Origin of the sequence: Nitrospira tepida (genome assembly GCF_947241125.1) — a bacterium.
GTDB lineage: Bacteria > Nitrospirota > Nitrospiria > Nitrospirales > Nitrospiraceae > Nitrospira_G > Nitrospira_G tepida.
Genome location: NZ_OX365700.1, coordinates 4,455,607 through 4,513,277, shown reverse-complemented (window position 1 = coordinate 4,513,277; position 57,671 = coordinate 4,455,607). Strand labels below are relative to the sequence as shown.

Genomic DNA, 57,671 nt, shown 5'->3' with positions numbered 1-57,671 from the left:
GCGTCCTGACGAGTTTCCATGACCGCGTCCCGGCATGGCGAAGGGCCCGCGCGACGGGCGGAGGGGCGCTGCTGGAGATGGCCGTCCATCACTTCGACCTCTGGCGCTATCTGGCACAGGCGGAAGTGGAGGAAGTCAGCGCCTATGTACGGTCAGGGCAGTGGGAGGATGAATCGGCCACGGTGATCGCCCGGATGAGCAACGGCGTGCTGGCGACCGCCGCCTGCGCCGAGCGCACGAGCCAGAACAACGGTCTGGAGATCTTCGGGCGAGCGGGTTCCCTGGCGCTGTCGTTCTACCGATTTGACGGCCTGGAATACGCCTCTACGACGAGTATCCCCGGGGATGTCCGGAGCCGGGTGGACGCGACGACACGTCTCGTCCGGGAACTGCCGCAGGCGATCTCGGGCCTACGCCATGGGGGAGAATGGGCCCTGTCCTATCGGGAGGAGTGGCGGCATTTCCTGGCCTGTCTCCAAAACGGCCGCCCGCCCGGCTGTACCCTGGAGGATGGCCGGCGCGCATTGGCGGTGGCGCTGGCGGCCATGGAGTCGGCCTCGACGGGCAGAAGCGTGACGGTCGATCGGGCATGAGGGGCGCGTGAACGACGATCCTGTCCCGTCTTCGAGGGCTCCGCGCGCAACCCCGCCCGCGCCGTCCTTTTCGATCATCGTTCCCACGTGGAATCGGCCGCGACAGCTTCGAGCCTGTCTCGAAGCGTTGGCCGGGCTGGAGTACCCTGCGGCGCGCTTCGAGGTGATCATGGTCGACGACGGAAGCGAACCGCCGCTTGACGCGGCGGATTTCGATCGGCTCGATGGTCGCGTGACGTGGCTGCGCCAACCCAATGCGGGGCCGGCGGCCGCCCGGAACGCGGGAGCCGCCAAGGCCCAAGGCGAATACCTGGCCTTCACCGACGACGACTGCACCCCGGATCCGGGCTGGCTCCAGGGATTCGCCCGTGCGTTCGAGCGCGCGCCGCGGGCGCTGGTGGGGGGCTGCACCGCCAACGCGCTGCCCGACAATATCTATGCGACCGCGAGCCAAGTGATTGTGGAAGCGGCGAGGGCCTATTTTCTCGCGATGCACAGCGAGTTCCAGTTCTTCGCGTCCAACAACCTGGCTCTGCCCGCCGATCTGTTCCGGACTATCGGAGGGTTCGATCCGTCCTTTCGAACGTCGGAAGATCGGGATCTCTGCGATCGGTGGGTGCGCGAAGGGCGCCGGCTGGTCTATGCTCCTGATGCGGTGATCCATCACCGTCACGAGCTGACCTTGGCCGGATTCTGGCGTCAGCATTTCGGCTACGGGCGAGGCGCGTGTCGCTTTCATCGGGCGCGCGCCCGCCGCGGGGCCGGCCCCTTTCGTCCCGAGTTCTCTTTCTATCGCAACGTGTTCGGGCACCTCTTCGTGCGCGCCCGCGACAGGCGGACGGTCTCCCTTACCGCGTTGTTCCTGCTCTGGCAGGTGGCGAATGCCGCCGGGTTTCTCTGGCAAGGCTGCCGGCGTGAGACGGCCAAGGTGAAGGCGATGCCGCCGCGATGACGACCGCTCGGTTCCTTGCTCACCCGGGGCGCCATTTGCTTGACGGCACCCTCCGGGTCCTCCTGGCGGAGGCCCTCTTCCCCGTGACCGGGCTGGTGACCGCCGCCTTTCTTACCCGGAACCTCGGGGCGGACGGATATGGGTTGCTGACGCTCGCAGTCACGCTGGTTGGGTTGGCGGAGTGGAGCATCAATTCGTTGTTTTCCAGGGCGACGATCAAGCACGTCGGAGAAAGCCCGGATTGGCGGCCGCTGGGCACGGTCGCCGTCCAGCTTCAGTTCCGCATGGGAATCTGGGTCATGGTGGCGATGTGGATGCTGGCGCTGCCCTTCGCTCGGCTGCTCAATGAGCCCACGTTGGCGGCCTGCCTCGCGCTCATGGCGGTGGATATTCCGTTGTTCGCGCTTGCGCAGGCCCATCGCCACATTCTCGCAGGGACGGGCGCCTATCAGGCCTGCGCCTCGGCAAGCGCCGGGCGCTGGCTCGCGCGGCTGCTGTTCGTGATCATCCTGGTTTCCGGCGGCCTGTCCGTGTTCGGCGTCATCCTGGCCATCATCGGCTCCACGCTGCTCGAATTGCGCCTGTATCGACGGACCCTGCGTCCGGCGCTGTTCTCGAAGACCGGTTCGAAGTCCTGGGCGCTGTGGCATTACTCCTGGCCCCTGTTTCTCTCCGCCGTCGGCCTGGCGGCGCTCGGACGGATGGATCTGTTCGCCCTCAAGGTCCTGGGCGCCACGGTCGAAGAGGCGGGTCTCTATGGCGCGGCGCAAAATCTGGCGCTGCTTCCGACGTTGTTAGGGATGTCGGCGGCGCCGCTGCTGCTGTCGAGCGTGAGCCGGGCGCTGGCTCGCGGCGACGCGGGTCTCGCGCGGATGATGACGGAGCAGGCCTTGCGAGGAGCCTTGACGATGTTTCCCTTCGCGGCGGTGATCGCGGGGTCGGCCGGCGAGATTTCCGCCTGCCTGTTCGGGGCCTCATTCCAGGAGACCGGGCGGTTTCTCCCGGCGCTCATTTTCGGGGCCGCCGCGACCTTGCCGCTGACGGTGGCGCTTACCGTCGTGATCGCCGACGGAAAGCCGCGCATGACGGTCGCGCTGACGGGGCCCCTCGTTCCGCTCGCGCTGCTGGGACACATGCTGATCATTCCACGATATGGTCCGCTCGGCGCCTCGGCGGTCACCGCCTTGGCGGGGTTCATGGGGATGCTCATGGGATTGGTCACCCTCGGCCGCCTGTGGGGGGTCGTGCCGCCGCTTGGCCTGGTCGTCCGCACCCTCATCGTGAGTCTGTTCGCCTTCGCCGCAGCGGCGATGTGGCCGACTCCCGGGCCGTTGGTCTTCGTCAAGCTGTTCGTCCTGACCGGCTTGATCGTCGCCTGCTATTGGGCGCTCCGGGAATTCACGCAGGACGAAATAACTCTCGTCCGCTCGCTGCTCATGGGCAGAGGGCACGCGGTGCCCTCGGTCAACGACGCGGGGGGAACCTCTGGGACGGCCCCGATCGTGGAGGAGCCCGTGGGATCGGGGAGAACCGCGCGGGGGGAGACGGTCTTCCCATGAGCGTCGAATCGACCGAAGGGAGCCGGGAGCGTCAGACTTCGATGGAACAGGCCGCCTCACGATCGGGGGAGGACCGCCGGTACGATCTGCTCGCCTTGGCGGCTTGTCTCTGTATCGGAACCTTAGCGCTCGGGCTGGGCGCCTCTCGGGAGGTTGGAAATTGGGGGGTGGAGACCGATTTTTTCGGACGGGATGTCGTGCAGGCCGGCCTGGTCCTTGCCGGAGAGCCCTATACCAACCAACATTATCCGCCGGGCTATGCGTATCTGCTCGCGTTGCTGTCCCGCTTCACATCCGACATGTTTGCCGCAGGGAAGATCCTCTCCGGCCTGTCGGCCGGATTGATCGGATTCGTGAGCTATCGACTGCTGTCGGTGTTGTGGGGCAGGCGCCAGGCGCTGGCCGCCACAATCCTGACGCTGCTGGCCCTGTTGCCCCATGCCTTCGTCGCGTCCGCCGACATGGTCGCCAACCTGGCTCTGGTGGTCCCGATGTGGCTGCTGTTGCGCCGCGAAGCCACGGTGGCGGTCTGCGCGCAGGCCGGTGTCGCAGCGGGGGCCGCCTACCTTCTTCGGTACAATGCGCTCTTCGTGCTCGCGGGGATCCCCGTGGCGCTGCTGTTCCTCGGCGAGGCTGGCGACTCCTGGAGAACGAGACTGGTCAAGATGGCGGTGTTCTTGGGAGCGGCCCTGCTCGTTATGGCGCCGTGGCTGTTGGTGAATTGGCATCGGAACGGAAGCCCGTTCGCGAGTGATCTCCATCAGCAGGTCGCGGCGCACTTTTATCATCCGCAAGGCGACGCATTCGTCTGGGCGGTTGCCGACATGGGCCAGCGGTTCGCCTCTCCCTGGGAGGTCCTGCTCCACGACCCGTGGCAGATCGCGAAGACCTTTCTGAAGGACGTGCTCTATGGGAAGGCCTATCGCCTGTCGTGGTACGTCCTTGGGTTCCCCGCCGCGCTCTTCGCCGGAGCCGGGCTGTTGTTGTATCTGCAACAGATGACCGCCAAGCGGGCCGCCTTTCTGATCCTGTGCGCGGCCGGATACCTGCTGCACGGGTTGGCCGGATTCGCTGTCCGGTTCTATTTCTTTCTCTTCCCCCTGCTGTTCGTGCTGGTCGTGCTGCCGCTGTTTCATTTCGAGCGGATGCCGATCCCGGGACAGGTTGTTCGGAGGGAATGGGCCATAGGGTGGTGGGTGTTCAGTCTCGTGGCGCTGGCCGTCGCCTATAGTTCCTACGTCAGCGCGAGATGGTTCTTGGAGGCGGAGCCGACGCATCTGCTGGACGCGGCGGCGGCGATCAAATCCCGTGCGGCGGCCGGCGATCGGATCATGGCCGTCGAACCGCACCTGGCGCATTTGACCGGATTGAACGTGACGTCCGGAGCGGTCGCTGATTCGCTGGACCAATATCTCGCAACCGTAGCGGTCGAGGGCATCCGGTTCCTCGTCTACAGCAAGCATGAAGAGGACTACTGGCCGGGGATGCGCGTCTTGAGCGAGCCGGATCGGTTGCCGCAGGCCTACCGGGTGATCTATGAGCATGGGCCCTCTCGTACGATCGTCTATGAGATTGAGGGGGCTGGCCCCCGTCATTAAAATGCAGGTCGGCGGAGGGACGGAACCGGCTGCGGTCCTCCGACTTGACCCGCAACGAAGCAAAGGACTAGGCTGGGCGCGGTTCTGGGACGGTAGTCGATTTAAACGGGACGAATATGGTGACCGCGGATACGAAAGGATCGGTCCTTGTCGTCGATGACGACCCGGACATGGGGTCGCTGGTGGAGGACATCATGTCGGAGCGGGGTCATGCCGTCACGGTGGTGACCAACGGACAGGATGCGCTCAAGCACCTGGGACAGGCCGACTACGAGGTCGTGCTGACCGATCTTCGGATGAAGGGGATGCAGGGGTTGGAACTCCTCTCGGAAGTGAAGCGGTCCTATCCCCATACCAACGTGATTTTGATGACCGCCTTCGGCTCGGTCGAGACCGCCGTGGACGCGATGAAGCACGGGGCCTACGACTACCTGACCAAACCGGTGAAATCCAACGAATTGGTGCCGACATTGGAACGGGCGATACGGGAAGCGCACCTTCGCCGCGAGGTGGCGCATCTCCGCCGCGCGGTCGGCAAGGAATACAGCTTCCACCAGATCCTGGGGAAGAGCAAGGCAATGCGCGAGCTCTTCGACCTCATCCAACGGGTCTCGGACAGCCCGACCAACATTCTGATCTCGGGCGAGAGCGGGACCGGCAAGGAACTGGTCGCCAAGGCCATTCACTTCAACAGCAACCGGAAGCACGCGCCGTTCATTCCGGTCAATTGCGCGGCGATCCCGGAAACGCTGCTCGAAAGCGAGCTGTTCGGGCACGTCCGCGGCGCCTTCACGGACGCCAAAACCGACAAGCGCGGGCTGTTCGAAGAGGCCAACCAGGGCACGCTGTTCCTGGATGAGATCAGCGAGATCCCGACGCTGTTGCAGGCCAAGCTGCTGCGGGCCATCCAAGAAAAGGAAGTGCGCCGCGTAGGCTCCGCCCGCTCGCTGTCGGTGGATGTCCGCATTATTGCGGCGACCAACGTCACCCTGGCCGAGGAGGTCAAGGCGAAGCGATTCCGGGAAGATCTCTTTTACCGGTTGAACGTGATCGAGATCCGCCTGCCGCCGCTGCGCGAGCGCCGGGAGGATATCCCGCTGCTGGTGGAGGCGTTTCTGCAGAAATGCGCGCAGTCCTCTCATCGGCCCGTGCGGGGCGTCACGGAATCCGCGCTGGCGCTCCTCATCGATTACGCCTGGCCCGGCAACGTCCGCGAGCTCGAAAACGTGATCGAGCGGGCGGTGACGCTCTCCCGGGCGGACAAGATCGGCGCGGAGGATCTCCCGCCGATGGTCCAGGGGGCGCGCGGCGATCGCCGGGTGATCGACGAAGCGGCGGAACGCACGCTGCCGCTCCATGAGGTCGAGAAGGAATATATTCTGCGCATTCTGGAAAAGACCGGCGGCAACAAGTATCAAGCCGCCAACATTCTCGGGATCGACCGCAAGACGCTCTACCGCAAGCTCGGCGAAATCGAAGAGAGCAAGTCGCAGCGATAGCCCGTCCCTGCACTTCTGTGCCCCCGCCTGTCCGAGGAGACTGTCCAACATTGCCGTTCGTGACGAGGCGAAGGAGGTGCTGGCAGATGCAAGGCCGCAGGCCTCGAAAAACCGGAGGCGTATTCGCTGGATTACGTTGAGGATTTTTCGAGGCCGAGAACAAAGCAGGTGCCGGTACGTCGTTCGCCGCAGTAGAAAGGTCAATGTCGGACAGTCTCCGAAATAGGAAGACCTAGAACATGAAGCCCAGACTGGCGCTTCAAACCGGCGCGGTCATCGTCCTGACCGGGACGGTGTTCGCCTTGGACCTCATCACGCCGCAGGCTTGGGCGGTGCCCATCCTCTACCTGCTGCCGCTGTTTCTGAGCTACGACCTGCCCCGTTCCCGCCTCCTGTTCGAACTCTGCCTCCTCACGACCCTGCTCTCGGCAGCCGGCTATGTCCTGTCTCCGCCGGCGCTTGATCCACGGGCGGCGCAATTCAACCGCATCATGGCGATCTCGGTCTTATGGGGGGCGACGATCGTCATGCAGAGCCGGAGGCGCGCCGTCGCGTTGGCGACGGCCGAAACGGAACGGCGCAAGCGCGAGACGGAGCGGGCAGCCGAGCAGTTTCGCTTGTTGGTGGAATCGGCGCCGAGCGGCCTGTTGCTGGTGGATCAGAGCGGGCGCATCACCCTGGTCAATCAGGTGGTCGAGCGGCTGTTCGGCTACGAGCGGGCCGAGCTGATCGGGCAACCGGTGGAGGTGCTGGTCCCCGAGCCGGTTCGGTCGGAGCATGTGGTCGAGCGCGAGCAGTTCATGCGGGACCCCAGCGCCCGCCGGATGGGGGAGGGACGGGACCTGCATGGCCGCCGAAAGGACGGGTCGGTGTTCCCGGTTGAAATCGGATTGAATCCCATCCAAATGTCCGAAGGCCTGCGGGTGCTGGCCTTCGTGGTGGATATCACGGAGCGCAAGCAGGCCGAACTCTTGCTCCGTCAGCGGGAGGAGCAATACCGGCGTCTGGTCGAGGTGTCGCCGGTGGCGATCCTGATCAACCGAGGCGATCGGGTCGTGTTCATCAACGATCAGGGGGTGAAACTGTTCGGCGCCCACCGGCCCGATCAGATCATCGGGAAATCGCCGCTCGATCTGTTCCATCCGGACGACCATGCCTCGATTCGAGAACGGATCCACCGGTTGGTCGAGGGGCTGCGGACGATCCCGTTGGTCGAGGAACGGATCATCCGGCTGGACGGCTCGATCGCGGATGTCGAGGTGACCGCGGCGCGATTCGTGGACCACGAGGGCATGGCGATCCAGGTGGTGCTGCGCGACATCACGGACCGCAAGCGCGCCGAGGAGGCGCTGCGCGCGAGCGAAGAGCGGTTCAAGGCCTTCATGGACCATAGCCCCGCCATGGCCTATATGAAGGATGAGCAGGGCCGCTATGTCTACATGAACGAGCCGCTTGAACGGTTGCTATGCAACCAGACCGGCCGGGAGTCCGTGGACTGGGAAGGAAAGACCGACGAGGCCTTCTGGCCGGCAGAGACCGCGCGGCAGTTCCGGGCGAACGATTGGGAGGTGCTGTCGGCGAACAAGCCCATGACGAGGATGGAGCAGACGACCGATTCCCGAGGGGCCACGCAACATTGGCTCTCCTTCAAATTCCCGCTGGTGGACCCGCAGGGGACCAGGTTTCTGGCCGGCGTGTCCGTGAACGTGACCGAGGAGAAGCGGCTGGAGGCGCAATTGCGAAGAACGGAACGGGTCGCGGAACTGGGCACGCTGGCTTCCGGGATGGCCCATGAAATCGGCACCCCCATGAACGTGATACTCGGCCGGGCCGAGTATCTGCTGCAGAAAACCTCGGACGAATCCATGAAGAAGGGGTTGAGCACGATCATCACGCAGGTCGAACGGATCACGAGGGTGATGAACCAGTTGCTCGCGTTTGCCCGCCGCAAACCGCGGGAGCACTGTCCGGTCGATCTGAAGGTGCTGATCGAGGACGGGCTGGAGATGTTTCACGAGCGCTTGAGCCGCCACCACATCGCGGTCGAGCGGGCGGTGGAGGAGGCTCTGCCGACCATCGTCGCCGATCGCGACCAGTTGATGCAGGTGATGATCAACTTGATCGTCAACAGCCTGCACGCGATGGATCAGGGAGGCACGCTGCGGCTCGTCGCGGCCCGGACGGGTGACCGGGTGCTCCTGGAGATTGCCGACACGGGGCAGGGCATGCCCCCCGACGTGCTGGCCAAGGCGTTCGATCCGTTCTTTACGACCAAGGAATTCGGGAAGGGCACAGGTCTCGGGTTGACCGTCGTCAAGGGGATCGTCGAAGAACATGGCGGGACGATCTCCGTGGACAGCCGTGTCGGCGAGGGCACGACCGTTTCCATCCTTCTGCCTCTCGATCCGGATCGGAAGCCGGGTTAAGACCCGGCAGCTCGACCGGCCTCCTCATTTCCCAGAGCGTCCTGGCGCAATCTGCGACAGGCGCCTCTGGGGCATTGTCGCGCTTTTCATCAGTCCAGCCGATCCCTCGGCGCCTCCGATTCGTGCAAGCCAAAGAAAACAGACCACAATTTTTTGGGATCGCGGAGCGTTGATTTGGGTCGTCTGCGGCGGCACTGGCACCTTCCTTGCGAGACTGTTCCTTCCAGGGTCACGATGATCCAACATCCTTCGGAATGTATGAAAACCCATGCCGACAGAGACAAGGAGAGAAAGGAGGGCCTGTTGCTGATCGTCGAAGACGACAGGGAGATGCGCAGCCTGCTCTGTGACGGGCTGTGGGACCTCGGCTTGTCGATCCGCGAAGCGGCGGACGGCGACGAAGCGCTGCGGGCCGTGCTGGATTCCTGTCCCGACTTGATCATCACCGATCTACGGATGCCCGCGGGAGGGCTCGACTACGTGGCGCGGCTGCGCACGTTTGCGCCGCAGGCGCCCATCATTCTGATGACCTCGTTCGGGGACGCCCAAACCAAAGCCGATGCCCTTGCGTTGGGCATTACCGCCTACTTCGACAAGCCGCTTCGAATCAGCGATCTTCGGGCCAAGGTGCAGGAGATTCTGGGCCCGTCCTCGGTCCCCCTTTAGTGATACGTGGGATCGCGGCCCGGACTCTGATAGGCCCGATTCAGCGATTCATTTGGCAGTCATCGGTGTTTTATAATGGGGGCGCCATGGCCGGAAGCTCCCCTGAGATGTCCGATTCGTCCATCGACCCCGTCCTTGCCGCACGAGTCGAAGCGATCCGTGCGTTGGCCGACCATCAAAGCGAACGGGTGATGGTCATCGGGCCGGACCTGACGGTGATTTACGCCAACCGTGCAGCCTGGCCGGCTGGAGAATCGGCGGTCACCCCTTCAAAACCGGCCAAATGTTATGAAGCCATGCTCCATCGGCAGGATCCCTGCGGCGCCTGTCCGGCGACCGAAGTGTTCGCGTCGGGCGAAGTCAAATCCGTAGCCTGCTCAACCGGAGGAGCGGGCCATGCTTGCGGGATGTCGCAGGCCTATCCGCTGAAAGCCAGCGACGGCCGGACCGATTCGGTCCTGGTTCTCTTTCGCGACCCGCGGGACCCGGATGCCGACGCTCCGGCTGTCCAGGATGGGCCATGGCCTGTCTCGGACGAGCCGCCGGGGGCTGGGCTCGGCGAGCTGGTGGGCCGCGGGCCCGCCATGCGGAAGCTGTTCGATACGATTACGTTGGTGGCGAACAGCCAGGCGACCGTGTTGCTTCAAGGAGAGAGCGGAACCGGGAAGGAACTGGTCGCCCGGACCATTCACCGCCTCAGCCCCCGCCGGGAGAAACCGCTGGTGGTGGTGGAATGCAGCTCCCTGCCCGAGACCCTGCTCGAAAGCGAGCTGTTCGGCCACGTCAAGGGCGCCTTCACCGGAGCGGTGACGACCAGGCGCGGCCTGTTCGAAGAGGCCGACGGCGGCACGATTTTCCTCGACGAGATCGCCGATACCGCGCTGACCTTTCAAGCCAAGCTGCTGCGCGTGCTGCAGGAAGGAGAGATCAAGCCGGTCGGGAGCAGCCGGTCGGTGAAGGTGGACGTGCGGGTCGTCTCCGCCACCAATAAGAACCTGTTTGATCTCGTGAAGGCCAAGCAGTTCCGGGAGGACCTCTACTACCGGTTGGCTGTGCTGCCGATCTTCATGCCGCCGCTTCGCCACCGGGCCGAAGATATCCCGCTGCTGATCGATCGATTTGTGGCCCAGGCGAGCCGGCGGCATAATCGCCCCTGCAAGCCGGTGACGCAGGAGGCGGCGGAGGCGCTCGCGGCCCATGACTGGCCGGGCAACGTGCGCGAGCTGCTGAATCTCGTCGAGCGGGTCGTCGTCACGGCCAAGGGAGACCGGTTGACCCTGGAAGACTTCTTCGGCCCGGCGGCGGCGTCGCCGGACTCGCAAGACCTGCGGACGCTCGTGCGGGACGTCGCCGCCCAAGCGGAGCGGACCAAGATCGTGGAAGCGCTGGCGCAGGCCGCGGGCAATCGCGTCAAGGCGGCGAAGCTGCTCAAAATCAGCCGGGCGAGCCTCTACAACAAACTCCGCGCCTACGGTTTGGCCGACGCCTAGACCATTCAATCTCCCTGCACGGACACGAATTCCCGGAACTGCCGGTTCTGCAGAATGCCTCCGCCTGGATGGAACAGCACGACATGGCCCTGGGCATCCAGCAGCACGTAGGTCGGGGTCGCGTTGATCTTGAACGATTGCGCCACCCATCGGTCTTCATCATAGGCGGTCGGGAAGACGAAGGTGTCAGGCCGCGCCTTCACGAATTGCTCGACGTTCGTTCTCGTGTCCGCGAACCCGATAGCCAGGATGTGGAGCGACGCCGGCTTCTCCCGTTGGGCAAACTCCCCGATGAGCGGCAAGTCCCGCTGGCAGACCCGGCACCAGGGCGTCCAGAAGACCAGCAAGACCGGCCGGCCCTTCAGCGACTCGTTGCTGTAGGCCTCGCCGGTGAAGGTGACCAGTTCGAACGACGGCGCCGGCGCGTTCAATGTCGCGGCGTTCGATTCCGTCACGACGAAAAGCGCGATGAGGCACGCGACGAGGCTCAGACTGACCCAACGCATGCAAAGCTCCTCCTCACGGCTTGATGTAGAGATAGCCCTCTCTTTGGAGGTCCGCGATCCGCTTGACCGCGACCGGGTGCAAGGTGGCGACGAAGCCCTTCGCCAGGTTCTCGATCGTCTTGCCGAACATCTTCATCGACACCTGGCACATCTCCGCCTTGGCGCCCTTCTCGATGATCTGCTCGAACCGTTTCGTCATCTCCGCGTCCATCTTGTCCTTCTCGAACAGCTCCAGCGCCGGACCGTGCACGACCAACTCGACATCGATCTTGTCCGGACCGCCTTCCGCGTCGATATGTTTGTTGATGAGCGCCAGCGCATACTTGGCCACCTCGGGGTCCTTGCCGTCCACATGATAGAGCACCTTGACCTTTTCCGTTGGCGCGTCTGCCGCCAGGGCCTGGTTGTGGCCAAAGGACAACAAAGCCGCGAGGGCTATTGCCGAGCCCGCGACATACGCCTGGTTCCATCTCGATATCGTCGCCATGATGCTCTCCTCTCTGTGAAGGGTGATGATCCCTACCTGCTCCGGCTCATGCGCACATTGTAATCGCCCGCGGCTGAAAGAAGCAGAGGAGAATCCCGTCAAGAGCGAACAATCCTTCCCCTAGCCGATAGGGGAGAACATCCCTAGCCCTCGAAAGGGTCAGGTCTTGCGATCACGCAGGACGTCCGTTACACTGCCGCGTCTATGGCACGGCCGTTGCGGATTGAATACGCCGGGGCAGTCTATCATGTCACGAGTCGCGGGAACGCGCGGCAGGATGTGGTGGCGGACGACCGGGATCGGGCCACCTTCCTCGCGCTGCTCGCTCACGTGGTCGATCGCTTTGCGTGGCGCTGCCATGCCTATTGCCTGATGGACAATCACTATCATCTCCTCATCGAAACACCGCAGCCTAACCTCTCACGGGGGATGCGCCAACTGAATGGGCGCTATACCCAGACCTATAACCGGCGACATCATCGCGTGGGGCATCTGTTCCAAGGGCGCTTCACCGCGATTCTCGTGGAGAAAGACGCGCATCTCCTCGAACTCTGTCGCTATGTGGTCCTCAATCCCGTGCGAGCGAACCTAGTCCCCCATCCCCGGCTATGGCCGTGGAGTAGTTATCGCGCCACAGTGGGCGAGACACACGCTCCCCCCTGGCTGACGACAGACTGGATTTTGGGTCAGTTTGGTCAACGAGTCGGGCCGGCACAAGAGAAGTATCGCGCCTTTGTCGCCGAAGGGCGGGGCGGCCCCAGGCCGTGGGAGCAGTTGAGGGGCCAGATCTATCTGGGCTCGGACGAGTTCATTGCCACCCATCAACCGAATCGGCCCATCCGCGAGATCCCGCGCCGGCAGACCCACGCCCAGCGGCCCTCCTTACAGGCGTTATTTCAGCGACGAGGCGGGGTGGCGCGGCAGATCGCTGTGGCCTATCGGTGCTATGGCTATCGGCTAACGGAGATCGCGGACCATTTGGGTGTACACTACGCGACGGTGAGTCGCCGGCTCAAGCAAACTGAGAAGGAGGGTGTATGATTGCAAGACCTGACCCGTTTAAGGTGACCGAGAAGGAGGGTGTATGATTGCAAGACCTGACCCTTTTAAGATGATGCCAACAAAGCTGGCGGGCTTTTTCGACACCCTTCATTGCGGAAACCGTTTGGTGTAATAGACGGCTGCCTGGGCGCGGCGGGTCACCTGGAGCTTCTGGAAGATATTGCTCAGGTAGTTGCCCACGGTTTTGTCGCTGAGCGCGAGCGCGCTCGCGATCTCCTTGTTGGTCTTCCCCTCTGCGACCAGCGCCAGGACCTTCTGTTCCTGAGGCGAGAGCGCCTGCTGTTTCTCCTCTCCGGCCGCCGCGGCTGTGAGGCTGGAGAGCGTTTTGACCCGCGCCAAGACCCGTTGCGTCACGGCGCCGTCAAGGATAGATTGGCCGCCGGCGACCTTTCTCAGCGCCCGGACCAGGTCGTCGCCGCTCACGTCCTTCAGAAAGAACCCATCGGCTCCCGCGAGAATCGTCGCCAGCACGGCCTCGTCATCGGCATAGGAAGTGAGAAACAACACTCTGGCCGAAGGCTGCGCCGCGCGGATGGATCGGCAAGCCTCCACGCCGCTTCCGTCCGGCAGCTTGACGTCCATCAAGACGACATCCGGTCTCAAACGGCCGGCTTCGGCGATCGCGGCGGATTGGGTGCCGGCCTCGCCGACGACCTGGAAGCCGCCGGCCTCCTCGAACAATGTCTTGAGGCCGAGCCGGACCACTTCGTGGTCGTCCACCAACAGCAAGCGAATCGGCTGCTCGTCAGGAAGAGGCATGCGTCCGCTCCATAGGAAGGATCGGGATCGTGCAGACGACGGTTGTGCCATGACCATGCCCGGATCGCACGTCGAGACGTCCGCCGAATCTCTTTGCTCGGGCCTGCATGTTCTTGAGTCCGTGCCCCTGCTGTGGAGAACGCGAAACCTCGAACCCGACGCCATTGTCCTCCACCACAAGCCGCAGGCCCTCTTCCGACAAGCCGAATGACAGGGTTCCCGCGCTGGCGCCTGAATGGCGGAGACTATTGCTCATGGCCTCCCGCGCAATGGAAACCAGGTGCGTGGCCTGATCCCCGGTGACCAGCTCTGAAGCTTCGGAATCGAACTGAAGAGTGTACCTGAGCCTGCCGGAACCATTCATGCCGTTAACCAGGGACGTCAAGGCCGCTTCGAGCCCCTGCCCGTTCGAGATCGGCGGCTCCAGTCCTCCCAGATAGCCGCGCAGATCGCGGATGACCAGCTTGAGATCGGCGATGGAGGCGCCCAACTGCGTCATCGACTCCTCCGGTTCGGTCGTGACGAGTCGCTGGCAACGTTCGAGGTTGAGACCGATCGCGAAGACGGACTGAATCACCCCGTCATGGAGGTCTTCCGCCATCCGCTCCCGCTCGTCAATCGCCCGCCGAAGTTGCTGCTCGCTTCGGCGCAATGTCTGTTCGGCGCGCGTGGCTTGGTTCAAGGCAGAAGTCAGCTCATCCACCATGCGGAGGTAGCCCCGGCTCAGATAGATCAGCAGCAACGAGCAGGCGATGAGGCCCAATCCATGCCAAAACCACCAACTGGCTCCCCAGGGAACCGAATAGAGGAACACGACCTCCGCCAGGCCGAACAGCAGCGGGAGAAACGTGAAAAGCAGGTCTTCGGCTTGGACGTTTCGTCGGTAATCCGGGAACAAACGGACGGCCCCGGCGAAAAAGAACAGTGAGGCCAGGCTTTGCGAAACCAGGGCTGCCGCCGTCCATTGTCCGTTCCGCATCATCTCTGGGAGTTGCTCAGGAAAGAGGAGTCCCCAGGCTCCGAGCGCGAACGCCCCCGCTGGGATCATCCAGAGCCATCGGGCGGTTTGGGACGGACGGTCCGGTTCATCCCCCAACCAGGTCAGCACGAATCCGATGCTGCCGGTCAGGCTCGCGACGTTGCGGAGAAAGACGAAGGCATGGCCCGGCTCTGCCATGGCGTGGAAGATCTGTAACAGGCCCATCCCCAGCAACCCGACCGCCACGGTACGCCACTTCTGGGCCGGAGAGGTATTCCGCCTGTGAAGTAGCACAATGGCCGTGGCGATGGCAGCCAGGCCACCCAGCGCCTCCACTGTGGAATGGACCGGTTCCTGATGCCACCGCCAGTCCGGCCATTGCACCTGTAATGACAGACCTGTCAGGAGTGCGCCGGCGCTGCCGCCGACGAGCAAGAGCAGGAGCTTGGAAGAATCGGCACGCATGGGTCTGCCCCGCCTGGCAGGACCGACCTTCAATCTCAAATGAGGCGCGCTCAAAGAAATGAGCCTCCCCGCCGCCCATCGTACCATGACCGGATCTGCCCCTTCCCGCCTCACTTGCGGTCTTCATCTGTCCAAGGAAATAGACAGTCTAACTACTTGAAATGTGGTTGAGCGGCTTCGGCTCCTCGCCGGACTGTCTAACCGTCTGGAAATTTTGCCGCTCGGACTCAGCCCGGAATCGCGCGAAGCAAACAGACCTAACTCTTTGTCTCGCCAGAGAAAAGCTGCAGGTCGGCCGATCCGGCTCCGAGATCGGCACGACGATTGCGCTGTGGTGAGCCGCCGGTGGAGGCGTGGGTGATTAGGACCGGCCTCCGAATAACCCAGCCCATCATGTGATGGGGCCCTCCACCGGCATTAACCCGTGATCTCGTGAAGCGGGCGGCGTCAAAGGGAGGCGGAAGTGACCTGAAGCGAGTCACGGATAGCAGCGGAGGCAGGGCGGAGATACAGGGAGAGAAGGGTTGCGATCCACATTCGTATAACCGACCGCGACGGAGCGGTCTTTTCACCACAAGGAGGCCGTCGTATGACGAGCTTGTTATCTCAAAATAACCGAAGGCGCCGCCGAGGGACCTTGTTGCCCCTCCAAGCGGCGTTGCTGGCTGGGAGCCTGGCCGCAGGCCCGGGACTCTTTGCAGCCGGCGAGGGGGACCTGTCCCACAGTGGCCATGCCACTCCGGTGGCGATGCCTGGATGGACCCAGGCCTTGAAAGGCCAGACCGTGGTCGAGGACGCCATTGAAGGGCGGGCCGGCCGTTCGGAAAAGGTCGAGCTTCAGCACCACCGGTTGATGCGGAAGCTTGAGGAGCAGGCGCAGAAGGATGCCCAAGCTCAAACCACATCCGGCGTGTTTAACGGCATGTCGATGATGCACCAGTACATGGGCCAGGACGGCTCGAGCTTCCTGCTTATGTCGGACCCGGCAAAAGGCGAGCCCGTCTCCTTGTCCGGCGGCAAATGCCCGGCCGGAACACCGGTCAAGCAGTATGACGTCTCGATGATCAACGTCGAGATCACGTTGAACCGGTGGTTGGATTTCTATCCCGGCTACATGTACGTGTTGACGGAAAACATCGACAAAGTCCGGGGGGAGGAAGCGAAGAACAAGGCGGCGCGGGAAAAGGAGTTTGATCCGGGCGCCGTCAGCACCGGATTGCAGGGTGACATCATTCAGCCGCTGGTGCTCCGGGCCAACCAGGGCGATTGCGTGAAGCTCACGCTGCGCAACCAGATGGAAGGCGAGGACGGGAGCCTGTTCATCCAGGCTTCCAGCATGATCGTGAGCGCCACCGGCAAGCCGGCCACGACGACGAACCCCGAGTCGATTGTGGAACCCGGCAAGTCGCAGGAGTTCGAGTGGTACATCCATCCGCAGATGCAGGAGGGTGTGCGGCAGTTCCATTCCTTCAGCCATGACCGCGAGTTGACGGTGTTGGGCCTGTTCGGGGCCTTCATCGTCGAGCCGAAGGGATCGAAGTATCTCGATCCGCTCGGGACGGGGCCGGCGCCGGAAACCAAGAGCGGCTGGCAGGTCATGATCGACAACGGCTCGGGTCCGGATTTCCGCGAGCACGTGATCTTCTATCACGAGATCGGCGATGAGGCGTTCCGCCCGCTCAATAAGAAGGGCGACTTCCTGCCCCAGCGCGATCCCTTGACGGACGCCTACCGTCCTGGCGGCCGCGCGCTCAACTACCGCAGCGAGCCGTTCGGCATCGACCAGATGCACCTGCAGCACGAGTATTTCGGGTTCGAGGACGAGTCGCTGGCCTACAGCGCCTATACCTTCGGCGATGTGCCGACGACGATCCCGCGCGGATATCTCGGCGACCCGACCAAATGGCGGATCGTGCACGGTGGGTCGGAAGTGTTCCACTCCCACCATCCCCACAGCGGGTCCATCCGTTGGATCCGCAGCCCGCGCGCGGAACCGCAGGACTTCTGGGCGGCAGGAGCGGACGGGCCGATCAAGTATCCGGTCGTTCGCACCAAGTCCGATCGCGTGGACGTGGAAGTCATCGGACCGTCGGAGGCGCTCGATCTTGAGGCCGAAGGCGGCGCGGGTCAGTCTCAGCATTTGGCGGGTGAGTTCCTGTTCCACTGTCACGTGGCGCATCACTATGTCGCGGGCATGTGGGGCTATGGTCGCGTGTACAACACCCTTCAGGTCGGCGCGGGCCACACGGACACGATGCCGGACCTCCGGGAGTTGCCGGACCGTCAGGGCCGAATCAAGATGGGCGTGAGCTCCGACAAATTGATCGGCACCACCGTCGATTGGTTCGGCAAGAAGTTCCACATCGTGGACAAGAAGCAGAAGAGCAACTGGAAAGCCGACCCGGTCGTCGTGAACATCAAGGATTGGGTCGAGATGTTCGTGCCGGCGCAGGGCAAACCGGGCCATACGGACGACGAGAAGGGCCAGATCATGGCCTATGACGCGACGGTCTGGGACTGGGCTTGGAAGGGCGATGTGGCCTATGGCGAGCGGGAGAGCACGGCCAAGCATCCGAAGTATCCCGCCGCGGCCAAGTGGGATGACAGCACCAGACCGGTGATTCTGTTTGATCCGACCACCGGCAAGATGGCCTGGCCGCTGTTCAAGCCGCACTTCGGCAAACGGGTGCCGTTCTCGGCCAACCATAGCGGCGCGCCCTGGCTGGAGCCGATCCACCAGGACGAAAACGGAGAGCGCACCAGCGAACCGGCGAAGCCGGGCGAGAACGGCCGGTGGAGCTTGTGTCCGGACAATGCCAACACGAAGTTCTACAACATCAAATTCATCAGGCTGCCCATCACCTTGGCCAAGAAGCAGGGCAAAGAGCCCGCCATTGTGGACAAGGACGGCCTGATTTATGTCTTGGCCGAAGAGGAGAGGCTGGTTCGGGCCAATGACGACCTCAAGTATCCGCTCGTGATCCGCGCCAACGTCTATGACTGCGTGGATTCCATCCTGACGAGCGAGTGGGACGACGACGAATTCACCAACTTCCAAGCGTCGAAGATCAACATCCATCCCCACTTCTTCCAGTTCGACACGGGGAACTCGGATGGCGTGATCTCCGGGTTCGAGTATGAAATGTCGGTCCGGCCGTACACCATGCATGAGAAGAAGAACAAGCATGGATTGCCGGTGCCGATGAACTCCAAGCTGGTGGAAGGAGTGAAAGCCGGCGCCAAGTCCATCAAGATCAAGATGGCAACCGGCGCCACGAAGTACCATGTGAACACGGAATTGCTCGTGGGCGCGGACTGTGTGGAGCCGAGCAAGGACGCCACGACGTCACTCAATCGCGACAAGAGCTGCCAGGAAGTCGCCCGGATCAAGGAGATCAAGGGCGATGAGATTACATTCGTGAAGCCGTTGAAGCATAACCATCCGGTCGGGGACATCGTGACCCCGGAGTTCGTCCGCTATCGCTGGTGGGTGGACACCGATCTGGGGACCGTGTTCTGGCACGACCATGCGTTCGGCGCGACGACCTGGCCGCACGGCGGGTTCGGCGTGACGATCGTGGAACCCTATGGGTCGACCTATCATGATCCGAAGAACGGCAAGGTGGTCTGGAGCGGTCCGATCGCGGATATTCACAGCAGCGAGCCGATCGGCTATGGAGTCAACGGCAGCTTCCGCGAGCTGATGGTATCCATCCACGACACGGTGCCGCATACCGTGAACGTGATCCAGGCCGGGAATCCTCCTGGACAACCGGTCGAAGTGGCGCTGGAGGCCGGGAAGACCGTGTCCTTCCAGATGCCGGAAAAGATCCTGAACGCACCGAATCAGTTCATCAACGGCGGGACGCACACGACAGGAAGCGGGCTCAACTTCAGAGCCGAACCTTTCGCGCAACGTCTCGCGAACAATCCCGACACGTCCAAGCTGTTCAGCAGCGCGATCCACGGCGATCCGGATACGCCGCTCCTGCGCGCGTATGTGGGCGACACCGTGGTGTTCCGCCTGCTGCACCAGTTGATGAACGAATCGCACGTGTGGACGATCGCGGGCCATACGTTCCTGACGGAACGGTACGCCGGGGACGCCAACCGGAAGAACTCGATCCATGTCGGGATCGCCGAGCGGTATGACCTGGTGACCAAGGCCGGCGGATTCCAAGGCATGCCGGGCGACTACATCCACTTCAACGGCCGAAGCTCGCACTTCGCCGAAGGTGGATGGGGTATCGTGCGCGTGCTGGGGAAGCACGCGGAGGACCTGATGCATCTGCCGACCGGGACGAAGCCGGTGGAAATCCCGGCCGTGCCGTCATCGGTGTGCCCGGCCGGCGCGCCGGTGAAGAACTTCAACGTGGTGGCGATGGATCGCCCGTTGAAGCTCCATCCGAAGGCGCCGGAGGCGATCGAGGTGGACTTCGAGCGCAAGATCGAAATGACGGTGCCGGAAGGCAAGATCTATGCGCTGGAAGAGGAAGCCACCAAAGTGGCCGGGGACGTGATGCCGCATCCGCTCACGCTCCGGGTGAACCTCGGTGACTGCATCAAGGTGAACCTGAAAAATAAGATGAAGGCGAGCCGGGCGTCCTTCTTCGCGCCGGGCCTGGCCTTCGATCCGAAAGACAGCCTCGGGCTGAACGTCGGAAACAACCCCGGCGATCAGACGATCGCTCCGGGCGAAAGCCGCACCTACACCTACTATGCGCATCCGAACAACAAGGAGACGACATCGTTGGTGTGGGACGGCGGCAACATCGTCGTGAATCCGCGCAACGGATTGTACGGGGCGGTCGTTGTCGGGCCCCGTGGATCGCAGTACCGCGATCCCGTCACCGGCGCCGATCTCTCGCAGAAGAACGCCTGGCGCGCGGACGTGATCGTCGATACCAGCCTGCCGGAGAACGTGGGCAAGCGGAACTACCGGGATGTGGCCCTCTTCTTCCAGGACGAGGACAATATCATCGGGACCGCGTTCATGCCCTATGTGCAGAACGTGGCGGGGTTGACGGCGGTCAACTACCGAGCGGAACCGTACAAGTTCCGTGAAGAGCAGGGGTGCAGCCTCGGGAAGATCTTCCAGCCTTGCACGGTGGACAAGCCCGAGGATCCGATCACCCCGCTCATCGAGGCGCACGCGGGCGATCCGGTTCGGATCCATGTGATCGGCGCCAACAGCGAACAGAACGGCATGTTCTCGGTGGAGGGCCATGAGTGGCCGATCGAGCCCTACATGCCGGGCGCTGACCAGATCAGCGTGGTGGAGTATGCCGGGTCGGAGACCTTGGATGTCTTCCTCCGTGGCGGTGCGGGTGGACCGTACCGGCAAGTGGGCGACTTCCTCTGGTCCAATCAGCGGCTGCCCTACACGCAGTCCGGACAGTGGGGTTATCTGCGCGTGTTGCCGGTCGGTGATCAGCGGATCCAACCGCTGGGCGCGCCGGCTGTCGGCATCAAGAGCGCAGAAGGGCAGCCGGAGCCTCAGGCCATTCCGACCGCGATGAAGTAAGCGGGGCGGAATGGTGTAAGACGTGGTGGGGGAGCTGCTGGTTACACGTAGCTCCCCCATCGCTTTTTGTAGTGGCTAGTTCAATGTGCTGGGTTCTAAGGCCTGGAGACTGAGTGCTGAACAAGAGGAATTGCTGAGAGGATCCTTGCATGTCGTGGGATCTGGAACTCAGCGCTCATCGCTCAGCACTGGGCTTTCAGGACTCAGCACTGGTACTGAAGGCGTTCTCCGGCGGCGTCAAGAAGAAGGGCTTCTCCCAATGAGCCGCCGGTTCTAGCAAGCTTGGTATGGAGAGGAAAGCGGGAGGGATCACTGGAGGTGTTTCTCCGGCGGCATCAATGAAGAGGGGCTTCGCCCGATGAGCCGCCGGGGCTAGCAAGCTTGGTATGGAGGCCGGGGTGAATACAATGATGAAACATCTTCTGGCGGGGCTGTTGGCCGGCTGCCTGAGCGTTCCCGCCTATGCCTATGAAGAAATCACGGTTTCGGACGGCGGGACTCTCATGGGCACCGTGAAGCTAGAGGGGAAGGTCCCGAAGCCGAAAGGGTACAACCTCGTGACGATGCCGGACCAATTCTATTGCGGGCGCATCTCCGATGGGCAAGGCTGGCGCATTCTGCAACCGTTCCAAGTCGGGCCAGCCGGCGAATTTCGCGAGGTCGTCGTGTATCTGGAAGGAATCGACAAAGGCAAACCATTCGGCGAAAGCGGCTTGCCGCAAATCGAAGCAAAAGACTGCCTGTTCCACCCATTCACCACAGTGGTGCGGGACAATCAATCGGTCACGGTCGTCAACATGGACCCCGTCATGCACGACATTCAAGCCTACGAAACCTCTCATTTGGGTCCCCGCGTGTTGTTCAACGTGCCGCTGCCGATGAATCCGCAGCACCCGCGCAACTTGAAGGATCGCAGCGATGCCGGAATGTACCACAAGCACATGGCCGGCGCGCCGATGAAGCAATTGGTGAATCTCAGCAAGGGGCGCCGGATTTTTGTCATGCAGTGCGGCTTTCATGCCTACATGGAGAGCTGGGGCCTGGCCGTCATGAATCCGTACTTTGCCAAGACGGATGAGCGGGGACGGTTCACCCTGACGGATGTGCCGCCGGGTACCTACAAACTGGTCGTCTGGCATCCCTATGTTCGGACAACGACGGAGCAGACCGTCACCATCGGTCCACAGGCGAAGGTGGATGTGACCATCAAGGTCCCGGCCCCGACCGGACGGCTCTACGCCAACGAGGTGTTGGAGCATGATTACGTTCGCTACAACGTGCCCGAGGAAACGAAGAAGGAAATCGATCCGATGATCCAAAAGCAGGATCGCTGAAGAGGGGGCGACGAGAGGCATCCGGATGAACGCATCGAAGCACGTGGATCGGAAGACCGGCGCGATGAAGAAATGGCTCAATATTTCGATCACAGCGCTCCAGGCGGTGACCGCAGCCGCCCTTATTTGTGTTGCCGAACCGGGTCTGGCCGATCACCTGAGTCCTAAACACGACCCCTGGGCGGAACCCTGGGAGATGGAGCGGTTGGCCCTGTTGGCTGTTCCGGAGGACATGGTGCTGGTGCCGGCAGGATCCTTCTTGATGGGCAGCGATCCTCGGGTGGATCGCGCGGCGGGGCCGCAGGAGCGGCCGCAGCGATTCGTCATGCTCGATGCTTTTGCCATCGACCGGTACGAAGTCACGAACGTTCACTATCTCCGGTTCGTGTTGGCCACAGGAGCCACGTGGCCGCCATATTGGATGCAGGACCCGTTTCCGGAGAAGCTGTCCCGCCACCCGGTCATCGGGGTGAGTTGGGAGGAAGCGGACCGTTACTGCCGCTGGGTGGGGAAACGTCTCCCGACCGAGGCGGAGTGGGAAAAAGCCGCGCGTGGAGCGGATGGCCGCATCTTCCCCTGGGGCAATGAGCCGGCCGGGTGGATCAAAAGCAACATCGCGCATCCGGGGTCCAAACGGGGCGTGAAGTATCCTCCGTTGGCGAACGTCGACCGCTACGAGCGAGGCATCAGCCCCTACGGGGTCTATCAGATGGCGGGCAACGTCAGCGAATGGGTCGCCGATTGGTTTGATCCTGATTATTACCGGAAGGGAGTCAACGAAAACCCGACGGGGCCGGCCGGCGGCGAAGACAAGGTCTTCAGGGGAGGGTCGTGGAACGAGGACCCGGAAGTGGCGCGATCGGCCGGGCGGAACGCGGCAGCGCCGAGCCACCGGAGTTATCTCATCGGCTTTCGGTGTGCAAAGACCGTGGGGAACGACGAGCAGCGGATGGCCAACGGCAGGTAGACAACAGCGAACGGTCATCGGCTCCGAACTGCGTACTGGTCGCTCTTCGCCGCCTGCTGTTCGCCGTGGGCTGCTGACGGTCAGGTTCATGAAACAAGGAGGCCGAAAAATGCAAATGAACACAGTGGATGCCCACAAGAAAACCGAGTGGGCCATGAACGTCTTGTTGGTTGTGGCTGTCATCTTCGGGTCGGCGAAGGTGGTCTGGGGCCTCGACACGCAGGATATTACGGTGGAGTGGACGGCGGAGGGTAAGAAGATCGCCATGAAGCGAGTCGCCTCCTGGCCGATGAAGGACGAAACGGTGCTCGTGCCAGCCGGATCGTTCCTGATGGGCAGCGACAAGAAAGTGGATCGCTTGGCGTATCGCTCCGAGATGCCGCAGCGCGGCGTGCATCTCAATGCCTTCGAGATCGACAAATACGAAGTGACCGCGCTCCAATACCTGAAGTTCGTGCTGGCCACGAACCGGCCGCCGCAGATCGACTGGCGATACGACGGCGGCAACTTCCAAGAGGCGATGGCGCATCACCCGATCATGCACGTGTCCTGGTCCGACGCCGACGCCTATTGCGCCTGGGCCGGAAAGCGGCTTCCCACCGAAGCCGAGTGGGAGAAGGCGGCTCGAGGGACGGACGGCCGGATCAATCCCTGGGGCAATCAGAGCGCGGGATTAAGCCGGGCAAACTTCGGCCGCTCGGGACTGTCTGGGCCCGTGCGGGACCGGCCGGAACGGTTGCTGATGTACCCGCCGATCATCGCGGTGGACAAGTACGAAAACTCCGCGAGCCCCTACGGGCTCCATCAAACGATGGGCAATGTGGCGGAATGGGTGGCGGACTGGTATGACCCGGACTATTACAAGGTCGCGCCGGACCGGAATCCCAAAGGTCCGGAGACGGGCACCCAAAAAGCCTTCCGCGGCGGCGGCTGGATCGATAGCACCACGACCATGCGGGTCGCCATGCGGAACGGGACCGATCCAAACACCAAGATGAACTGGCTCGGCTTCCGGTGCGCCCGTGACGCGCAGGAACCGGCGACCACGCAACTGTCCTTGGCCCTCCCAGAGGGCTCGGGGCCGGCCGGCGCGGGCCAACACGACGTGCGGTGATCGGGCATGGCCATGGGCCGCTCGCCAATCGTCATTCGCCAAACGTTAATCGAACGGAAGCGGAGTCGATAAACGAATTCCTGGCTCTTCGCGAATGACGATTGACCTTTGACGATTGACGGTATTGCCGGCCCCATCGTGACTTGTGACAGGTGACGGTCGACGTATGACGTTTCAGACGACGCCGCTTTTCCGAGGACGGTCGAGGCAGCAGATCGGCAAACGCGCTGCAAGCCTCGATGTCTTTGACGAATTGTTCCTTCGATGGAGCTGGGTGGTTCTCGGATGCAGTGCGTTCGCATTCGCCGTGATGCAGGGACAGGAGGATGCCGAACATGAAACGGAGTGAATCCGACGTGCTGAGAATCGTCGATAGGGTCGTGACGCTGTTGTTAGGGTTGGCCGTGTTGTTGGTGGTCGCCAGCGTTGCCTGGGGACTCGATCTGCAGGACAGCACTGACGAGTGGACGACGGAGGGAAAGCGCCCGGCGATGGAGCGGGCCGCACTCCGGACAAACAACCTCATGGTCCGCATCTCGGCGGGTGAGTTCTTGATGGGCAGCACGCGCCAGGCGAGCACGCTCGGAACGGAAGTAGGCACCGTGGTCTCATCTCGAAGGACGATTGATCATTGACGGTTGAAGCCGGTGCGCGTCCGCGAAATCAGTTGAGGCGTTGATGAATCGCGTATGCGCGATGAGGGGACGGGGGATGGCGATTATGCCGGCCGAGATCGAGTCGAGGCTTCAGCGGATTCGCGACGATGTGGATCTCCAGTCGGTGCACAGCCAATATTGGCTGCAGGATGAGTTCGTCGTCCTCGACAAACTGCTGCCGCAGGTCCTGATCGACGCCATGGTGGCCGAAGCGAGGCTGGTGCAGCCGAGGATGCACCGCAATTACGTTCCGGGCCACAAGAAGGGCGGAAGCGTCAGTTTCTACACCTTGCGGGAACAGGCGCCGGTGACGCTCAACCTGTACCGGTCCCCGGCCTTACGGTGGCTGTTGAGCCGCATCACGGAATCGGACCTGCTGTTGTGTCCGGAGGACGATCCCCATTCCTGCGCCCTCTACTTCTACACCAAGCCCGGCGACCACATCGGGTTTCATTACGATACCTCCTATTACAAAGGCCGGCGCTACACGGTGCTGATCGGATTGGTCGAGCGATCGGACCATTGCCGTTTGGTGGCGCGGGTCCGCCTGAAGGGGCAGGCGGAGGAAATCAGGGAGACCAGGATTCCCATGGGGCCTGGCGCCGTCGTGCTGTTCAACGGCGATCGGCTCTGGCATGCCGTCACCCCCTTGGCGGAGGGGGAGGAACGGATCGTGCTGACGCTGCAATATGTGACAAACCAGGCGATGGGACCGGCGAAGCGCCTTTTCTCAAACTTGAAGGACGCCTTTGCCTACTTCGGCCCGGCCGTGTTGGCGAGGCGCAGATCCGGCGCGGCCGGGCGAACGTGACGCCGCGATTGCACAGGAGGAACGCAGACACCAAAAACAACACCGAGACTACAAGACAGACGCCGGGGCCGGCCGGATGTTCGTGCAACTCACCGATCTCATTTGAGGAGAGAGACGAGTATGAACAACAGTCGGCATCGCGGGACATGGGTGTATACGGGTGTGATGGTGGTCATTCTGGGCCTGACCCTGTTGCAGCCGGCCTGGGCGCAGGACGAACTCGGAAACATGGTGTTCTTCAAGGGCGGCTATGTGCACATGTTCGGCAACCGGGCCAACGAAATTTTCACCGACACCCAGAATGCCCTGGGGCAGGGCAACAATCCCGGTGATTACGGCTGGTACGTCGGGGCCGGCCTCGACTTGATCCTGTCGAAAGACGCCTGGGGGGCGATGAGCAAGACCTGGGCGGTGGGAGAGATCGGCCTGCAATTCAATCGGCTGGTGTCGAAGACCGTGACGAGCGCCGTCCCGACCCTCTCGGCTGTTGCCGGCGTGCCGCTCGGCGGAGGCACCACCCCGGCGCAGACACAGCTCACGATGGTAACGATCAATGTGGCGCCGAAGCTCAAGTTCATGGAGGGGAGCCGTTTTCGGCCCTGGATCATTCCAATCGGATTGGACATCCACGTCATCAGCCCGCCGTCCAACCAAACGCAGTACCTGGACGTCGGCGTGCAGTTCGGCGCGGGATTCGAGTATCAACTGTGGAAGGCCTTCAAGCTTGGCGCGGACGCCCGGTATCACCTGACCGCCAACATGACCAACACGACGAACAATTATTTCCAGGCGGGGCCGTACGTGGGGATCTCGTTCTAGCGCGGTGCCCCTTCACCGCGGGGTGCCCGTTGCTCCGGGACCCATTGCGCCTGGCGAATGCAATGGGTGCTCGGCAATAGGCCATGGGAGAGGGCACGGGAGAGGGGAGGCTCCATAGTGATGAACAGAGGTGCAGATCGATGCGCCTGATCATCGGAATCCCGGCCGCCGCGGTTCGCGAGCGGCCGAGTCTGTTTCTCCTGATGCTGGCCGCCTGCGCGGAGACAGAGGGGGATAGGATCGCCGGTGAGACTGTCGCGACGCTGGACGACTTTCCCGCGCAGCTTGATCTTGCCCTCGATCTGGTCGAAGCCGTGAGTCAACTTAGGCCGGCCCGCGCGACCATGAACGGCCGGCCGGTCGCCGACCTCAACAGGCTATGGAGCACACTCTCCTGTTACCGCGACAGTCTGGCCGAGGCAGCTCCACAAGACTATTGCCGGAGACGGGCGTCGCGCGTCGGTGAGGCAGGGGGCTGTCCGGCTCACGCCTGCGCTTCGCCCTGTCCCTTCATCTGCGCCCGGTGTTTCCAGCTTGTCGGAAAGCAGGATGAGACGCCGGCTGCCGATTGCCTGCACAGGATCGCGGTCGAGGCGGAAGTGGACTGGTGTCCCAATCTGTCCTTGTGCTGTTCGGATGCGATCGAAGGCTCTTCACAAGGGTGAATGCTGGTCGTGCGGCGGGTTAGAACCGGGAGGTCCAGGATGAACACGATCTACTATGAGGCCCCCTTCAGCGACGACGTCAGGCGGCAGCGGCTTTTCGAGGGGCAGTTGTTCGTCTATGCGCCACGTCCCAGCACCATCGCCTTTTGCGATTTTGCCAGGACGCTCATCCAGGAGGCGTTTGGGACGCTCTATCCGCCCACGGCGCAGCATCATCTCCCGGTTGAGCAGTACGCGGCTATCCTCGGGAAGCTCAAGCCGCGATTCATCCATCATCCGGAATCGAAGGAACACATCCGGAAGATTTTTGCGGAGATGGGTTGCGACTTGACGAAATCCTATTTCGATGTGCCGAAGATGAGAAGCTCGACGAGCGACAACTATCTCACGACGGGCATCGCCTATGCGTGGCATCCCCATCGCGACACCTGGTACTCCGCGCCGGACTGTCAGATCAATTGGTGGATTCCGATCTACGACATCGAATCGGACAATGCCATGGCCTTTCACCCCCGCTATTGGAACCGCCCGGTGCGGAACACGTCGAGCGGCTACAACTATTATCAATGGAATCAACGCCACCGGGGAGAGCATGTCGCGCAGTATCTGACGGAAGACCCGCGCCCCCTGCCTCGCCCCAGCGAGCCGTTCGACCGGGAGCCGGAGATCCGCTTGATTTGTCCCGCCGGCGGGATCATCCTGTTCGCAGCCGCCCAGATGCATTCGAGCGTGCCCAATACCTCGGGACGGACCAGGTTCAGCATCGACTTCAGGACGGTGCACCTCGACGATGTCGTCGCCAAACGCGGCGCGCCGAACCTGGATAACGAGTCGACCGGGACGGTCATGCGGGACTACCTCCGCGCATCGGATTGTTCGCGCCTTCCGGATGAGATCGTGGCGCTCTATGACGACGGGTCCGGAAGCTCCGGCGAACTCATCTACCGGGATCGAGAACAGGGCCAGGCGTCCACTCAGTAAGCGTGATGGATGAGGACGCGCGGCCAGGCATGAATCCGCGGCGGCCACGAGCCTTGATGCGTCCGAATCCACGACGAGGTCCGTTTCACGAATGACGAGTGACCGATGACGAATAACGAATGACGATCTTCCTGACCTGGCTGCACATTCTTGCCGCGGTCAGTTGGATCGGGGGCATGATCTTTCTGTCGTTGGTCGTGGTGCCAGTCATTCGAAAGCCGCCGCTGGCGCAGCAACGCGCGGTCCTATTCCCCATCGTGGCGCGCCGGTTTCGCCTGGTGGCCTGGAGCGCCATGCTGCTGTTGCTGGTCACCGGGCCGATTTTGGCCGCCAGGCGCGGCATCTCTCTCATCAATCCGACTACCTGGCCTACTGTCTTTGCGATCAAGCTGATCCTTGTCGGTGTCTTGTTCGGTCTCACGGCGGCGCATGATCTTGCGCTGGGTCCTCGCGTGGCGGAGATCATGAAACGACCGGAGCAGGAACGCTCCGCTTCCGATCTGCTGCTCCTCCGCTGGTCTCCCTGGGTGGCGCGAAGTTCGCTTCTGCTGGCCTTGGCTGTCCTGTTCTCGGCCGCCTCCCTGGCTCGAAGTTAGCTCATCATTCATCTCATCAACGCTGGAGAGGCCTTGACGGCGACCGTCGTTGGTGACCTGTCAAACGTCAATCAAAAGGAACCCGAGGCGATCAAGGAGTTCCGCCTCTCACAAATGACGCTTGACGCATGACCCGTGACTGTCCCGATCCGCCACAGTCTCCTCTCGCCGGCTTGACGCCTCATGCCCCGCTCGGCCGACCTCATTTGCTGGTTTCGTGTTGAGGGTTCTGGCGCCGCTGCGGCGCGTCGTCCTTCATGCGGCGCGAGGGCACGAACTTTGCTGTCTCGCGAGGTTTTAGAGTAAGCTGCGAATCGTCGTTGATGGGATACATTCAGATGGTTCGTGAGCAATGGACACCCCGGGCGAGGGAAGGTAAGGCACATGAGCGGAGAGCATTCAGCAGCCGGATCAATCTCGGAATTGTTGACGCAGGATCACCGGCGACTGGAGCAACTGCTCGACAAGGCCGGCGGGCAAACGGGAAATATCGACTCGATCCCCTATGAAGAATTCCGGGCAGGGCTCCTGCGCCACATCGGGATGGAGGAAAAGATCGTCTTCCCGGCGCTCCAACGGGCCCAACAGGGTCGGCCCGATCCCCCGCTCGCGCCGTCGCTTGCATCGTCGCTCGGGCAACTGCGGTTGGAGCACGGGGCGCTGGCGGCGCTGTTGATGCCGCCGCCGACCACGGCGATCCTGGCCACCATCCGTGAGATCCTCCGGCGTCATGACGAGATCGAAGAATCCGCCGGCGGACCCTACGGGGTCGCGGACGATCTGTTGGGCAAAGATGCCGAGACGATGCTGGCCTCCCTTCGCGCCGCCCCGACTGTCACCGTGATGCCTCATTCCGACAGCCCGGCCGTGACCGCGACCCTGCATCGCGCGCTGGCCAGGGCCGGCTACGGCCTCGGCGGAGCGCAGCGGGCCGCGGACCGTGAGGAGGCGCGATCGTCTGAAACATAACAGGCAGCGCATGTCTCAGGCGCCGACTATGGAAGCGAAAAGGGTGACGATGGGAAACGAACCGGCCTTGATCACACGAATCCTGTTTGCGACCGACTTTTCCGCCTGTGCGCGCCACGCCGAGCAATATGTCGCGTTTCTCGCCGCGGCCTATCGGGCAGCGGTCACCGTCCTTCACGTGCTGGAAATCTACGAAGGGGCCTACGTCACCACGGTGCAGGATCAACATGAATCGGGATCTCGGCTGGACGATGTCGCTGGCCGCCTGAGACAACCGGCCGTGCCCGTGACCCATCAGCAGAGAGCCGGCATCCCGGACGCGATTATTTGCGACGTGGCCGAGGACACTCGGGCGGATCTGATTGTGCTCGGCACCCACGGGCGAACCGGACTGCGGCATATTCTCCTGGGAAGCACGGCGGAACGCGTGCTGACCATGGCTCCTTGTCCTGTCTTGACGGTCAGGCTGCCGGAGGAAGCGGAGAGGCAAGGGGCAGGGCGGCCGATCCGATTGATGCATGTCGCCGTTCCGATAGATTTCTCGGATTGTTCCATGGAGGCTCTCGAGTACGGCGTCCGAATCGCCAAGGACGGCGGCGCGTCGGTGACGCTCCTGCACATATTGGAGCCGCTCTCCTACGGCATCGATTTGACGTTCGGGCATGCGGCGGAGCAGAACCGGCAACAGATCGCTGCGCAGCTCAAACAGGCGGCGGACGAGATAGAAGCGCGGGGAGTCTCGGTGCGCCCCGTCATTCGCGGCGGGGTGCCGGCCGATTCCATTCTGGATTACATTCACAGCTCCGATTGCGATCTCGTGGTGATGGGCACGCAGGGCCGCCGCGGGATCGCTCATGTGGTGAAAGGCAGCGTGGCGGAGGCCGTGTTGAGACGGGCGCCTTGTCCGGTCCTGGCCGGAAAGCATTTCACGGTGGCTGGAACCGGCCGGCTTGCGGCGCGGGTGTCGTAGAGCTTAGCCGCTACAAGGGTAGCTGGGGCGGCCTATGAAAACCGGAAGAAGGTTGACGAGCGTCGGTGCTTCTCCGCCGGCGCAGGCATGAAAAGACGATAAAGAGCCCGCGGTTCAAGCGAAGCTTGGTATAGAGGGGCTTCGCCCGATGAGCCGCCGGTTCAACCAAAGGTTGGTATGGAGAGAAAGGGAGAAGAATCACTTGAGGTGTTCCTCCGGCGGCGTCAATGAAGAGGGGCTTCGCCCGATGAGTCGCCGGTTCAACCGAAGGTTGGTATGGAGGAAGGGAAGATGGGAAAACCCACGATTGCCGCTAAGCAGCCGGCCGTGCTCACGCTCGATCCTGGCACCTACTATTGGTGCCGTTGCGGACGGTCCAAGACGCAGCCCTTTTGCGATGGCTCTCATACGGGATCGGAGTTTGCTCCGCTTGAATTCACCATCGCGGAGCGCAAGCAGGTGGCCTTATGTCAATGCAAGCACACCGGCAATCCGCCCTTCTGCGACGGCACGCACAAGACGCTGTGAAACGTCCGCTGGCCAGGAAGAGACCGGCCGATGCCGGGTTGCCGGAGCGGCAAGGCGTTCACCGGCCTATCGTGTGACGCAATCCGCATCATGAACCTCAGGCGTGGTGTTCTCATCATCGGGCTGGCGATCGTGCTGGTTGGGATCGGCGGCGCGTTTCTGTTCGGTCGCGGTCTCTGGAAGGCCGGCCTGCCGGAAGGGTTGATTCAAACCAACGGCCGCATCGAAGGCGATCATCTCACGGTCGCGAGCAAATTTCCGGGGCGCGTCCAAGAACTGTTGGTCCGAGAGGGGCACATGGTCACGGCGGGCCAAGTGATGGTCCGGCTTGACGACGTCCAGACCGCCGCGCGGGTCGATCAGGCTCGCCATGCCTGGGAAGCGATCGAAGCGCAAGTGCAGGCGGCCCATACGACCCTGGCGGTATTGAATCTGGAGGTGCCGTTGGCCATCGAATCGGCTCAGTCCCATGTGGACCAAGCCAAGGCGGAACTGGAAAAGGCCAAGGCGGTCGAGCAGGAGGCCCGGCGCGACGAGCAACGATTCCGCAACCTGCTCCCTGATCAGGCTGTGGCCCGACAACAGTACGACCAGGCCAGCGCCCGTTGGACCGTCGCGCGGAACGACGTGGCCGCCGCTCAATCCGGGCTCGCCAAGGCGACGAAGGAGCTGGCGCAGGCGGAATTGGGCTGGAAACGGATCCGCGCCAAGGAAGAGGAGATCGCGGCGCTCGAGCGCCAGCGGGATCAGGCCGAGGCGGTCCTGAACGAAGCCCAAAGTATTTTGGCCGACCTCACGATTCTCGCCCCGGCCGACGGAACCGTCACGACCCGGATGGTCGATGTCGGCGAGGTTGTGGCCGCCGGCACGCCGCTTTTCGAGGTCGTTGACCTGGACCGGCTCTACCTCAAGGCCTATGTGCCGGAAGTCCTGATCGGCAAGGTGCGGCTGGGCTTGCCCGCCCGGATCTATACGGACGCCTTTCCCGAGCAGCCGTTCGACGCCACGGTCCGCTACATTGCCTCGAAGGCCGAGTTCACGCCCAAGGAAGTCCAGACGCCCGACGAGCGGGTGAAGCTGATCTATGCGGTCAAGCTCTATCTGGCGGCCAACCCCGATCACCGGTTGACGCCGGGCCTCCCGGCGGACGCGATCATTCGGTGGAAGGACGAGGTGGCCTGGACGAGGCCAAAATAACGTTAAACGTCAATCGTCAATCGCGAGGGAAACATCAACCGTCATTCGTGTTTTCCGATTGACGAATGACGCTTGCCGATTGACGAGCTTTTCCGTGCGAGTATGGTTGGTGTCTTTTCGGTTGACGAATGACGTCTGACGAATGACAAACCCGCCAATGGCTGACGATCAAACGATTGTGCGCGTCTCCGGCTTCGTCAAGCGCTACAAGAGGCACGTCGCCGTGCAGGGCGTGGATCTCGAAGTCCGGCGTGGAGAGATCTACGGCCTCATCGGGCCTGATGGCTCCGGCAAGAGCAGCCTGATGAAGGCGATCGCCGGGGTCCTGTCGTACGAGGCCGGTGAAGTCGAGGTGTTTGGAATACGGGTGGATTCGGAACGGGCCGCCGAACAGGTGAAACAGCGGATCGGGTTCCTTCCTCAGGGCCTGGGGCTGAACCTCTACCCGGAACTTTCCGTCGAGGAGAACATCGACTTCTTCGCCCGCCTGCGATTAGTCCCGGAGGCCGAACTTCGCGAGCGCAAGGCTCGGCTGCTGGCGATGACCCGACTCGATCGTTTCCGCGACAGGCCGATGAAGCAGCTTTCGGGCGGGATGAAGCAGAAGCTCGGGTTGATCTGCACGCTGATTCATGAGCCGGAGCTGGCCATCCTTGACGAGCCGACGACCGGCGTCGATCCCGTCTCGCGACGCGACTTCTGGATCATCCTCGCCGAGCTTCTTCAGGAACGCGGCATGACGGCGCTGGTTTCGACCGCCTACATGGATGAAGCGGCCCGCTTTCACCGATTGTCGTTTCTTTCGCAGGGCGTCACCTTGACCGTCGGCAGGCCCGCGGACATTCTCGCGATGGTTCCGGGCGTCAAGGTCGTGCTCCAAGCGACCCTGCAACTGGAGGCATTGGAGCGGTTGAAGCGGGAGTTTCCGCAGGCGGAAGCGCTCGGTCCGGCGATACATGTCTTTCTGCAGGACCCTGATCCGGCGACGGCCGTGCGGCGCGTCCAAGCGGTGCTCGGCGAATTCCCCGCCCCGCACATCCGCACGGAGGCCTCCGAACTCGAGGACGTCTTTGTCGCCCTGTTGCTCCGGCAATCGGGGCAAACCGGCCAAGCGGCGGCTGCGGAATGGACACCTCCGGCGTCCGAGCGAAACACGCACGAGGGGGTGGCCATCGAAGCGAAGGACTTGAGCCGGGACTTCGGGGCGTTTCGGGCGGTGGATCGCGTCGGCTTCCGCGTGAAACAGGGGGAGATCTTCGGCCTCTTGGGAGCCAATGGAGCGGGCAAAACCACCGTCATCAAGATGCTGACCGGCATTCTCCCGCCGTCGGAGGGTGAGGGGTGGGTGGCCGGCGCCGACATGCGCGGCGCCGCCGGGACGATCAAGGAGCGGATCGGCTATATGTCCCAGGCCTTTTCCCTGTATCTGGATTTGACCGTGGTGGAGAACATCCGGCTCTTTGCCGGGATCTATGGATTGAGCGGGCGGGAAACCCGTGAACGGTTGGAGTGGATTTTGGCGATGGCGGGCCTCAAGGGTTACGAAACGGATCTGACGGGCCGGCTTCCCATGGGCGTGCGGCAGCGTTTGGCATTGGGCTGCGCGCTGGTCCATCGGCCGCGCGTGCTGTTTCTCGATGAGCCGACCTCCGGGGTGGACCCGATCGGCCGGCGCCGCTTCTGGGACATCCTGTCTCGACTGTCCCGCGAGGATGGCGTCGCAATCCTGATCACGACCCACTATATGAGCGAAGCGGAACATTGCGATCACCTGGCCCTGATGTATGCTGGCCGCGTGGTCGCCGAGGGGGCGCCCGCCGACATGAAAAGTCGGGTAGAAGAGGAGGCGGGCCGGCTCCTGGAGATCCGGACGGACCAACCCTCCCCGGCGCTCAAGCGGCTGGAACAGGCCGGATATGCCGGTGCGGCGCTGTTCGGGACGAACATTCACCTGTTGGCCTCCGATCCGGCCCGCGAAGAGTCGAGGATTCGGAGGATGTTGGAGGCGGAACGCATTCGGGTCGATGCGGTGACCCAGTTGCCGCTGAGCCTGGAAGACGTGTTTGTCTATCGCGTGATGTCGCTCGAGCGGCAGGAGCGGCGGACGGCCAAGGAGGCGGCGGCATGACGTTCCGGCGCGTGGCGGCGGTGGCCTCCAAAGAATGGCGGGAGACCACCCGTGATCGGATGTTCCTGTTGCTCGCGTTCCTGATGCCGGCGCTCTGGATGGTCGTGTTCGGCTACGGTCTGGTGTTGGACGTGGAGCAGATTCCGTTCGTGGCCGTCGACCGGGATCAGAGCGAGTTGAGCCGGGATTACCTGTACCGGTTCATCCAGTCGCGGTATTTCAGCTATCGAGGCTCCCTCGCGGGCGAGGCCGAGGCCGATGCCTGGTTGCTGAGCGGCAAGGCTCGGGCGGTCATCATCGTGCCGGAGAAGTTCCAGGAGCGGTTGCGGTCGGGACTACCGGTGAGCGTCCAGACGCTGCTGGACGGCACGTTTCCTCTGCGGACGGATATTACCAAGGGGTACGTCGTCGCGATCAACGGCGCGCTCAACGAAGAACTCCTTGCGGATCATCTGTCGCGGAACCGGGGCCTCACCCGCGCGAAGGCTCGGGAACTCGCCAGGCCGGTCACGCTGGAGGTGCGCTACCTCTACAATGAAGAGGTGCGGAGCACCTGGTCCACGGTCCCGGCGCTCGTCATGTTGTCGCTCATGGTGTCGTCGCCGCTCCTCACCGCGCTCGGCGTGGTGCGGGAGAAAGAAACCGGGTCCATTTACAACATCTACAGCGCCACGGTGAGCCGGCTCGAGTTTCTGGCCGGCAAGTTGCTGCCCTACGTCGCCATCTCCCTCATCAACGTCGTGGTCTTGTGGCTCATGGCCGTGCTCCTCTTCGCGGTCCCGTTCAAAGGCAACCCGCTCTTGTTCTTCGCGTCCTCGTTCGTGTTCGTGCTGGCCAGCACCGGCATCGGGCTCGTCATCTCGCTGCTGGTCCGGACGCAGCAGGCCGCCTTGATCATCACCGTGGTGGTGAGCACGGTGCCCACCATCCTGTTTTCCGGTCTGGTCGTGCCGGTCTCCTCCTTAAGCCGGGCGGCGCAATTTCAAGCCCATCTGTTTCCCGGCATGTACCACACGAACATCGTCCGCGGCACCTTCCTCAAGGATGTGGGGCCGGCCGTGTTGTGGACGGACGTCCTCGCGCTGGCGCTCTATGCGGCGGTGCTGGGCATCGTCGGCTATCGACTGTTCAGCAAGAGGCCCAGGTCATGAGCGGCCCGGGCGCCATTCCCGTCCGGCGCGCCGCACTGTGGTGGCGGCGGCTGGCCGTGATGACGCGCAAGGAACTGTGGCAGTTGTTCCGCGACATTCCGCTCATGGGGTTTCTCCTCTATTCGTTCACCCTCTCCGTGTACATCACGGGGAGCGGCATCCAGACCCAGTTGCGGAACGCCGGCCTGCTGGTCTTCGACGCGGATCACAGCCTGTCCTCGCGGGAACTCATCCATCGGTTTCATGCCCCCTATTTCCGGTTCGACGGCGAGATTGCCAATCCGGACGAAGGATTCCAGCGGCTCGACCGGGGCCGGTCGATGGTCCTGCTGGACATCCCCGCCCGGTTTCAGGAATCCCTGCTGGCCGGAGAGCCCGTCGCCCTGCAACTGTTGGTGGATACGACCAATTCGCCGCAGGGGCTCTCGGCCGCCGGGTACGCGGCTCGCATCGTCGGGCAGTACGGCCAGGAGGCGGCGCTGGCGCGCATTGGCGCGCCGGACGGCTCCGAGCCGAACCTCCCGGTCATCGCGAGCGACCATCGCGTCTGGTACAACCAGGACCAGAATGAAACCTGGTTCGAATCCATCTCCCACCTGCTCCGCATGATTACGATCTTCGCAATGCTGCTGCCGGCGGCGGCGCTGGTGCGCGAGAAAGAGCGCGGCACGGTGGAACAGTTGATGGTCTCGCCGCTCACCCCGATGCAGATCATGCTGTCGAAGGTGCTCGCGATGACAGCGGTGATCCTCTGCGCGGTGGCGGTGGCGCTGTTCGGCGTCATGCGACCGGTGTTCGGGGTGCCGGTCAAAGGCAGCGTGCCGCTGTTCTTTGCGCTCACGGTGCTGTTCGTGTTCAGCACGGCCGGCATGGGGTTGTTCGCGGCGACGGTCACGCGCAACCAGGCGCAGGTGGGGATGATGACGCTCTTGGTCGTCGCTCCGATGCTGCTCCTGTCGGGGATCACGACGCCCTTGGAGGCGATGCCCGCCTGGGTGCGCAATCTGATGGCCCTGTCGCCGCTCCGGTACTTCATCGAAATCACCCACGGCATTCTGCTGAAGGGCGCAGGCCTGCAGATTCTGTGGCAGCCGGTGCTGGCCATGACGGCGCTTGGCGGCACATTGTTCGGAATTGGGACGTGGCGGTTCCGGAAACAGTTTGCATGAACGGGGGATAGGCGGACATGGCCGCTACAGGATCGGGCGCCCGACGATGGCTCTGGACCACGGTTGCGGCAGTCACAGTGGTCTGTTGGTCCGGCCTAGTCCTGGCCGCCGGCCCGGGGCCCGATGGGAGCGGGGACAAGGAAGAGAGACCTGCCGTCGATTGCCGCTACGAATCGGGGGCCGCCGGCGACGAGGCAACGGAAGCCCGCTCCAAAGGGGTGCCCTTCCCGAGCGACGATGTATTCCGGCCCCTGTTCGCCGACCCCAAACAGCCGCAATTCTTCGCGACCTACCAGGCGGTTCGCGTGAGACAGGCCAATACCTCGGCCAACATCGGATCGGTCGGGTTCGGGGAAAATTTTGGGTTGTATTCGAAGCGCCGGGGCTGCAACGGCTGGCAAGTCGGGATTTTGGCCGGGGTCTTTTCGCAGTTCAATCTGGATGCGCCGTCCTCGGATCTGCTCAATACCGACTTCGTGGTCGGCATTCCGGTGAGCTGGCGGAGCGGGCTGGTCTCGCTGCGCGCGCGCTTGTACCATCAGAGCAGCCATCTCGGTGACGAGTTTCTCCTCGGCAATCCGGGACTCAACCGGGTGAACCTGAGTTTTGAAGAGGCCGAAGCGCTGTTGTCGCTCGACGCGCCGGGCGGCTGGGGGCGGATCTATGCGGGCGGCGGCTATCTCCTGCACCGGACTCCGGATCTGGAACGGGGCAAGGCACAGTGGGGCGTTGAACTCCGCGGTCCCACCATGCGCTCGCTGCTGTTTGGCGAAACCGTCGGGGCGCTGCGGGTGACGCCGGTGTTGGGAGCGGACTTCAAATCGTTCGAGGAACTGGCCTGGAACGTCAACACCAACGCCGTCGCCGGCATCGAATGGTCGCGGGAGACGGGGACGCGCCGGTTTCGCCTGTTGTTCAACTATTATCGGGGCTTCAATCCCTACGGGCAATTCTTCAATCAAAAGATTGAAACATTCGGCGTGGGGCTCTATCTGGCGTTCTGATCGGATCGGCGCCGGTGAGTCGCTGAAGCGGTACGTCCATTTGGCTAACCATAAATGACTGGCTCCGGCCCCTCGTTTCGGCGTAGGCTTGGGCTCACGACGGAAGGTCTGTCGATGAACCAGCACGCGGCGCCGATGATCAGGGTGGATCAGGACGGGGTCGTCCATTGCGACGGAGCCTGGACGGTCGCTCAACTGGCCGATCTGGAACCGGCCGTCGAGGCCTGTGTCTGGCCTCCGGTCAAGCATTTGAAGTGGGACACCAGCGGCATGACCGCGATGGATGCCGGCGGCGCGGTCCTGATGTACCGGACCATGGCCGAGTTGCAACGGCGGGGATACGCCGTCACGGTCCAGGGGGTCCGCAAAGAATTCGGCCGGCTCCTCGAACGGGTCGGACAGACCTGGGCCGTGACCAAGGAACTCCCGGCGGCCCGCTTGGGTCCGTTGGAACGGCTGGGCGCGGGCGCCTGGACGGCCGGCCTCAATCTCGTGCAGGCCCTCGCTTTTCTCGGCGAAAGCGCGAGCGCCGGCGGACGCCTGGCCTTGGCGCCTGGCCACATCCGGTGGCGGACCGTCTTCCGGAACGTGGAGCTGGACGGGGTCAATGCGTTGCCGATCACGGGGCTGCTGACGTTCCTGATGGGCGTCGTCATCGCCTATCAGGGGGCGGAGCAACTGCGCCAGTTCGGCGCGAACATCTTCGTCGTGGACCTGGTCGGGATTTCGCTGTTGCGCGAGATCGCGCCGATCATCGTGGCGATTCTCCTGGCCGGTCGGTCCGGCTCGGCCTATGCCGCCGAGATCGGGACGATGAGGGTGACGGAGGAGCTGGATGCGATCCGCACGCTCGGATTGTCGCCGATCGACCTGCTTGTGATGCCGCGCGTGCTGGCCCTGATCATCGCGATGCCCCTGCTCACGGTCTATGCCGACGCACTCGGGGTGTTCGGGGGCATGCTGATCGCGCTGAGCGAGCTGAACGTCAGCTTTACGGAATTCATCTCGCGGTTCGAGGAAGCGGTCGCGCTGCGGCATTTTCTGATCGGGATCGGCAAGGCGCCGTTCTTCGCGCTGATCATCGCGCTGGTGGGCTGCTACCAGGGGTTTCAGATTCAAGGCGGGGTGGACCAGGTCGGCCGGCGCACGACGATGAGCGTGGTTCAGAGCATCTTCCTGGTGATCGTGTTCGACGCCTTTTGCAGCATCCTGTTCAATTGGTGGAATGTGTAAGTCATCGGGGCGGGGTTGGAACCATGATCCAGGCTGACAGTTCGGCGGCCGTTGCGGCGAGTCCGATCATCGAGGTGAGCCATGTGAGCACCAGGTTCGGGACCGCGGTCGTGCACCGGGACGTGAGCCTCTCGGTCAGGCCGGGGGAGATCTTTGCCATCGCCGGCGGCAGCGGCTGCGGGAAATCGGTGCTGATGCGGGAGATCATCGGCCTGCACCGGCCCACCTCGGGAACCGTGCGGCTGTTCGGTCTGGACAGCGCGACCTACCGGGCCGGCCGCGCCCCCGCCCTGTACCAACGGTTCGGGGTCATGTTTCAACAGGGCGCCCTGTTCAGCTCGCTGACGCTCGAAGACAATGTGGCGGTGCCGCTGCGGGAATTCACGTCGCTCAGCGAGCGGCTGATCCGCGACATCGTGGCCGTGAAGCTCGCCGCGGTCGGGTTGCCGATGGACAGCGGACCGAAGTATCCGGCCGAGCTGAGCGGCGGCATGCGCAAACGCGGGGCCCTGGCCCGCGCGATCGCCATGGACCCGGAGCTGCTGTTTCTCGACGAGCCGACTTCCGGCCTCGATCCGATGAGCTCGGCCGGCATCGACGAGCTGATCCTGAATTTGAAGTCGCTGCTCGGCCTGACGGTGGTCATGGTCACGCACGATCTGGACCTGCTCTGGCGGGTCGCCGACCGGGTCGCGGTCATCGGCGACGGCCGCGTGCTGGGCATCGGCACGATGGCCGAGCTGTCTCGATCCGAGGAGCCGGGCGTCAAACAGTATTTTCATGGGCCTCGAGGACGCGGAGCGGCCGCCAAACACGCATGGAACCCCGAGTCAAATACATAGTCGTCGGGTCCTTCATCGCCGCCCTCGGCGTGGCCACGCTGGCGGGCGTGCTGTGGCTGGGCAAGTCGGACTATCGAGGCCAGTACGACCGCTATTACGTCTATACGCACGAGTCCGTGTCGGGGCTGAGCGAGAATTCGATCGTCCGCTATCGCGGAGTGGAAGTGGGGCGGGTCAAGGAGATCGTGTTGAATCCGGACAATCCGGAAGAGGTGCGGATCACCCTCGACCTTGTCAGCGGCACGCCGGTCAAGACCGACACGGTGGCCATCCTGGTCACGCAGGGCCTGACCGGCTTGGTGACGTTGAACCTGAACGGCGGAAGCCGAGACGCCCCGCCCTTGACCGTGGAGGGCCAGCAGGAATACCCGGTGATCAAGAGCGCGCCCTCGCTGTTCGGCCGGCTCGACATGGCGCTTTCCCGGCTCCTGTCCGAGCAGGGGCTCTCGCAACTGGTTACGAGCCTCACCACGTTGAGCCAGAACGCGGCGCGGGTGGTGGACGACGAAAATCGCGCTGTGCTCAAGCAGATGCTCAAGGATCTGGCGGAGATGACCCATACGCTCGCGGCCCGGAGCGACCGGCTGGACCGAGGGGTCGTGGGCGCCGCCCAGGCGGCGGAGAACCTGGCCTCCATGACCGAATCCCTCAACAAGCAGATCCCGTCGTTGGTCGAGCGCATCAACAAGAGCGCGGCGGCGCTGCAAACGATGACGGAGGAACTGGCGCAGACGAGCCGGGCCGTCGGGGCGGTCGTGCGGGACAGCCAGCCGGAGCTGCAACAGTTCACCAGGCAGACGCTGGTCGAGACCGGCCAGCTCGTCACGGAGATGCGGCAGCTCACCGCGACCTTGCAGCAGGTGGCCAGGCAACTGGAGCGGGAACCCAGCTCGCTCGTGTTCGGCAAGGGGCGGGGCCCGCGCGGGCCAGGAGAGTGAAGACAGGATGGCGGGGACTGGGATGAAAGGATGGAGGGCGTCGAGGTTGGCGGCGCGCATGCTCGCGGCCGGCGGCCTCTGTTGCGTGCTGGCCGGGTGCTTCTCGGTCCCGCGCGAGACCCGCGAAACCGTCCGCACGTTCGTGTTGACGCTGGACGCCCAATCGAACGGAGCCGACGCGCCGCCGGCCAAGCCCGGCGCCGGCCTCCTGGTCGTGAACGTGCCGCAGGCGCAACCGGGGTTCGAATCGCCGAACATGGCCTACGTTCAGCGTCCCTATGAAATCGGCTATTACGCCGCCCATCAATGGGCCGAGGCGCCGTCGCGGATGCTCCAGCCCCTGCTGGTCCGGACGCTCGAACGGACCGGCGTCTGGCGGGCAGTGATGGCGATGCCGACGTCCGTGCGCGGCGATGTCCGCCTCGACCTGGACCAGGTCGTGCTCGTGCAGGAATTTCTGCAACGCCCGAGTCGGGTCCTGGTGAGCCTGCGCGCCCAACTGATCGCGATGCCTTCCTATCAGGTGGTCGGGATCCGGCGCTTCGAGATGAGCGAGCCGGCGCCGACCGACGATGCCTACGGCGGAGCGGTGGCGGCAAACCGGGCCCTGCAAATCTTGTTGAAGGACCTGGGCGACTGGGCCGCCGGCTGCGTCAACGCTCGCCCGGCCGGTGCCTGTTGACATGCGCCAATCGGTCAAGACGGGCCTCAGTTTCGGCCTCACCTCCGGGGTCATCACGACGCTTGGCCTTCTGGTCGGACTGAATGCCGGGACTCACTCCCGCGTGGCGGTCATCGGCGGCATCGTCACGATCGCGGTGGCAGACGCCCTGTCCGACGCCATGGGCATCCATCTCGCCGAGGAATCCAAGAACAACGGGAGCGAGTTGGAGATCTGGGAAGCCACCATCGCGACCTTTGCGGCGAAGTTCGTGATCGCGATGAGCTTCGTCCTGCCGGTGATCCTCCTGCCGCTGGACCAGGCGGTGGTCGCGAGCGTCGTGTGGGGATTGGGCCTGCTGACGCTGTTAAGCTATGGCCTGGCCAAAGCCCAGAAGATCGTCCCTTGGAAAGTCATCGCCGAACATGGCGCGATCGCCCTCCTCGTGGTGGCCGCGACCCACTATCTCGGCGAATGGCTGCGCGCCGTTCTTGAATGAGCCGGTGACGAACCGTCCTTTCCGGACCAGCACGAACTCCCTTGCAGAATCTTCGCCTTCGCCGGGCCGTTCGGGATATAAGAGAGCATGACTGCTCGACCCGACCATGCGCCGAGGACGATTCTCCTCGCCACGGATTTTCAGGCGCCCGCGAGAAAGGCCTTCGCGCACGCGGTTTCACTGGCCGCGCGGTTTCATGCTAAGCTCGTGATCCTCCACGTCATGAAGGCTGTGGCCGCGGGGCCCCATGGATCCGGGTTGGGCAGCCGGTACCTGGGGCCGATCAAGACCGCAGCCATGTTGGAACTGGGCCGTCTGGCCCGCGCCGCGCAGCATGCAGGCGTCAAGACGGAGACCAGGCTCCTGTGCGGCATTCCCTGGGCCTGTATCCTGGACGCGGCGGAGAAAATGCGGCCCGAGCTGATCGCCCTCGGCACGCATGGGAAAGTCGGGTGGGACCGGCTGCAACTCGGCAGCACGGCGGAAGCGGTCGTGCGGGAGGCGCCTTGCCCCGTGCTCACCGTTCACGCCATGGTGTCGGGGGATGCGTTTCGGCATCCCGCCCGGGTGCGGCTGCGCAAGTTTTTGGTCGGAACCGATCTCTCCGGCTCGACTCCGGTCGTGTTGCGTCATGCGGCGGGATTGGCCAAACGGCTCGATGCCTCGCTGTTGCTCGTCCACGCCTTCGGGCCGGGGGCGAAGCGGCGCGGCATGAACCAGACGTTCGCCATGAAGAAGGGAACAAACGTCTTGTCGCAGGATCGACGGCGGCAGGAACTGAACCGATGGCTCTCGATGCTTCAAGCCCAGGGTCTGCCGGTCGAGGGCCGCTGCCTCGCCGGGCTCCCCGTCGAGACGATCTTGGGAGAGGCTGCGCGCTGGGAAGCGGACGTGGTCATCGTGGGCACGGCGGGGCGCCGCGGGCTCTCCCGGTTGATGCTCGGCAGCGTCGCCGAAGGCGTCATCAGAAGAGCGGGCTGCCCGGTGTTGGTCGTGGGGGCGGCGGTAAGCCGAAAGCAGCCGAGACACCGGGGGCGATCGTGAAACGAATGGGAGCGGTTGGAGCGGAATGACCTTCCCCATTGAATATCTGATGCTCGGCGCCTCGGCGCTGCTCTTCTTGAGCGTGATCGCCAGCAAGGCTTCCTGGCGCTTCGGCGTGCCGTCCTTGTTGCTGTTCCTGGCCATCGGCATGTTGGCCGGATCGGACGGCCCCGGCGGGATCCATTTCGACAATCCGCCGCTCGCCCAGTCGCTCGGCGTGGTCGCGCTTGCGTTCATTCTGTTTGCGGGCGGGTTGGACACCGAGTGGCGAAGAGTGCGCCAGGTCCTGGGAAAGGGGCTGATCCTCTCCACGTTGGGGGTCGGGATTACGGCGCTCCTGGTCGGCTGGTATGCGACGGCCGTGCTCAAGGTCTCCTGGCTGGAAGGGTTGCTCATCGGATCGATCGTGTCCTCAACCGATGCGGCCGCCGTGTTTGCGGTCCTGCGCTCGCGAAATGTCAGGCTTCGAGGGCAGTTGAAGCCGCTGCTGGAGTTGGAGTCCGGGAGCAATGATCCCATGGCGGTCTTCTTGACCGTGGGACTGATCGGATTGCTGACGGGGGCCACGGCATCGGTCGTCGACTTGATTCCCCGGTTCTTTCTCCAGATGGCGCTCGGAGCCGGGCTCGGCTATGGGATGGGGACGGCCATGGCCTGGCTGGTGAATCGCCTCCAGCTCGAATATGACGGGTTGTACCTCGTGCTGACGTTCTCGCTGGTGCTGCTCGCCTACAGCGCGACCGCCACGGTGGGGGGCAACGGCTTTTTGGCGGTCTATATGGCGGGACTGATCATGGGCAGGAGCCAGTTCCGCCGCAAGCGCAGCGTGATGCAGTTTCACGACGGGCTCGCGTGGTTGATGCAGATCGTGATGTTTCTCACGCTGGGTCTCCAAGTGTTTCCCTCTCAGCTCGTTCCCGTCGCGTCGGCCGGTCTGCTCCTGGCGCTGTTTTTGATGGTCTGCGCCCGTCCCATCGCGGTCTTTACCACCCTGTCCTTCGCCCGGATCAGCTTGCGGGAGAAAATCATGGTGGCCTGGGTCGGGCTCAGGGGAGCCGTGCCGATCATTCTGGCCACGTTTCCCTTGGTGGCCGGAATCGAACAGGCCCCGATGATCTTCAACGTCGTCTTTTTCATCGTCCTGACGTCGGTTCTGTTACAGGGCACCTCGATTCCCCTGGTCGCGCGCTGGCTCAAAGTGGATGCCCCGCTCTCGACCGAGTCGTCTGGCGGGATGCCGGAGATTCCGACCGTCCGGACCGACACAGGCGCGCTGATGGAGTTCAGGATTGCTCTCTCCTCCAAGGCGGTCGGCGAGCGATTGTCCGACCTCGACCTCCCATCCGAGGCCTTGGCGGTCCTGGTCATCCGCCAAGGCCAATCGTTTGCTCCACCCGCGAGCCTGGAATTGCAAGCCAACGACACGTTGGTGATCTTTGCGGACCGGGCCTGGATCGGGAAGCTGAGCGCGATGTTCGGATCGCCGCCCATTATGAAAGAGATGAAAGAAGACTCTCCGCCCCGCGAGGTTCGACAAGTCCAAGCATGACGCGAGACCCGCTGGTCGCCTACTTTTCGATGGAGATCGGGCTCGAAGCCGGCATGCCTACCTATGCCGGCGGGCTCGGCGTGCTGGCGGGCGACACCATCCGTTCCGCGGCCGACCTCGACATTCCCATGGTCGCCGTGTCGCTGCTCCATCGGCGCGGCTATTTCTTCCAGCATCTGGACGCGGCCGGAAATCAGACGGAAGAGCCCGTGTCCTGGGCGGTCGAGGACTATGCGGAAGCGCTGGAGGCCAGGGCCTGCGTCGAGGTGGAAGGTCGAACCGTCCATCTGCGGGCCTGGCGCCATCTGGTCAGGGGAATCTCCGGCTCCGCCGTGCCAGTCTATTTCCTGGACGCGGACCTGCCGCAGAACACGGCTGAGGATCGGCGTCTGACCGATGTCTTGTACGGCGGCGACGCCTATTACCGTCTCTGCCAGGAGGTGATCCTCGGCATCGGGGGGATCCGCATGTTGGCCTCGCTGGGCTACCGGGATCTGTATCGCTACCATCTCAACGAGGGCCACGCGGCCCTGTTGGTGCTCGGGCTGCTTGAACAACGGATGGCAGAGGGATCGCAGCCACAGATGTCCTGCAAGGCGGCTTTGGAAGCCGTGCGCGAACATTGCGTCTTTACGACGCATACGCCGGTGCCCGCGGGTCACGACCAGTTTCCGGCCGATCTGGCCCGCCGGGTGTTGGGCGAGCGCTTCTGGGCTCTGCTCGCGGCATGTTGGGACAACGCATCGTTGAACATGACGGAATTGGCGCTCCGGTGCGCGCGGTACATCAACGGCGTGGCGATGAAACACGGGGAAGTCTCCCGCGGGCTGTTTCCCGGCTACCCGATCCATTCGATCACGAATGGGGTGCATGCCGCGACCTGGGCCGCCCCGCCCTTTCAGCGGCTCTATGATCGGCACCTTCCCGATTGGCGGCGTGATTTTCTGTCACTGCGCTACGCGGTCGGCATTCCGACCGATGAGCTATGGCAGGCCCATCAGGAAGCCAAACGCGCGCTGCTCGATACGGTCAATCGCGTCACGAACGCGGGCATGAATTGCGATGCCCTGACGGTCGGCTTTGCCCGCCGGGCCACGGCCTACAAGCGCTTCCTGCTGCTGTTTCACGATCTCGATCGGCTCGTCGGCATCGTCAAACAGACCGGTCCCCTCCAAATCATCTTCGCCGGGAAGGCGCACCCGCGCGATCACGAGGGGAAGGCCATCATCTGGCGCGTCCATGAGGTGAAGGAGCGGCTTCGGGACATAGTGGCGATCACGTACCTGCCGAACTACGATATGCAAACGGCGAGGCTCCTCTGCGCGGGATCGGACGTCTGGCTCAACACACCCGTGCCGCCGCTGGAGGCGTCGGGGACCAGCGGGATGAAGGCGGCCGTGAACGGCCTGCCGAGCTTGAGTGTGCTGGACGGATGGTGGATCGAAGGGCATGTGGAGGGGGTGACCGGTTGGGCGATCGGGGAGCGGATCGACATCTGTGAGCAGCCGGAGCCCGGGCTGGATGCCTGTCATGCGGAGGCGCTCTATGATGCGTTGGAGCATCGGGTGCTGCCCTGTTTCTATCAGGAGCAGGAGCGGTATCGCGACATGATGCGTCACGTGATTGCGTTGAACGGGTCGTTTTTCAACACGCACCGGATGGTGGCGCAGTACCTGCATATGGCCTATCAAGCCGTCGGTCGCTATCTGGATCAAAACAACCGGGCGGGAGAGTCCACTTCGCATGAAAGTTAGAGAGTAATCACTGGAGGGGTGTCTCCGGCGGCGATAATGAAGAGGGGCTTCGCCCGATGAGCCGCCGGTTCTAGCAAAGCTTGGTATGGAGGTCGTGGCGCATCTTCGTACCTTCCGACGATGAGAGGCTGTGGCATCTCGCGCCAGTCCGCCCTTTCGACTGTAGCCTTAGCCCGCATTATTCATGATGCTTCGTGACGAAACCGCGCAGACGCGTCGTGAGACGGGCAAGCGCAGCCGCGAAGGAGGGAGGCATACTTGCAACAGTATGTTGACCGACTGAGTGGCGAGCACGCCCGTCGCAGCAGCGTATCCGCGGTTGGTAGAAGCCTTCGTGAATAATGCGGGTTAGTCTTCATGCCGCCTCCTCACACTCTGATCCGGGTTTGAGGGCACTGCTGCCGAAAATCATTGTTCCAACGGATGGTTGGTCCGCAGGGCGCCGTCGCAGCTCGCTGGCATGGTGGTTGCCGGCTACAACCGGGTTGACCAGTACAAGGAGGGCCTGATCATGGACATCAAACCGACCGCATCCCGCGCAGGCAAGGAGAGAAAACCGAGGCAACAGCCGACCGCTCCCGCCGAAATGCAGGCAAGTGAGGCTGAAGCGTCTCCGGCCACGAGAGTGGCCATCTATCCTGTCCGACCCTGCGAAGACCTCCACGCCCAGATCCAGAAACGGGCGTACGAACTCCATGCCCTACGCGGCTATCGAGAGGGGTCCGCGCTGGACGATTGGCTTGAGGCGGAACGGGAAATCCTGAGCCAACTTCCTCCCATGTGAGCGACAGAGGGCGCTGGAGGCTCCTGACGCCATCGGGGCGCCGGCACGCCATGAATCCTTTCCACGCGCCACTCTCTCCAAGTGGTAGCGAGGAGGGAGGTGACGCCCATGAATCTGAACGAATGGTTGCGTCTGATTGCCGGCGCATTCGTGCTGTCGGCGGTTGTGCTGGGAGCGACGGTGCATCTTTACTGGAATTACTTCGCCGCGTTTGTGGCGGCCAACCTGATCCAATCGGCCTTCACCGGCTGGTGCCCGATGATGGCCCTCTTGCGAAAGCTGGGTGTTCAGGAGTAAAGGGACGCCGAGTTTAACCGACGGTGTGGTTCACGGCGGAATCGGCGGCAGGCAGGTCTCCGGCGGCGTATGAAAACCAGAGGAAGGGAAATGTGCAAGGTGCTTCTCCGCCGGCGCCGTTACGAAAAGACGATAAAGAGCCGACGGTTCAAGCGAAGGTTGGGATGGAGAAAAGACGGGAGAAATCCCGTGAGGTGTTTCTCCGGCGGCGTCCATGAAGACGGGCTTCGCCCGATGAGCCGCCGGTTCTAGCGAAGCTTGGTTTCGAGGAATAAAGACTCGCTGAAGGGATTTCTCCGCGGGCGTCAATGAAGCCATCCGATGGAAGCATAACCAGGGCGAGAGAAACGCTAAAGGGGTTTCTCCGCCCGCATCATATTCGATACAGCAATAAAGAGCGGGCGGTTCAACCAAGGTTGGTATGGCCCGCGGCTCAACCGAAGGTTGGTATGGAGAAAAGGCGGGAGAAATCCCGTGAGGTGTTTTCTCCGGCCGCCAAGAACCATCAAAGGGGCGGCCAGCTCAACCGAAGGTTGGTATGGAGGGGGGATCTCATGGTCCGACATCGAACGGCGGCATCAACGGGCTGGTCCGTAGGCAGAGTTGCGCAGGTCCTGTGTTTCGGCGGTGCGCTCGTTGTATGGAACATTGCGGTCGTCCTCCCCGCGGGGGAAGCCGCGGCACAGGCCGCCCGCGCCGTCACATTGGAAGAGGCGCTCGACCTGGCGTCGCAGCACAGCCCCGTGCTGCGGGCTTCGCGGCAGGAGCTGCACTCCGCGGAGGCCCAGCAGGAGATCGCGAAAGCCGCCTATCTGCCGAAGCTGGACGCGATCGAAGCCTGGACCAACACGAATAATCCGGCTCAATCTTTCGCCATTCAGCTCAATCAGGGCCGGTTCACCCAGGCGGGATTCGACATCAATACGCTCAACCGTCCCGGCTCGATCGAGAACTACCGGTCGGCTTTGAACCTCGTCCAACCCATCTATAACGGCGGCCGCGAACAACTCGGCGTCAAGATCGCCGAGTTGGGGCACCAAGCGTCCACCGAAGGCTATGAACATGCCAGGCAACGGGTGTTCTTCACCGTCACCAGGGGCTATTACGATCTGGCGCTCGCGAAGGCGGTTCGAAAGGTCGCCACGGATGCGGTGCAGATTGCGGAGGCCAACGCCAGGCAGATCGCCGCGCGGTACAAAAGCGGGGCGACGGTGAAATCCGATCTCTTGCAGGCGGATGTCCGCCTGGCGGGTCTGCGGGAGGAGTCCATTCGCGCGGAGCAAATGCTGCACATCACCGCGGTCGCCTTGCAGCACGCGATCGGGCTGAATGAAGCGGTCGATACGGCCGACAGCCTGTCCCAGGGGACGGTCGCGGATCAGAGGCTGGAGGCGGTCATCGCGCGCGCGCTGGACACCAGACCGGACTATCGCATGATGGCGGCGGAGCTGCGCAAGGCGCAAATGACCACCAAGCTCAGCAAATCGTCGTATCTCCCCAATCTGAATCTTCAGGGCAGCTTCGAGAACAACAGCACGTTTCCCTTGGGCCCGAACGGCCAGAGCAACTACGGAGCCTTCGGCATGTTCAGCGTGAACCTCTTCAACGGCCTCAGCGACGCGGCGCATGTCCGCAAGGCGCGGGCGCAGGAGGAAAAGGCGCGCGAGCAATTGGAGGCGAAGCGGCGCGAGATCGAAGTGGAGGTCGTCGAGGCCTATTACGGAGTCGCGGCGGCGAAGGAGCGGATCGCCGTGAGCGAAAGCGCCGTGGCCCAGGCCGAGGAAAACCTGCGCATCATCGGCAACCGGTATCAGTCCGGGATCGCGCCGGTCTTGGATCTCCTGACCGCCGAACTTGTCCTCAATCAGGCCAAGCAGAACCGGCTCCGCTCGTTCTACGATCTAAAGGTGGGGCAGGCCAGATTGGCCCTCGTGAGCGGCGAAGGGCGGAGTTAGCCGATACCGGAGGGCTGAGCAGAGTCGTCAATCGTCATTCGTCAATCGAGACCGAGGGGGGGAAGCATCAGGCGCTGTCTTTTTCAACGATTGACCGATGACGCATGACGTATAACGTCCGCTTCGGAAGCGGGTTCGCCGGGAATGATGATGAGCAAATGGGCCGGATGATGATGATCAGGAAGATCGTCGTGGCGGTGTTCTGCTGTGGGCTCGCCGGATGCGGCCCGCGCGACGAGCCGGTGCAGCCGGCCGGGACCTCCGCGGCGCTTCCATCGATCCAGGCCGCGGTCATCGAGGTGCAGAGCGTCCCGGTGCCCTTGCGGGTGGAGGTGACGGGACAGGTGGCATCCGTCACGCAGGCCACGCTCTCCAGCCAGATTCAGGCCGCGGTCAAGGAGGTGCGCGTGCGGGAAGGGTCGCCGGTGAAGAAGGGGGAGACGCTGGTCCTGTTGGACGACCGGGACCTGCGCGCCGAGTTGGCTCGCGCCGAAGCCGAAGCGGACAATGCCAAGGCGCACCTGAAACGGATGCGGGATCTCTTCGTCCAGGATTCGGTGGCCAGACAGGAATTGGAAAACGCCGAGCGGACGTTCAAGGTGGCGGAGGCCAATCGCACGGCCGCGCGGACCAGGGTCAGTTACACGGTCGTGACGGCCCCGTTCGACGGCCTCGTCACGGAGAAACTGATCCATGCCGGGGAGCTGGCTTCGCCGGGACGGCCCCTGTTGCGGTTGGAAGACCCTCGGCAGCTTCGCCTGGAAGCGACGGTGGCGGAGGGCGACCTGAAATCCCTCTCGCGCGGCGATCGGGTTTCCGTGGCGATCGATGCGCTCGGAGGCCGATCGCTGTCCGGCTCCGTGGCCCAGATTCTCCCGACCGGCGATCCGGCCACCCATACGGTGCTCGTGAAGGTCGAGTTGCCTCCCACATCGGGATTGAAGGCCGGCATGTTCGGGCGCATGCAACTGGACAAGGGATCCGGGCGGACGTTGGTCGTCCCTCGCACATCGGTGATCGAACGGGGCGATCTCACCGGCGTCTACGTCGTCGGGTCCGACTCGCTGGCGCATCTCCGGTGGGTCAAGTTGGGCCGGGCGGTGGGCGATCACGTCGAGGTCCTCTCCGGTCTCAACCAGGGAGAGTCTGTGTTGGTCCAGGGCGGCCAAGGCAGCGACGGAGCCCGCGTGGAGATCGCCCAATCGGTCGCTTCGCCCGTTCCGTAAAGACCAATGACGCAATCCTCTCGTATCGGCCCCTCTGGGCGGCTGGCCTCGCTCTTCCTGGGGAGCAAACTCACCCCCCTCATCATACTCGGGTCGCTGCTGTTGGGCCTGCTCGCGGTCGTCCTCACTCCGCGCGAGGAAGAGCCGCAAATCATCGTGCCGATGGCCGACGTGTTCCTGCCGTTTCCCGGCGCCTCCTCCCAGATCGTCGAAGCGCAATTGACCAAGCCGATCGAGCGGAAGATTTCCGAGATCAAGGGCGTGGAGTACGTCTATTCGATGTCGAAGCCCGGCGGCGCGCTGATCATCGTCCGTTTCTATGTCGGGGAGCCGATGGAACAGAGCCTCGTGGACCTGTACGACAAGCTGATGTCCAACCAGGACAGCTTCCCGCCGGGGGCCGGACCGTTTCTGGTCAAGCCGCGGGACATCAACGACGTCCCGATCGTGACGTTCACGCTATCGAGCGATCGTTATGCCGACGACGAACTGCGCCGGTTGGCGGAACACCTGCTGGAAGAGGTCAAGAAGGTGCCGGGCACGTCCGGAGGATTTCTGGTCGGCGGACGGCCGCGCGAGGTGCTGGTGCAGATCGACCAGGCCCGCATGAGGGCCTATGGGGTCACGCCGCTGGAGGTGGCCGGGGTGATCCGGGCGGAAAACCTGGCCTTGCCGTCAGGACGATTCCAGAGCGAGAACCGGGAATATGCCCTGGAAACCGGCCGGTTCCTTCGGTCCCGCGAGGACATCGAATCGCTCGTCGTCGGCGCGCGTGACGGCCGGCCGATCTATCTGCGCCAAGTCGCCGATGTGATCGACGGGCCGGGAGAGGTCACCCAGTATGTGTGGTTCGGCCTTGGCGCTTCCAGCGCCCGTGAAACGTTCAACGTGAAACGTGAAACGAGTCACGAGTTGCCTGCCGTGACCGTCGCGGTGGCCAAACAGCGGGGCGTCAACGCCGTGCAGGTGTCCCGCGAGGTGCTCCGGACCGTCGAGGCAATGAATGGCCGGATCATTCCGGCGGACGTTCGGGTGACGGTGACGCGGGACTATGGGGAGACGGCGAACGAGAAGGCCAACGAGCTGCTGTGGCATCTGCTCATCGCCGTCGTGGCCGTGGTCGTGTTTCTCGGGCTGGCCTTGGGACCCCGGCCGGCGCTGGTGGTCTCAGTCGCGATTCCGTTGACCCTGGCCCTCACGCTGTTCACCTCGATGTTGATCGGCTACACGATCAACCGCGTGACCCTGTTCGCGCTGATCTTCTCGATCGGCATTCTGGTGGATGACGCGATCGTGGTCGTGGAGAACACCTACCGTCATTTGCAACTCCGGCGCCGTGCACACCGCGAGGCGGCGATCTACGCCGTGGACGAGGTCGGCAACCCGACCATCCTGGCCACTTTCACGGTCATTGCGGCGCTGTTGCCGATGGCCTTTGTGTCCGGCCTCATGGGTCCCTATATGAGGCCCATTCCCGTGAACGCCTCCATCGCCATGTTCTTTTCCCTGCTGGTCGCCTTTGTCGTGATTCCCTGGTTCTGCCAGGCCTGCTACCGATCCACGGTCGTCATGCCAGGCCTGGATCACGAAGGGAACACGGGCGGCTGGACCTACCGTTTCTATCACCGCCTCTTCACGCCGCTCCTCCGCCGGCCGTTCCTCACCTACGCGCTGCTCGCGAGCATTGTCGTGTTGCTGCTCGGATCATCCGCGCTGTTCTATACCCGCCATGTGGCGGTCAAGATGTTGCCGTTCGACAACAAGAGCGAACTCCAACTCGTCATCGACATGCCGGAAGGCACGACCTTGGAAGAAACGGCGCGGGTCGCCAAATCCTTGACCCAGTTCATCCGCCGGGTGCCGGAGGTGCGGGACTACCAGGCCTATGTGGGGACCGCCTCTCCGTTCAACTTCAACGGGCTCGTCCGGCATTACTTCCTGCGGGAGGGCTCGCACCAGGCGGATATCCAGATCAATCTCGTGTCGAAGGACGAGCGGGCGGCCCAGAGCCATGAGATCGCGCAACGGTTGAGGCCCGAAGCCCAGCGGATCGGCCGCCAATTCGGGGCCAACGTGAAGATCGTCGAGGTGCCGCCGGGGCCTCCGGTCCAGTCGGTGTTGGTGGCGGAAGTCTACGGCCCGGATTATGAGAGACAGCGGGCGGTCGCGAAGGAATTGCGGGCGCTCTTCGAGGCGACCCCCGGCGTCGTGGATGTGGATGACCTGATCGGCCAGGATCTCGTCAAGTATGTGTTCACGGTGGACCGGGCCAAGGCCGCGCTGGCCGGGGTGCCGTCGGAGGACATCGTGAAGACGCTGCGCATGGCGATGGAGGGCGCCAAGATCGGCCTGGTGCATATTCCGAACGAGAAAAGCCCCGTGCAGATCGTGTTGCGGCTGCCGCTGACCGAACGGACCGGGCTGGAGCATTTCGGCGAGATCGCGCTCCGGCGGGCCGGCGGGGGGATGGTGCCGCTCTCCGAGCTCTTGCGCCTGGAGGAGACGGTCGAGGACAAAACCATCTACCACAAAAATCAGAAGCCCGTCGTCTATGTGGTGGCCGATGTCGGAGGACCCGGCGCGGAACAGGCGGAGAGCCCGGTCTACGGTGTCTTGGGAGTGGGAGAGAAATTGGCGCACTACCGTCCCGCCGAAGGCTACGAGATCGAGCAGTACTACGCGGCCGCCCCCTGGTCCGAGCAACGGCTGGCGGTGAAATGGGACGGCGAATGGCACATCACCTATGAAACGTTCCGCGACATGGGGCTGGCGTTCGCGGTCGCCATGCTGCTGATCTATCTGCTGATCGTGGGGCAATTCCAGTCGTTCGTGACGCCGCTGATCATCATGGCGCCGATCCCGCTCACGTTGATCGGCATCGTGCCGGGCCATTGGGCCACCGGCTCCTATTTCACGGCGACCTCCATGATCGGCTTCATCGCGCTGGCCGGGATCATCGTGCGGAATTCGATCCTGCTCGTGGACTTCATCGAGCTTCAGGAACAGGAGGGCCGGTCGCTGGCCGAGGCGGTGATCCGCGCGGGGGCGATCCGGACGCGCCCGATCCTGTTGACCGCCGCCGCGTTGATGGTCGGCGCCTTCGTCATCGTGCTCGATCCGATCTTCCAGGGCCTGGCGGTCTCGTTGCTGTTCGGGGTGGGCGCCTCCACCGTGTTGACGCTCGTCGTCATTCCCGTGCTCTACTATCTGGTTTACAAGGGCCAGCACCGCTTGGCCGAACGGCCGGCGGTCGAAACCCCTGCGGAGGACGCGCGGGCCGGCGCGTTGGCCGCGCCGAAATCGTGATGCAAAGGAGCGCTTGGTGATGAGCCTTATCCAGACTGTGAGGCGAGTGACGGGTGGTCTGGCGATTGTCGGTGGCCTGTTCTCTCAGGGGGCTGTGACGGAGGCTCAGATGCCGATGACAAGGGACTCGGGACATCGCGTCGTGTTCCACCTCAATTCGGCCGAGGAGCAGATACAGAAGGGACTGCTTAACAACATCACGAACCTGTATGAAGCTCTTGGCCCAGATTTTCTCAGGGTCGAGGTCGTCGCGCATGGACCGGGACTGTCGTTGCTGGCGAAGAAGGGCAGCCGGTTTGCCGGCGAGGTGGCTCGGTTGAAACAGCAATACGGTGTTGAGTTGACGGCCTGTTCCAACACGATGAAAGCGCAGGGGCTCACGCGAGAGGACCTGCTCGAACAGGTGGACCGGACGGTGCCGGCGATCGTGCGATTGATGGAACTTCAGGAAGAAGGGTGGAGTTATATCAAGCCGTGAGGAGTGAGGAGGAATGACGGGGGTATGGCGAGCCGGACCTCTGCGCGTGAAGCCTGCGACCGGCTCACCCGATCGGGCGATTGAACAATGGGATGATCAGGTCATAAGCTGAAGAATGGCATGGAGATAAACCAGTTCGCCCTGCTGCCGATAGCCGGAAGTCACCTGCCGACAAGCTGACATGGGGAAGGAGGTCCGGTATGAACAAAGGAGTACCCATAAGGATTCACGCAATAGGGATCACGGTCTTAGCAGGGGCAGTATTGGTCGTCGGAGAGCCGGTTTTCAGCAAGGAGGCGGAGCATTCAGGGAGCACTCAACGGTTCCGGGGTATCATCACCGCTGCGGAAAAGGAACGAGGTCCCATAGAGAAGGAGAGAGCAAAACTGGCTTCTCAAGCCAAGGTGACTCTTGAGCAGGCCATCAAAACGGCCACGGAAAAGGTACCGGGGAACGTGGTGGGAGCCGAACTTGAGTACAAACCGCAAGAGATGGCCGTGTGGGAACTGGATGTGCTTTCTGTGGACGGAAAAGAGGTCCACATGAGCGTGGATGCCGCAACGGGAGAGCTTCTCGAAGCAAACCGATGAAAGCGGCCGGTCACACGTGAGGCTGGCGGGCGATGACGGACGGCGCGCAGAGGGTATGCCTGCGACGAATCGTCGCTCGGAGGAAACGCGGCGCCGTAGGTCACCGGACCGTTGAGTGTAACTGATGGAACTCCGCCACGACCGGAAAAACCAGTGAGGCGAAGTCCATGTAGCGCATGCGGATCGCTTCCGAATGGGTGCCGGCCTGAAAGATGATCTGTTCGTCTTCTGTGAGCGATCGATCAGCGTATACGTCCAGCCCGTAGAGGTTTCCGAACGGCGGCATGGCGCCCAACTCGCAGTCCGGGAAGAGATCTTTGAACTCCTCCTCGGTCGCTAATCGGACGTGATGGGTCCGGAAGACATCACGGAGGCGGTGGAGATCCACGAGCCAACCGGCCGGCAGCACGGTCATGACAAATCTCGCGTCCACCTTCATTATCACGACCTTCGCCAGTTCCTTCTCAGGGGCGTGGAGCGCACGGGCGATCTCAATCGCGCGAAAGGCTTCCGGGTGAGGCAGGACGTCATAGTGGACGTGTTCGCGATCGAGATATGCTTTGAGTTTCCTCGCGATACTCATGGCCGCACCTTTATACCAACCTTCGGTTGAACGGCAAGCCATACTAAGCTTCCCTTGAGCCGGCGGCCCATCGGGCGAAGCCCCTCTTCATGGATGCCGTCGGAGAGACACCTTCAGTGATGCTTCTCGCCTTTGTTCCCATACCAAGCTTTGCTAGATCCGACGCCGCTTCGTCGTCTTATCGAAATCCATCGATGGTCAACCGTCAATCGGAGGAGGCGATCCCACGATTGACGAATGACGGTTGACGAATAACCCGCCCGCTATTCCAATCGGAGATCCGGCCTTGCCGCAACTCGGCCTGCGAGCGAAACAGGTGCGCCTCAGCCGGTTGGAGGTCATCGAGAAACCAAGCCTGTCTGGCCTTGGTGCCGCACTCCCCACCCTGCCCCAGCCACTGCGCAATCCGGTCTCCCACTGTTTCGCTGAGTGCGCGGTAGGTCGTGAATTTTCCACCGTAGATGGAAACCAACCTGTGGCCGGGGTACTCATCGATCACGGCCTTGCGCGAGAGGCTCGCTGTCTCGTGATTCCACTTCCGAACGTAAAACGGTGAGGAGAACGGAGCCTGAGTCCATGAGCCGGAGGTCACTCTGCTGCTCGCGCGTCCCGACCGCCGCACAATTGGAATGGTCCTGATGCCGCAGAAGGCCTCGATCACCTGTTCGCCCGGGTGAACAAGGGCAAGATACTGCTTCGCGATGTTCAACAGATACTCACGATCCCCTGGGGGGTGGGTCCACTTCTCTGGCGTCCCCTCAAGCTGGGATTCAGTCGTGCCGAGGAGCCATCGTCCGGCCCAGGGGATGAAGAAGACCAGGCGGCCATCCTCATGTTGAAGGGCCGCGGCGGCACAGTGGTCCGGGTTCGCCGGGATGGCGGAGGGAGAGAGGACGAGATGAGAGCCGACGTTGAGGAGGCACGTCACCTGCGGAAGGAATCCCCAGCGTAATAAATTCGCATTGCACCAGGCTCCCGCGGCATTCACGAGCACGCGACAGGTGACCTCGTTCACGCCCTGCGCATCGACCAACCGGACACGAAACCCCTGGCCGTCGCACTCCACGCGATCCACGAACGTCTCTTCGGCATAGGTGGCACCGAGACGAGCGGCGGCGCGCGCAGCAAGCCGGACGATCACATCGTCCTGCATCTGAGCCTCATAGAACAAGAATGCCGTACTTATCTCATGCTGAAGGACGTGTGAATGGAGATAAGGCGCGAGTTCACCGAGTTCGTGAGGGCCAAGTCGCCGCGCGCGAGGGAGGTCATCGGCAGTCGTGGCCAAGCTCTCATAAAGGCGCAATCCAAGACGAATCATCCAAGAGGGCCGGCCCGATCGAAAAACAGGGAGGACAAACGGAATTGGACGCACGACTTCAGGAAGATTCTTGAGGAGGAGCGCACGTTCCCTCAACGCGTCACGGACCAATCCCCATTGCGACAGGTGCGCGAGATACCGTAAACCTCCGTGCATGAGCTTGGTCGTTCGGCTTGATGTGCCGGAGGCAAGCCGTTCGCGTTCAGCGAGGTGAACTCCCCCGATGCGGCGGGAGGCGAGGTCATGCAGGATTCCCACGCCGTGGATGCCGCCGCCCACGATGAGCACGTTCAGATCCACCTGGCACCTTCCATCCTGCCACTAAGTAAAATGATCCTTTGAGGTGCGCTAGGGCCATCGCTTGTGTGCATGGTGAAAGAGATGGACGATTCCAATGATCACCACCGGATGAAGCGAATCGCTCTATGCGGCGCACGATAGGCGCAATGGCGGCTCGTGTGTTGTAGAGGGGAACGTGCGTCGTCGGCTTGAGCTCTGCCCGGCTCATGATACGGAGAGGGGTCTTCCTTCAACAGGGCTCTCCCTTGCCCAGGCCAGACACCGATCGCAGATGACGGCGTAGAGACAACCAGGCAAGAGCCTGAGATAGGACGCCCGATGGGTCACATCGGGAGGTACGCCGCAGTGACCGCAGATCCTGCCGCCGAAGAACATCGTGACCGCCGTCTGGACCAGTCGTTCACTCCCTCGGACTTCAATTCAGTCTGCTCCTATACCAGCAGGTTATCAAGGCCTTCGAGTCGAAGCGTGCTGTGCGCCGAGGGCTAACGTCGTCTGTGGCATCTCGCCCCAGAAGGCAAGATCTCGCTGGGGACTTTGGCCGCAATGGCAGCCGGCACTCTGATGTTCAGGCACTGAGAATCAACCACTTGACGGTCGCTTCGGGAGGTGATCGCTGCGGCGCCCAATTGGCACAATCATCGCACTCGTCACGCCTGGGCGAAAAACGGGAGTCCATCGTGTAGG

48 protein-coding genes (1 of these 48 running past the window's edge) are annotated in these 57,671 nt (G+C 63.0%); 42 read left to right on the top strand and 6 right to left on the bottom strand.

Features of this window, described 5'->3' with window-relative positions; all coding sequences use genetic code 11:
* From QWI75_RS21420 to QWI75_RS21385, 8 genes are all read left to right on the top strand, one after another.
* Nucleotides 1-593, top strand: partial view of a Gfo/Idh/MocA family protein gene (locus QWI75_RS21420; RefSeq protein ID WP_289271408.1) — the 3' portion only. It extends 490 nt beyond the left edge of the window; 593 of the gene's 1,083 nt are visible here — the last part of the coding sequence; its start codon lies beyond the left edge, outside the window; its stop codon occupies nucleotides 591-593.
* Nucleotides 594-600: 7 nt separating this feature from the next.
* Nucleotides 601-1,545 carry a glycosyltransferase gene (locus tag QWI75_RS21415; protein ID WP_289271407.1) on the top strand — a complete coding sequence of 315 codons (945 nt, stop codon included), beginning with the start codon at nucleotides 601-603 and terminating at the stop codon, nucleotides 1,543-1,545.
* Nucleotides 1,542-3,104: a lipopolysaccharide biosynthesis protein gene (locus QWI75_RS21410; protein ID WP_289271406.1), complete on the top strand. Its 1,563-nt coding sequence runs from the start codon at nucleotides 1,542-1,544 to the stop codon at nucleotides 3,102-3,104. The genes QWI75_RS21415 and QWI75_RS21410 overlap by 4 nt, the downstream gene beginning before the upstream one ends.
* Entirely contained in the window at nucleotides 3,101-4,702 is a 1,602-nt protein-coding gene (locus QWI75_RS21405) for a glycosyltransferase family protein (protein WP_289271405.1), read from the top strand. The genes QWI75_RS21410 and QWI75_RS21405 overlap by 4 nt, the downstream gene beginning before the upstream one ends.
* A 116-nt stretch (nucleotides 4,703-4,818) precedes the next feature.
* A complete protein-coding gene (locus QWI75_RS21400) occupies nucleotides 4,819-6,201 on the top strand; it encodes a sigma-54-dependent transcriptional regulator (protein ID WP_289271404.1) in 1,383 nt (460 codons plus the stop codon).
* Nucleotides 6,202-6,440: 239 nt separating this feature from the next.
* Nucleotides 6,441-8,627 (top strand): PAS domain S-box protein, encoded by a 2,187-nt coding sequence (locus QWI75_RS21395; protein WP_289271403.1) that lies wholly within the window; start codon nucleotides 6,441-6,443, stop codon nucleotides 8,625-8,627.
* A 303-nt stretch (nucleotides 8,628-8,930) separates the two neighbouring features.
* The gene (locus QWI75_RS21390) at nucleotides 8,931-9,293 is read left to right on the top strand and encodes a response regulator (protein ID WP_289271402.1); all 363 of its coding nucleotides are present in this window, start codon (nucleotides 8,931-8,933) and stop codon (nucleotides 9,291-9,293) included.
* A gap of 107 nt (nucleotides 9,294-9,400) precedes the next feature.
* A complete protein-coding gene (locus tag QWI75_RS21385; RefSeq protein WP_289271401.1) occupies nucleotides 9,401-10,783 on the top strand; it encodes a sigma-54 interaction domain-containing protein in 1,383 nt (460 codons plus the stop codon).
* A gap of 5 nt (nucleotides 10,784-10,788) precedes the next feature.
* Here QWI75_RS21385 and QWI75_RS21380 read toward each other — a convergent pair whose 3' ends face one another.
* Both QWI75_RS21380 and QWI75_RS21375 read right to left on the bottom strand, forming a co-directional pair.
* Complete coding sequence (locus QWI75_RS21380; protein WP_289271400.1) at nucleotides 10,789-11,289, bottom strand: TlpA family protein disulfide reductase; 501 nt, start codon at nucleotides 11,287-11,289, stop codon at nucleotides 10,789-10,791.
* A gap of 13 nt (nucleotides 11,290-11,302) precedes the next feature.
* On the bottom strand, nucleotides 11,303-11,776 hold the full coding sequence (locus tag QWI75_RS21375; protein ID WP_289271399.1) for a DsrE family protein: 474 nt from the start codon (nucleotides 11,774-11,776) through the stop codon (nucleotides 11,303-11,305).
* A 204-nt stretch (nucleotides 11,777-11,980) separates the two neighbouring features.
* On the opposite strand from QWI75_RS21375, the gene QWI75_RS21370 reads away from it, so the two are divergent.
* A complete protein-coding gene (locus tag QWI75_RS21370) occupies nucleotides 11,981-12,817 on the top strand; it encodes an REP-associated tyrosine transposase (protein WP_289271398.1) in 837 nt (278 codons plus the stop codon).
* A gap of 108 nt (nucleotides 12,818-12,925) precedes the next feature.
* On the opposite strand, the gene QWI75_RS21365 is transcribed toward QWI75_RS21370, so the two are convergent.
* Together QWI75_RS21365 and QWI75_RS21360 are read right to left on the bottom strand one after the other, a co-directional pair.
* Nucleotides 12,926-13,597, bottom strand: coding sequence for a response regulator (locus QWI75_RS21365; protein ID WP_289271397.1), 672 nt, complete (start codon nucleotides 13,595-13,597; stop codon nucleotides 12,926-12,928).
* Nucleotides 13,584-15,041 (bottom strand): sensor histidine kinase, encoded by a 1,458-nt coding sequence (locus QWI75_RS21360; RefSeq protein ID WP_289271396.1) that lies wholly within the window; start codon nucleotides 15,039-15,041, stop codon nucleotides 13,584-13,586. The genes QWI75_RS21365 and QWI75_RS21360 overlap by 14 nt, the downstream gene beginning before the upstream one ends.
* A gap of 589 nt (nucleotides 15,042-15,630) precedes the next feature.
* Here QWI75_RS21360 and QWI75_RS21355 point away from each other — a divergent pair.
* The 33 genes from QWI75_RS21355 to QWI75_RS21195 all read left to right on the top strand — a co-directional run bounded on the left by QWI75_RS21355 (nucleotide 15,631) and on the right by QWI75_RS21195 (nucleotide 54,780).
* The gene (locus QWI75_RS21355) at nucleotides 15,631-20,565 is read left to right on the top strand and encodes a cupredoxin domain-containing protein (RefSeq protein WP_289271395.1); all 4,935 of its coding nucleotides are present in this window, start codon (nucleotides 15,631-15,633) and stop codon (nucleotides 20,563-20,565) included.
* A gap of 407 nt (nucleotides 20,566-20,972) precedes the next feature.
* Nucleotides 20,973-21,899: a carboxypeptidase-like regulatory domain-containing protein gene (locus tag QWI75_RS21350; protein ID WP_289271664.1), complete on the top strand. Its 927-nt coding sequence runs from the start codon at nucleotides 20,973-20,975 to the stop codon at nucleotides 21,897-21,899.
* A 25-nt stretch (nucleotides 21,900-21,924) separates the two neighbouring features.
* Entirely contained in the window at nucleotides 21,925-22,866 is a 942-nt protein-coding gene (locus QWI75_RS21345) for a formylglycine-generating enzyme family protein (RefSeq protein ID WP_289271394.1), read from the top strand.
* A 109-nt stretch (nucleotides 22,867-22,975) separates the two neighbouring features.
* The gene (locus QWI75_RS21340; RefSeq protein ID WP_289271393.1) at nucleotides 22,976-23,980 is read left to right on the top strand and encodes a formylglycine-generating enzyme family protein; all 1,005 of its coding nucleotides are present in this window, start codon (nucleotides 22,976-22,978) and stop codon (nucleotides 23,978-23,980) included.
* Nucleotides 23,981-24,315: 335 nt separating this feature from the next.
* Nucleotides 24,316-24,615: a hypothetical protein gene (locus QWI75_RS21335; RefSeq protein ID WP_289271392.1), complete on the top strand. Its 300-nt coding sequence runs from the start codon at nucleotides 24,316-24,318 to the stop codon at nucleotides 24,613-24,615.
* Between the two features lie 43 nt (nucleotides 24,616-24,658).
* Complete coding sequence (locus tag QWI75_RS21330) at nucleotides 24,659-25,447, top strand: HalD/BesD family halogenase (protein ID WP_289271391.1); 789 nt, start codon at nucleotides 24,659-24,661, stop codon at nucleotides 25,445-25,447.
* 120 nt (nucleotides 25,448-25,567) lie between these two features.
* Nucleotides 25,568-26,266 carry a hypothetical protein gene (locus tag QWI75_RS21325; RefSeq protein ID WP_289271390.1) on the top strand — a complete coding sequence of 233 codons (699 nt, stop codon included), beginning with the start codon at nucleotides 25,568-25,570 and terminating at the stop codon, nucleotides 26,264-26,266.
* A 140-nt stretch (nucleotides 26,267-26,406) separates the two neighbouring features.
* Nucleotides 26,407-26,931 carry a hypothetical protein gene (locus QWI75_RS21320; RefSeq protein WP_289271389.1) on the top strand — a complete coding sequence of 175 codons (525 nt, stop codon included), beginning with the start codon at nucleotides 26,407-26,409 and terminating at the stop codon, nucleotides 26,929-26,931.
* A gap of 39 nt (nucleotides 26,932-26,970) precedes the next feature.
* The gene (locus QWI75_RS21315) at nucleotides 26,971-27,912 is read left to right on the top strand and encodes a phytanoyl-CoA dioxygenase family protein (protein WP_289271388.1); all 942 of its coding nucleotides are present in this window, start codon (nucleotides 26,971-26,973) and stop codon (nucleotides 27,910-27,912) included.
* A gap of 119 nt (nucleotides 27,913-28,031) precedes the next feature.
* Nucleotides 28,032-28,508 (top strand): DUF4149 domain-containing protein, encoded by a 477-nt coding sequence (locus QWI75_RS21310; RefSeq protein WP_289271387.1) that lies wholly within the window; start codon nucleotides 28,032-28,034, stop codon nucleotides 28,506-28,508.
* Nucleotides 28,509-28,892: 384 nt separating this feature from the next.
* Nucleotides 28,893-29,477 carry a hemerythrin domain-containing protein gene (locus QWI75_RS21305; protein WP_289271386.1) on the top strand — a complete coding sequence of 195 codons (585 nt, stop codon included), beginning with the start codon at nucleotides 28,893-28,895 and terminating at the stop codon, nucleotides 29,475-29,477.
* A gap of 28 nt (nucleotides 29,478-29,505) precedes the next feature.
* A complete protein-coding gene (locus QWI75_RS21300; protein WP_289271385.1) occupies nucleotides 29,506-30,447 on the top strand; it encodes a universal stress protein in 942 nt (313 codons plus the stop codon).
* Nucleotides 30,448-30,738: 291 nt separating this feature from the next.
* Nucleotides 30,739-30,975: a CDGSH iron-sulfur domain-containing protein gene (locus QWI75_RS21295; protein WP_289271384.1), complete on the top strand. Its 237-nt coding sequence runs from the start codon at nucleotides 30,739-30,741 to the stop codon at nucleotides 30,973-30,975.
* A 90-nt stretch (nucleotides 30,976-31,065) separates the two neighbouring features.
* On the top strand, nucleotides 31,066-32,172 hold the full coding sequence (locus tag QWI75_RS21290; RefSeq protein ID WP_289271383.1) for an HlyD family secretion protein: 1,107 nt from the start codon (nucleotides 31,066-31,068) through the stop codon (nucleotides 32,170-32,172).
* A 157-nt stretch (nucleotides 32,173-32,329) separates the two neighbouring features.
* Nucleotides 32,330-34,300 (top strand): ATP-binding cassette domain-containing protein, encoded by a 1,971-nt coding sequence (locus QWI75_RS21285; RefSeq protein WP_289271382.1) that lies wholly within the window; start codon nucleotides 32,330-32,332, stop codon nucleotides 34,298-34,300.
* Nucleotides 34,297-35,451 (top strand): ABC transporter permease, encoded by a 1,155-nt coding sequence (locus tag QWI75_RS21280; protein WP_289271381.1) that lies wholly within the window; start codon nucleotides 34,297-34,299, stop codon nucleotides 35,449-35,451. The genes QWI75_RS21285 and QWI75_RS21280 overlap by 4 nt, the downstream gene beginning before the upstream one ends.
* On the top strand, nucleotides 35,448-36,620 hold the full coding sequence (locus QWI75_RS21275) for an ABC transporter permease (RefSeq protein ID WP_289271380.1): 1,173 nt from the start codon (nucleotides 35,448-35,450) through the stop codon (nucleotides 36,618-36,620). The genes QWI75_RS21280 and QWI75_RS21275 overlap by 4 nt, the downstream gene beginning before the upstream one ends.
* Nucleotides 36,621-36,637: 17 nt before the next feature.
* Nucleotides 36,638-37,624, top strand: coding sequence for a DUF1207 domain-containing protein (locus QWI75_RS21270; protein ID WP_289271379.1), 987 nt, complete (start codon nucleotides 36,638-36,640; stop codon nucleotides 37,622-37,624).
* 114 nt (nucleotides 37,625-37,738) lie between these two features.
* Nucleotides 37,739-38,857 carry an MlaE family ABC transporter permease gene (locus QWI75_RS21265; protein WP_289271378.1) on the top strand — a complete coding sequence of 373 codons (1,119 nt, stop codon included), beginning with the start codon at nucleotides 37,739-37,741 and terminating at the stop codon, nucleotides 38,855-38,857.
* A 23-nt stretch (nucleotides 38,858-38,880) separates the two neighbouring features.
* On the top strand, nucleotides 38,881-39,699 hold the full coding sequence (locus tag QWI75_RS21260) for an ABC transporter ATP-binding protein (protein ID WP_289271377.1): 819 nt from the start codon (nucleotides 38,881-38,883) through the stop codon (nucleotides 39,697-39,699).
* Nucleotides 39,675-40,637, top strand: coding sequence for an MlaD family protein (locus tag QWI75_RS21255; protein WP_289271376.1), 963 nt, complete (start codon nucleotides 39,675-39,677; stop codon nucleotides 40,635-40,637). The genes QWI75_RS21260 and QWI75_RS21255 overlap by 25 nt, the downstream gene beginning before the upstream one ends.
* A gap of 22 nt (nucleotides 40,638-40,659) precedes the next feature.
* A complete protein-coding gene (locus QWI75_RS21250) occupies nucleotides 40,660-41,319 on the top strand; it encodes an ABC-type transport auxiliary lipoprotein family protein (RefSeq protein WP_289271375.1) in 660 nt (219 codons plus the stop codon).
* Nucleotide 41,320: 1 nt separating this feature from the next.
* Entirely contained in the window at nucleotides 41,321-41,797 is a 477-nt protein-coding gene (locus tag QWI75_RS21245) for a VIT1/CCC1 transporter family protein (RefSeq protein WP_289271374.1), read from the top strand.
* A gap of 87 nt (nucleotides 41,798-41,884) precedes the next feature.
* Nucleotides 41,885-42,841: a universal stress protein gene (locus QWI75_RS21240; protein WP_289271373.1), complete on the top strand. Its 957-nt coding sequence runs from the start codon at nucleotides 41,885-41,887 to the stop codon at nucleotides 42,839-42,841.
* 25 nt (nucleotides 42,842-42,866) lie between these two features.
* Entirely contained in the window at nucleotides 42,867-44,390 is a 1,524-nt protein-coding gene (locus QWI75_RS21235; protein ID WP_289271372.1) for a potassium/proton antiporter, read from the top strand.
* Nucleotides 44,387-46,144, top strand: a complete 1,758-nt coding sequence (gene glgP, locus QWI75_RS21230; RefSeq protein WP_289271371.1) for an alpha-glucan family phosphorylase — start codon at nucleotides 44,387-44,389, stop codon at nucleotides 46,142-46,144. Before QWI75_RS21235 ends, glgP begins: the two co-directional genes overlap by 4 nt.
* 511 nt (nucleotides 46,145-46,655) lie before the next feature.
* Nucleotides 46,656-46,928 carry a DUF2934 domain-containing protein gene (locus QWI75_RS21225; protein WP_289271370.1) on the top strand — a complete coding sequence of 91 codons (273 nt, stop codon included), beginning with the start codon at nucleotides 46,656-46,658 and terminating at the stop codon, nucleotides 46,926-46,928.
* A 108-nt stretch (nucleotides 46,929-47,036) separates the two neighbouring features.
* A complete protein-coding gene (locus tag QWI75_RS21220) occupies nucleotides 47,037-47,225 on the top strand; it encodes a YgaP family membrane protein (protein WP_289271369.1) in 189 nt (62 codons plus the stop codon).
* Nucleotides 47,226-47,779: 554 nt separating this feature from the next.
* Complete coding sequence (locus QWI75_RS21215) at nucleotides 47,780-49,180, top strand: TolC family protein (protein ID WP_289271368.1); 1,401 nt, start codon at nucleotides 47,780-47,782, stop codon at nucleotides 49,178-49,180.
* 104 nt (nucleotides 49,181-49,284) lie between these two features.
* Nucleotides 49,285-50,406, top strand: a complete 1,122-nt coding sequence (locus tag QWI75_RS21210) for an efflux RND transporter periplasmic adaptor subunit (protein ID WP_289271367.1) — start codon at nucleotides 49,285-49,287, stop codon at nucleotides 50,404-50,406.
* A 6-nt stretch (nucleotides 50,407-50,412) separates the two neighbouring features.
* Nucleotides 50,413-53,712 (top strand): efflux RND transporter permease subunit, encoded by a 3,300-nt coding sequence (locus QWI75_RS21205; RefSeq protein ID WP_289271366.1) that lies wholly within the window; start codon nucleotides 50,413-50,415, stop codon nucleotides 53,710-53,712.
* A gap of 109 nt (nucleotides 53,713-53,821) precedes the next feature.
* Nucleotides 53,822-54,190 carry a DsrE family protein gene (locus QWI75_RS21200; protein ID WP_289271365.1) on the top strand — a complete coding sequence of 123 codons (369 nt, stop codon included), beginning with the start codon at nucleotides 53,822-53,824 and terminating at the stop codon, nucleotides 54,188-54,190.
* 200 nt (nucleotides 54,191-54,390) lie between these two features.
* Nucleotides 54,391-54,780, top strand: coding sequence for a PepSY domain-containing protein (locus tag QWI75_RS21195; protein WP_289271364.1), 390 nt, complete (start codon nucleotides 54,391-54,393; stop codon nucleotides 54,778-54,780).
* 100 nt (nucleotides 54,781-54,880) lie between these two features.
* Here QWI75_RS21195 and QWI75_RS21190 read toward each other — a convergent pair whose 3' ends face one another.
* On the bottom strand, nucleotides 54,881-55,363 hold the full coding sequence (locus QWI75_RS21190; RefSeq protein ID WP_289271363.1) for an aminoacyl-tRNA deacylase: 483 nt from the start codon (nucleotides 55,361-55,363) through the stop codon (nucleotides 54,881-54,883).
* Nucleotides 55,364-55,568: 205 nt separating this feature from the next.
* Complete coding sequence (locus QWI75_RS21185) at nucleotides 55,569-56,984, bottom strand: FAD-dependent oxidoreductase (RefSeq protein WP_289271362.1); 1,416 nt, start codon at nucleotides 56,982-56,984, stop codon at nucleotides 55,569-55,571.
* Between the last annotated feature and the right edge of the window lie 687 nt (nucleotides 56,985-57,671).

What these genes read in the sequence shown, in the direction of transcription:
- QWI75_RS21400 (WP_289271404.1), top strand. Translation starts at nt 4,819, where the DNA reads ATGGTGACCGCGGATACGAAAGGATCGGTCCTTGTCGTCGATGACGAC.
- QWI75_RS21350 (WP_289271664.1), top strand. Translation starts at nt 20,973, where the DNA reads ATGATGAAACATCTTCTGGCGGGGCTGTTGGCCGGCTGCCTGAGCGTT.
- QWI75_RS21210 (WP_289271367.1), top strand. Translation starts at nt 49,285, where the DNA reads ATGACGTATAACGTCCGCTTCGGAAGCGGGTTCGCCGGGAATGATGAT.
- QWI75_RS21355 (WP_289271395.1), top strand. Translation starts at nt 15,631, where the DNA reads ATGACGAGCTTGTTATCTCAAAATAACCGAAGGCGCCGCCGAGGGACC.
- QWI75_RS21250 (WP_289271375.1), top strand. Translation starts at nt 40,660, where the DNA reads ATGAAAGGATGGAGGGCGTCGAGGTTGGCGGCGCGCATGCTCGCGGCC.
- QWI75_RS21405 (WP_289271405.1), top strand. Translation starts at nt 3,101, where the DNA reads ATGAGCGTCGAATCGACCGAAGGGAGCCGGGAGCGTCAGACTTCGATG.
- QWI75_RS21380 (WP_289271400.1), bottom strand. Translation starts at nt 11,289, where the DNA reads ATGCGTTGGGTCAGTCTGAGCCTCGTCGCGTGCCTCATCGCGCTTTTC.
- QWI75_RS21270 (WP_289271379.1), top strand. Translation starts at nt 36,638, where the DNA reads ATGGCCGCTACAGGATCGGGCGCCCGACGATGGCTCTGGACCACGGTT.
- QWI75_RS21190 (WP_289271363.1), bottom strand. Translation starts at nt 55,363, where the DNA reads ATGAGTATCGCGAGGAAACTCAAAGCATATCTCGATCGCGAACACGTC.
- QWI75_RS21305 (WP_289271386.1), top strand. Translation starts at nt 28,893, where the DNA reads ATGAGCGGAGAGCATTCAGCAGCCGGATCAATCTCGGAATTGTTGACG.
- QWI75_RS21410 (WP_289271406.1), top strand. Translation starts at nt 1,542, where the DNA reads ATGACGACCGCTCGGTTCCTTGCTCACCCGGGGCGCCATTTGCTTGAC.
- QWI75_RS21340 (WP_289271393.1), top strand. Translation starts at nt 22,976, where the DNA reads ATGCAAATGAACACAGTGGATGCCCACAAGAAAACCGAGTGGGCCATG.
- QWI75_RS21205 (WP_289271366.1), top strand. Translation starts at nt 50,413, where the DNA reads ATGACGCAATCCTCTCGTATCGGCCCCTCTGGGCGGCTGGCCTCGCTC.
- QWI75_RS21280 (WP_289271381.1), top strand. Translation starts at nt 34,297, where the DNA reads ATGACGTTCCGGCGCGTGGCGGCGGTGGCCTCCAAAGAATGGCGGGAG.
- QWI75_RS21335 (WP_289271392.1), top strand. Translation starts at nt 24,316, where the DNA reads ATGAAACGGAGTGAATCCGACGTGCTGAGAATCGTCGATAGGGTCGTG.
- QWI75_RS21375 (WP_289271399.1), bottom strand. Translation starts at nt 11,776, where the DNA reads ATGGCGACGATATCGAGATGGAACCAGGCGTATGTCGCGGGCTCGGCA.
- QWI75_RS21370 (WP_289271398.1), top strand. Translation starts at nt 11,981, where the DNA reads ATGGCACGGCCGTTGCGGATTGAATACGCCGGGGCAGTCTATCATGTC.
- QWI75_RS21395 (WP_289271403.1), top strand. Translation starts at nt 6,441, where the DNA reads ATGAAGCCCAGACTGGCGCTTCAAACCGGCGCGGTCATCGTCCTGACC.
- QWI75_RS21365 (WP_289271397.1), bottom strand. Translation starts at nt 13,597, where the DNA reads ATGCCTCTTCCTGACGAGCAGCCGATTCGCTTGCTGTTGGTGGACGAC.
- QWI75_RS21345 (WP_289271394.1), top strand. Translation starts at nt 21,925, where the DNA reads ATGAACGCATCGAAGCACGTGGATCGGAAGACCGGCGCGATGAAGAAA.
- QWI75_RS21225 (WP_289271370.1), top strand. Translation starts at nt 46,656, where the DNA reads ATGGACATCAAACCGACCGCATCCCGCGCAGGCAAGGAGAGAAAACCG.
- QWI75_RS21315 (WP_289271388.1), top strand. Translation starts at nt 26,971, where the DNA reads ATGAACACGATCTACTATGAGGCCCCCTTCAGCGACGACGTCAGGCGG.
- QWI75_RS21260 (WP_289271377.1), top strand. Translation starts at nt 38,881, where the DNA reads ATGATCCAGGCTGACAGTTCGGCGGCCGTTGCGGCGAGTCCGATCATC.
- QWI75_RS21275 (WP_289271380.1), top strand. Translation starts at nt 35,448, where the DNA reads ATGAGCGGCCCGGGCGCCATTCCCGTCCGGCGCGCCGCACTGTGGTGG.
- QWI75_RS21240 (WP_289271373.1), top strand. Translation starts at nt 41,885, where the DNA reads ATGACTGCTCGACCCGACCATGCGCCGAGGACGATTCTCCTCGCCACG.
- QWI75_RS21320 (WP_289271389.1), top strand. Translation starts at nt 26,407, where the DNA reads ATGCGCCTGATCATCGGAATCCCGGCCGCCGCGGTTCGCGAGCGGCCG.
- QWI75_RS21300 (WP_289271385.1), top strand. Translation starts at nt 29,506, where the DNA reads ATGGAAGCGAAAAGGGTGACGATGGGAAACGAACCGGCCTTGATCACA.
- QWI75_RS21245 (WP_289271374.1), top strand. Translation starts at nt 41,321, where the DNA reads ATGCGCCAATCGGTCAAGACGGGCCTCAGTTTCGGCCTCACCTCCGGG.
- QWI75_RS21285 (WP_289271382.1), top strand. Translation starts at nt 32,330, where the DNA reads ATGGCTGACGATCAAACGATTGTGCGCGTCTCCGGCTTCGTCAAGCGC.
- QWI75_RS21325 (WP_289271390.1), top strand. Translation starts at nt 25,568, where the DNA reads ATGAACAACAGTCGGCATCGCGGGACATGGGTGTATACGGGTGTGATG.
- glgP (WP_289271371.1), top strand. Translation starts at nt 44,387, where the DNA reads ATGACGCGAGACCCGCTGGTCGCCTACTTTTCGATGGAGATCGGGCTC.
- QWI75_RS21215 (WP_289271368.1), top strand. Translation starts at nt 47,780, where the DNA reads ATGGTCCGACATCGAACGGCGGCATCAACGGGCTGGTCCGTAGGCAGA.
- QWI75_RS21330 (WP_289271391.1), top strand. Translation starts at nt 24,659, where the DNA reads ATGAATCGCGTATGCGCGATGAGGGGACGGGGGATGGCGATTATGCCG.
- QWI75_RS21310 (WP_289271387.1), top strand. Translation starts at nt 28,032, where the DNA reads ATGACGATCTTCCTGACCTGGCTGCACATTCTTGCCGCGGTCAGTTGG.
- QWI75_RS21385 (WP_289271401.1), top strand. Translation starts at nt 9,401, where the DNA reads ATGTCCGATTCGTCCATCGACCCCGTCCTTGCCGCACGAGTCGAAGCG.
- QWI75_RS21295 (WP_289271384.1), top strand. Translation starts at nt 30,739, where the DNA reads ATGGGAAAACCCACGATTGCCGCTAAGCAGCCGGCCGTGCTCACGCTC.
- QWI75_RS21360 (WP_289271396.1), bottom strand. Translation starts at nt 15,041, where the DNA reads ATGCGTGCCGATTCTTCCAAGCTCCTGCTCTTGCTCGTCGGCGGCAGC.
- QWI75_RS21235 (WP_289271372.1), top strand. Translation starts at nt 42,867, where the DNA reads ATGACCTTCCCCATTGAATATCTGATGCTCGGCGCCTCGGCGCTGCTC.
- QWI75_RS21220 (WP_289271369.1), top strand. Translation starts at nt 47,037, where the DNA reads ATGAATCTGAACGAATGGTTGCGTCTGATTGCCGGCGCATTCGTGCTG.
- QWI75_RS21195 (WP_289271364.1), top strand. Translation starts at nt 54,391, where the DNA reads ATGAACAAAGGAGTACCCATAAGGATTCACGCAATAGGGATCACGGTC.
- QWI75_RS21265 (WP_289271378.1), top strand. Translation starts at nt 37,739, where the DNA reads ATGAACCAGCACGCGGCGCCGATGATCAGGGTGGATCAGGACGGGGTC.
- QWI75_RS21200 (WP_289271365.1), top strand. Translation starts at nt 53,822, where the DNA reads ATGCCGATGACAAGGGACTCGGGACATCGCGTCGTGTTCCACCTCAAT.
- QWI75_RS21290 (WP_289271383.1), top strand. Translation starts at nt 31,066, where the DNA reads ATGAACCTCAGGCGTGGTGTTCTCATCATCGGGCTGGCGATCGTGCTG.
- QWI75_RS21255 (WP_289271376.1), top strand. Translation starts at nt 39,675, where the DNA reads ATGGAACCCCGAGTCAAATACATAGTCGTCGGGTCCTTCATCGCCGCC.